The sequence below is a fragment of the Bacillus sp. HU-1818 genome (genome assembly GCF_022695965.1).
Lineage (GTDB): Bacteria > Bacillota > Bacilli > Bacillales > Bacillaceae > Bacillus > Bacillus atrophaeus.
Window position 1 is genome coordinate 459,525 of the sequence record NZ_JAAPBE010000003.1, and the last position, 56,173, is coordinate 515,697.

The 56,173-nt window shown below is 43.2% G+C and carries 67 protein-coding genes, 1 tRNA gene, 2 pseudogenes and 1 riboswitch (1 of these 71 running past the window's edge); of the genes and pseudogenes, 58 read left to right on the plus strand and 12 right to left on the minus strand.

The window, feature by feature from the left end:
* The 9 genes from GXP75_RS12825 to GXP75_RS12865 all read left to right on the plus strand — a co-directional run.
* On the plus strand, positions 1-71 hold the 3' portion of the coding sequence (locus GXP75_RS12825) for a 5-formyltetrahydrofolate cyclo-ligase (protein WP_242556958.1). 493 nt of this gene lie to the left of the window's left edge; the window shows 71 of its 564 coding nt (coding positions 494-564); the start codon falls outside the window, past its left edge; its stop codon occupies positions 69-71.
* 65 nt (positions 72-136) lie between these two features.
* Positions 137-310, plus strand: a complete 174-nt coding sequence (locus GXP75_RS12830) for a hypothetical protein (protein WP_003325409.1) — start codon at positions 137-139, stop codon at positions 308-310.
* Between the two features lie 90 nt (positions 311-400).
* A complete protein-coding gene (locus GXP75_RS12835; protein WP_242556959.1) occupies positions 401-1,936 on the plus strand; it encodes a rhomboid family intramembrane serine protease in 1,536 nt (511 codons plus the stop codon).
* Positions 1,937-2,077: 141 nt separating this feature from the next.
* Positions 2,078-2,281: a YqgQ family protein gene (locus GXP75_RS12840; protein WP_242556960.1), complete on the plus strand. Its 204-nt coding sequence runs from the start codon at positions 2,078-2,080 to the stop codon at positions 2,279-2,281.
* Positions 2,282-2,307: 26 nt separating this feature from the next.
* Positions 2,308-3,273 (plus strand): glucose kinase GlcK, encoded by a 966-nt coding sequence (glcK, locus tag GXP75_RS12845; protein WP_242556961.1) that lies wholly within the window; start codon positions 2,308-2,310, stop codon positions 3,271-3,273.
* A gap of 111 nt (positions 3,274-3,384) precedes the next feature.
* The gene (locus tag GXP75_RS12850) at positions 3,385-5,301 is read left to right on the plus strand and encodes an LTA synthase family protein (protein ID WP_242556962.1); all 1,917 of its coding nucleotides are present in this window, start codon (positions 3,385-3,387) and stop codon (positions 5,299-5,301) included.
* An 84-nt stretch (positions 5,302-5,385) separates the two neighbouring features.
* The gene (locus GXP75_RS12855; RefSeq protein WP_242556963.1) at positions 5,386-6,516 is read left to right on the plus strand and encodes a M14 family metallopeptidase; all 1,131 of its coding nucleotides are present in this window, start codon (positions 5,386-5,388) and stop codon (positions 6,514-6,516) included.
* Positions 6,517-6,583: 67 nt separating this feature from the next.
* Positions 6,584-7,639: a YqgU-like beta propeller domain-containing protein gene (locus GXP75_RS12860; RefSeq protein ID WP_242556964.1), complete on the plus strand. Its 1,056-nt coding sequence runs from the start codon at positions 6,584-6,586 to the stop codon at positions 7,637-7,639.
* Between the two features lie 6 nt (positions 7,640-7,645).
* Complete coding sequence (locus GXP75_RS12865; protein ID WP_003325417.1) at positions 7,646-7,960, plus strand: MTH1187 family thiamine-binding protein; 315 nt, start codon at positions 7,646-7,648, stop codon at positions 7,958-7,960.
* 30 nt (positions 7,961-7,990) lie between these two features.
* Here the strand turns inward: GXP75_RS12865 and GXP75_RS12870 are convergent, their stop codons facing one another.
* The gene (locus GXP75_RS12870) at positions 7,991-8,164 is read right to left on the minus strand and encodes a DUF2759 domain-containing protein (protein ID WP_003325419.1); all 174 of its coding nucleotides are present in this window, start codon (positions 8,162-8,164) and stop codon (positions 7,991-7,993) included.
* Positions 8,165-8,316: 152 nt separating this feature from the next.
* Here GXP75_RS12870 and GXP75_RS12875 point away from each other — a divergent pair, with 152 nt between their 5' ends.
* Positions 8,317-8,955 (plus strand): MBL fold metallo-hydrolase, encoded by a 639-nt coding sequence (locus GXP75_RS12875; RefSeq protein ID WP_242556965.1) that lies wholly within the window; start codon positions 8,317-8,319, stop codon positions 8,953-8,955.
* Between the two features lie 39 nt (positions 8,956-8,994).
* On the opposite strand, the gene GXP75_RS12880 is transcribed toward GXP75_RS12875, so the two are convergent.
* A complete protein-coding gene (locus GXP75_RS12880; RefSeq protein WP_003325421.1) occupies positions 8,995-9,240 on the minus strand; it encodes a DUF2626 domain-containing protein in 246 nt (81 codons plus the stop codon).
* Between the two features lie 237 nt (positions 9,241-9,477).
* Between GXP75_RS12880 and GXP75_RS12885 the strand changes: the two genes are divergently transcribed.
* The gene (locus GXP75_RS12885) at positions 9,478-9,858 is read left to right on the plus strand and encodes a Spx/MgsR family RNA polymerase-binding regulatory protein (protein ID WP_003325422.1); all 381 of its coding nucleotides are present in this window, start codon (positions 9,478-9,480) and stop codon (positions 9,856-9,858) included.
* Positions 9,859-9,921: 63 nt separating this feature from the next.
* Here GXP75_RS12885 and GXP75_RS12890 read toward each other — a convergent pair.
* Positions 9,922-9,992 (minus strand) — tRNA-Gln (locus GXP75_RS12890).
* A gap of 132 nt (positions 9,993-10,124) precedes the next feature.
* On the opposite strand from GXP75_RS12890, the gene GXP75_RS12895 reads away from it, so the two are divergent.
* On the plus strand, positions 10,125-10,976 hold the full coding sequence (locus GXP75_RS12895) for an STAS domain-containing protein (RefSeq protein WP_242556966.1): 852 nt from the start codon (positions 10,125-10,127) through the stop codon (positions 10,974-10,976).
* Positions 10,977-11,043: 67 nt separating this feature from the next.
* On the opposite strand, the pseudogene GXP75_RS12900 reads toward GXP75_RS12895, so the two are convergent.
* A pseudogene (locus GXP75_RS12900) lies at positions 11,044-12,392 on the minus strand (hemolysin family protein).
* Between the two features lie 121 nt (positions 12,393-12,513).
* Between GXP75_RS12900 and GXP75_RS12905 the strand changes: the two are divergent.
* The 9 genes and pseudogenes from GXP75_RS12905 to GXP75_RS12945 all read left to right on the plus strand — a co-directional run bounded on the left by GXP75_RS12905 (position 12,514) and on the right by GXP75_RS12945 (position 18,034).
* Positions 12,514-13,467: a magnesium transporter CorA family protein gene (locus GXP75_RS12905; RefSeq protein ID WP_061572822.1), complete on the plus strand. Its 954-nt coding sequence runs from the start codon at positions 12,514-12,516 to the stop codon at positions 13,465-13,467.
* 401 nt (positions 13,468-13,868) lie between these two features.
* A pseudogene (gene comGA / locus GXP75_RS12910) lies at positions 13,869-14,902 on the plus strand (competence type IV pilus ATPase ComGA).
* Positions 14,889-15,926, plus strand: a complete 1,038-nt coding sequence (comGB, locus tag GXP75_RS12915; RefSeq protein WP_277990740.1) for a competence type IV pilus assembly protein ComGB — start codon at positions 14,889-14,891, stop codon at positions 15,924-15,926. Before comGA ends, comGB begins: the two are co-directional and overlap by 14 nt.
* A gap of 14 nt (positions 15,927-15,940) precedes the next feature.
* Positions 15,941-16,240 (plus strand): competence type IV pilus major pilin ComGC, encoded by a 300-nt coding sequence (comGC, locus tag GXP75_RS12920; protein ID WP_277990741.1) that lies wholly within the window; start codon positions 15,941-15,943, stop codon positions 16,238-16,240.
* Positions 16,230-16,670, plus strand: coding sequence for a competence type IV pilus minor pilin ComGD (gene comGD, locus GXP75_RS12925; RefSeq protein ID WP_106044148.1), 441 nt, complete (start codon positions 16,230-16,232; stop codon positions 16,668-16,670). The genes comGC and comGD overlap by 11 nt, the downstream gene beginning before the upstream one ends.
* Positions 16,654-17,001, plus strand: a complete 348-nt coding sequence (comGE, locus tag GXP75_RS12930) for a competence type IV pilus minor pilin ComGE (RefSeq protein WP_242556968.1) — start codon at positions 16,654-16,656, stop codon at positions 16,999-17,001. Before comGD ends, comGE begins: the two co-directional genes overlap by 17 nt.
* Positions 16,904-17,410, plus strand: coding sequence for a competence type IV pilus minor pilin ComGF (comGF, locus tag GXP75_RS12935; RefSeq protein ID WP_459539049.1), 507 nt, complete (start codon positions 16,904-16,906; stop codon positions 17,408-17,410). Before comGE ends, comGF begins: the two co-directional genes overlap by 98 nt.
* The gene (gene comGG, locus GXP75_RS12940; RefSeq protein WP_242556969.1) at positions 17,411-17,785 is read left to right on the plus strand and encodes a competence type IV pilus minor pilin ComGG; all 375 of its coding nucleotides are present in this window, start codon (positions 17,411-17,413) and stop codon (positions 17,783-17,785) included.
* 69 nt (positions 17,786-17,854) lie between these two features.
* Positions 17,855-18,034, plus strand: coding sequence for a YqzE family protein (locus tag GXP75_RS12945; protein WP_061572829.1), 180 nt, complete (start codon positions 17,855-17,857; stop codon positions 18,032-18,034).
* 46 nt (positions 18,035-18,080) lie between these two features.
* On the opposite strand, the gene GXP75_RS12950 is transcribed toward GXP75_RS12945, so the two are convergent.
* Positions 18,081-18,401 carry a DUF3889 domain-containing protein gene (locus GXP75_RS12950; RefSeq protein WP_242556970.1) on the minus strand — a complete coding sequence of 107 codons (321 nt, stop codon included), beginning with the start codon at positions 18,399-18,401 and terminating at the stop codon, positions 18,081-18,083.
* Between the two features lie 261 nt (positions 18,402-18,662).
* Here GXP75_RS12950 and tapA point away from each other — a divergent pair, with 261 nt between their 5' ends.
* The 3 genes from tapA (at position 18,663) to tasA (ending at position 20,766) form a co-directional block, all read left to right on the plus strand.
* The gene (tapA, locus tag GXP75_RS12955; RefSeq protein ID WP_242556971.1) at positions 18,663-19,364 is read left to right on the plus strand and encodes an amyloid fiber anchoring/assembly protein TapA; all 702 of its coding nucleotides are present in this window, start codon (positions 18,663-18,665) and stop codon (positions 19,362-19,364) included.
* Positions 19,348-19,920, plus strand: a complete 573-nt coding sequence (gene sipW / locus GXP75_RS12960; protein WP_010789195.1) for a signal peptidase I SipW — start codon at positions 19,348-19,350, stop codon at positions 19,918-19,920. The genes tapA and sipW overlap by 17 nt, the downstream gene beginning before the upstream one ends.
* A gap of 63 nt (positions 19,921-19,983) precedes the next feature.
* Positions 19,984-20,766: a biofilm matrix protein TasA gene (gene tasA / locus GXP75_RS12965; protein ID WP_242556972.1), complete on the plus strand. Its 783-nt coding sequence runs from the start codon at positions 19,984-19,986 to the stop codon at positions 20,764-20,766.
* 190 nt (positions 20,767-20,956) lie between these two features.
* On the opposite strand, the gene sinR is transcribed toward tasA, so the two are convergent.
* The 4 genes from sinR to GXP75_RS12985 form a co-directional block, all read right to left on the minus strand.
* Entirely contained in the window at positions 20,957-21,292 is a 336-nt protein-coding gene (sinR, locus tag GXP75_RS12970; protein ID WP_003153104.1) for a transcriptional regulator SinR, read from the minus strand.
* Positions 21,293-21,325: 33 nt separating this feature from the next.
* Complete coding sequence (gene sinI / locus GXP75_RS12975) at positions 21,326-21,499, minus strand: anti-repressor SinI (protein WP_242556973.1); 174 nt, start codon at positions 21,497-21,499, stop codon at positions 21,326-21,328.
* 189 nt (positions 21,500-21,688) lie between these two features.
* Complete coding sequence (locus tag GXP75_RS12980; RefSeq protein ID WP_242556974.1) at positions 21,689-22,483, minus strand: YqhG family protein; 795 nt, start codon at positions 22,481-22,483, stop codon at positions 21,689-21,691.
* 20 nt (positions 22,484-22,503) lie between these two features.
* Positions 22,504-24,174, minus strand: coding sequence for a DEAD/DEAH box helicase (locus tag GXP75_RS12985; protein ID WP_242556975.1), 1,671 nt, complete (start codon positions 24,172-24,174; stop codon positions 22,504-22,506).
* A gap of 174 nt (positions 24,175-24,348) precedes the next feature.
* Positions 24,349-24,449: riboswitch (glycine riboswitch) on the plus strand.
* Between the two features lie 185 nt (positions 24,450-24,634).
* Between GXP75_RS12985 and gcvT the strand changes: the two genes are divergently transcribed.
* Genes gcvT through gcvPB form a run of 3 tightly spaced genes read left to right on the plus strand, consistent with a single transcriptional unit; the run spans position 24,635 to position 28,566 of the window.
* Positions 24,635-25,729, plus strand: coding sequence for a glycine cleavage system aminomethyltransferase GcvT (gene gcvT / locus GXP75_RS12990; RefSeq protein WP_242556976.1), 1,095 nt, complete (start codon positions 24,635-24,637; stop codon positions 25,727-25,729).
* 22 nt (positions 25,730-25,751) lie between these two features.
* A complete protein-coding gene (gcvPA, locus tag GXP75_RS12995) occupies positions 25,752-27,098 on the plus strand; it encodes an aminomethyl-transferring glycine dehydrogenase subunit GcvPA (RefSeq protein ID WP_242556977.1) in 1,347 nt (448 codons plus the stop codon).
* Positions 27,091-28,566 carry an aminomethyl-transferring glycine dehydrogenase subunit GcvPB gene (gene gcvPB / locus GXP75_RS13000; protein ID WP_061572837.1) on the plus strand — a complete coding sequence of 492 codons (1,476 nt, stop codon included), beginning with the start codon at positions 27,091-27,093 and terminating at the stop codon, positions 28,564-28,566. The genes gcvPA and gcvPB overlap by 8 nt, the downstream gene beginning before the upstream one ends.
* Positions 28,567-28,621: 55 nt before the next feature.
* Here the strand turns inward: gcvPB and GXP75_RS13005 are convergent, their stop codons facing one another.
* Complete coding sequence (locus tag GXP75_RS13005; protein WP_003325448.1) at positions 28,622-29,002, minus strand: rhodanese-like domain-containing protein; 381 nt, start codon at positions 29,000-29,002, stop codon at positions 28,622-28,624.
* Between the two features lie 190 nt (positions 29,003-29,192).
* On the opposite strand from GXP75_RS13005, the gene GXP75_RS13010 reads away from it, so the two are divergent.
* The 3 genes from GXP75_RS13010 (at position 29,193) to GXP75_RS13020 (ending at position 31,556) form a co-directional block, all read left to right on the plus strand.
* On the plus strand, positions 29,193-30,029 hold the full coding sequence (locus tag GXP75_RS13010) for a lipoate--protein ligase family protein (protein ID WP_242556978.1): 837 nt from the start codon (positions 29,193-29,195) through the stop codon (positions 30,027-30,029).
* A 100-nt stretch (positions 30,030-30,129) separates the two neighbouring features.
* A complete protein-coding gene (gene mntR, locus GXP75_RS13015) occupies positions 30,130-30,558 on the plus strand; it encodes a transcriptional regulator MntR (protein ID WP_242556979.1) in 429 nt (142 codons plus the stop codon).
* A gap of 122 nt (positions 30,559-30,680) precedes the next feature.
* On the plus strand, positions 30,681-31,556 hold the full coding sequence (locus GXP75_RS13020; protein ID WP_061572838.1) for a patatin-like phospholipase family protein: 876 nt from the start codon (positions 30,681-30,683) through the stop codon (positions 31,554-31,556).
* Here GXP75_RS13020 and GXP75_RS13025 read toward each other — a convergent pair.
* Positions 31,553-31,948 carry an SA1362 family protein gene (locus GXP75_RS13025; RefSeq protein ID WP_010789190.1) on the minus strand — a complete coding sequence of 132 codons (396 nt, stop codon included), beginning with the start codon at positions 31,946-31,948 and terminating at the stop codon, positions 31,553-31,555. The two genes, GXP75_RS13020 and GXP75_RS13025, sit on opposite strands and share 4 nt — an antisense overlap.
* A gap of 38 nt (positions 31,949-31,986) precedes the next feature.
* Positions 31,987-32,943, minus strand: a complete 957-nt coding sequence (locus GXP75_RS13030) for a DUF1385 domain-containing protein (protein ID WP_242556980.1) — start codon at positions 32,941-32,943, stop codon at positions 31,987-31,989.
* Between the two features lie 230 nt (positions 32,944-33,173).
* Here GXP75_RS13030 and GXP75_RS13035 point away from each other — a divergent pair, with 230 nt between their 5' ends.
* The 28 genes from GXP75_RS13035 to spo0A all read left to right on the plus strand — a co-directional run bounded on the left by GXP75_RS13035 (position 33,174) and on the right by spo0A (position 56,094).
* Positions 33,174-33,701: a YqhR family membrane protein gene (locus tag GXP75_RS13035; protein WP_242556981.1), complete on the plus strand. Its 528-nt coding sequence runs from the start codon at positions 33,174-33,176 to the stop codon at positions 33,699-33,701.
* A gap of 87 nt (positions 33,702-33,788) precedes the next feature.
* Positions 33,789-34,229 (plus strand): type II 3-dehydroquinate dehydratase, encoded by a 441-nt coding sequence (gene aroQ / locus GXP75_RS13040; protein WP_003325456.1) that lies wholly within the window; start codon positions 33,789-33,791, stop codon positions 34,227-34,229.
* 3 nt (positions 34,230-34,232) lie between these two features.
* Positions 34,233-35,294, plus strand: a complete 1,062-nt coding sequence (locus GXP75_RS13045; RefSeq protein WP_150223190.1) for a M24 family metallopeptidase — start codon at positions 34,233-34,235, stop codon at positions 35,292-35,294.
* Positions 35,295-35,318: 24 nt separating this feature from the next.
* Positions 35,319-35,876 (plus strand): elongation factor P, encoded by a 558-nt coding sequence (gene efp / locus GXP75_RS13050; RefSeq protein ID WP_003325458.1) that lies wholly within the window; start codon positions 35,319-35,321, stop codon positions 35,874-35,876.
* A gap of 195 nt (positions 35,877-36,071) precedes the next feature.
* Positions 36,072-36,353, plus strand: coding sequence for a YqhV family protein (locus GXP75_RS13055; RefSeq protein ID WP_003325459.1), 282 nt, complete (start codon positions 36,072-36,074; stop codon positions 36,351-36,353).
* Positions 36,354-36,431: 78 nt separating this feature from the next.
* Entirely contained in the window at positions 36,432-37,355 is a 924-nt protein-coding gene (gene spoIIIAA, locus GXP75_RS13060) for a stage III sporulation protein AA (RefSeq protein WP_061572843.1), read from the plus strand.
* Entirely contained in the window at positions 37,349-37,864 is a 516-nt protein-coding gene (spoIIIAB, locus tag GXP75_RS13065) for a stage III sporulation protein SpoIIIAB (RefSeq protein WP_242556982.1), read from the plus strand. Before spoIIIAA ends, spoIIIAB begins: the two co-directional genes overlap by 7 nt.
* 22 nt (positions 37,865-37,886) lie before the next feature.
* Complete coding sequence (gene spoIIIAC / locus GXP75_RS13070; RefSeq protein WP_003153142.1) at positions 37,887-38,093, plus strand: stage III sporulation protein AC; 207 nt, start codon at positions 37,887-37,889, stop codon at positions 38,091-38,093.
* A gap of 12 nt (positions 38,094-38,105) precedes the next feature.
* Positions 38,106-38,501: a stage III sporulation protein AD gene (spoIIIAD, locus tag GXP75_RS13075; protein ID WP_242557156.1), complete on the plus strand. Its 396-nt coding sequence runs from the start codon at positions 38,106-38,108 to the stop codon at positions 38,499-38,501.
* 23 nt (positions 38,502-38,524) lie between these two features.
* A complete protein-coding gene (gene spoIIIAE / locus GXP75_RS13080; RefSeq protein WP_242556983.1) occupies positions 38,525-39,733 on the plus strand; it encodes a stage III sporulation protein AE in 1,209 nt (402 codons plus the stop codon).
* A 14-nt stretch (positions 39,734-39,747) separates the two neighbouring features.
* Positions 39,748-40,368 carry a stage III sporulation protein AF gene (spoIIIAF, locus tag GXP75_RS13085; RefSeq protein ID WP_061572846.1) on the plus strand — a complete coding sequence of 207 codons (621 nt, stop codon included), beginning with the start codon at positions 39,748-39,750 and terminating at the stop codon, positions 40,366-40,368.
* On the plus strand, positions 40,361-41,056 hold the full coding sequence (gene spoIIIAG, locus GXP75_RS13090; RefSeq protein WP_061572847.1) for a stage III sporulation protein AG: 696 nt from the start codon (positions 40,361-40,363) through the stop codon (positions 41,054-41,056). Before spoIIIAF ends, spoIIIAG begins: the two co-directional genes overlap by 8 nt.
* Positions 41,057-41,059: 3 nt before the next feature.
* On the plus strand, positions 41,060-41,701 hold the full coding sequence (locus tag GXP75_RS13095) for a SpoIIIAH-like family protein (RefSeq protein ID WP_003325467.1): 642 nt from the start codon (positions 41,060-41,062) through the stop codon (positions 41,699-41,701).
* A gap of 154 nt (positions 41,702-41,855) precedes the next feature.
* Positions 41,856-42,329: an acetyl-CoA carboxylase biotin carboxyl carrier protein gene (gene accB, locus GXP75_RS13100; protein WP_088117557.1), complete on the plus strand. Its 474-nt coding sequence runs from the start codon at positions 41,856-41,858 to the stop codon at positions 42,327-42,329.
* Between the two features lie 13 nt (positions 42,330-42,342).
* Positions 42,343-43,695, plus strand: a complete 1,353-nt coding sequence (gene accC / locus GXP75_RS13105; RefSeq protein WP_003325469.1) for an acetyl-CoA carboxylase biotin carboxylase subunit — start codon at positions 42,343-42,345, stop codon at positions 43,693-43,695.
* A 20-nt stretch (positions 43,696-43,715) separates the two neighbouring features.
* On the plus strand, positions 43,716-44,123 hold the full coding sequence (gene yqhY, locus GXP75_RS13110) for a fatty acid biosynthesis protein YqhY (RefSeq protein WP_003325471.1): 408 nt from the start codon (positions 43,716-43,718) through the stop codon (positions 44,121-44,123).
* A 263-nt stretch (positions 44,124-44,386) separates the two neighbouring features.
* Entirely contained in the window at positions 44,387-44,782 is a 396-nt protein-coding gene (gene nusB / locus GXP75_RS13115; RefSeq protein ID WP_003325473.1) for a transcription antitermination factor NusB, read from the plus strand.
* 11 nt (positions 44,783-44,793) lie between these two features.
* The gene (gene folD, locus GXP75_RS13120) at positions 44,794-45,645 is read left to right on the plus strand and encodes a bifunctional methylenetetrahydrofolate dehydrogenase/methenyltetrahydrofolate cyclohydrolase FolD (protein ID WP_061572849.1); all 852 of its coding nucleotides are present in this window, start codon (positions 44,794-44,796) and stop codon (positions 45,643-45,645) included.
* Positions 45,646-45,799: 154 nt separating this feature from the next.
* Entirely contained in the window at positions 45,800-47,146 is a 1,347-nt protein-coding gene (xseA, locus tag GXP75_RS13125) for an exodeoxyribonuclease VII large subunit (RefSeq protein WP_088117556.1), read from the plus strand.
* Positions 47,143-47,397, plus strand: coding sequence for an exodeoxyribonuclease VII small subunit (locus GXP75_RS13130; RefSeq protein ID WP_003325476.1), 255 nt, complete (start codon positions 47,143-47,145; stop codon positions 47,395-47,397). Before xseA ends, GXP75_RS13130 begins: the two co-directional genes overlap by 4 nt.
* Positions 47,345-48,277, plus strand: coding sequence for a polyprenyl synthetase family protein (locus GXP75_RS13135; protein ID WP_277990742.1), 933 nt, complete (start codon positions 47,345-47,347; stop codon positions 48,275-48,277). The genes GXP75_RS13130 and GXP75_RS13135 overlap by 53 nt, the downstream gene beginning before the upstream one ends.
* Before the next feature lie 23 nt (positions 48,278-48,300).
* Positions 48,301-48,477 (plus strand): hypothetical protein, encoded by a 177-nt coding sequence (locus GXP75_RS13140; protein ID WP_157883238.1) that lies wholly within the window; start codon positions 48,301-48,303, stop codon positions 48,475-48,477.
* A gap of 6 nt (positions 48,478-48,483) precedes the next feature.
* The gene (gene dxs, locus GXP75_RS13145; RefSeq protein WP_150223195.1) at positions 48,484-50,385 is read left to right on the plus strand and encodes a 1-deoxy-D-xylulose-5-phosphate synthase; all 1,902 of its coding nucleotides are present in this window, start codon (positions 48,484-48,486) and stop codon (positions 50,383-50,385) included.
* Positions 50,382-51,227: a TlyA family RNA methyltransferase gene (locus tag GXP75_RS13150; protein ID WP_003325479.1), complete on the plus strand. Its 846-nt coding sequence runs from the start codon at positions 50,382-50,384 to the stop codon at positions 51,225-51,227. The genes dxs and GXP75_RS13150 overlap by 4 nt, the downstream gene beginning before the upstream one ends.
* A gap of 98 nt (positions 51,228-51,325) precedes the next feature.
* Positions 51,326-51,775: an arginine repressor ArgR gene (argR, locus tag GXP75_RS13155; RefSeq protein ID WP_003325480.1), complete on the plus strand. Its 450-nt coding sequence runs from the start codon at positions 51,326-51,328 to the stop codon at positions 51,773-51,775.
* A 34-nt stretch (positions 51,776-51,809) separates the two neighbouring features.
* On the plus strand, positions 51,810-53,540 hold the full coding sequence (gene recN, locus GXP75_RS13160; protein ID WP_106044169.1) for a DNA repair protein RecN: 1,731 nt from the start codon (positions 51,810-51,812) through the stop codon (positions 53,538-53,540).
* A 194-nt stretch (positions 53,541-53,734) separates the two neighbouring features.
* Entirely contained in the window at positions 53,735-55,015 is a 1,281-nt protein-coding gene (spoIVB, locus tag GXP75_RS13165) for a SpoIVB peptidase (RefSeq protein ID WP_242556985.1), read from the plus strand.
* 281 nt (positions 55,016-55,296) lie between these two features.
* Complete coding sequence (gene spo0A / locus GXP75_RS13170) at positions 55,297-56,094, plus strand: sporulation transcription factor Spo0A (protein WP_010789174.1); 798 nt, start codon at positions 55,297-55,299, stop codon at positions 56,092-56,094.
* Positions 56,095-56,173: the final 79 nt, after the last annotated feature.

The following is a 56,173-nucleotide window of genomic DNA, read 5'->3' on the forward strand; positions in this document are numbered from 1 at the left end:
CTCGCATGCCTCATGATATCCCCGTGAAAAAACTAATAACGGATAACAAAATCGTGGATTGTTTTTCATGAAAAATCATCCCTCCTAAAAGAATAATTACGAAGAAATAACAAACGATACTGGTAGGAGGGATCATATGAAAAAATTGATTATCTTTTCGATATGCACCGTTTCTGCCGTGCTGTTTTACCAAAACCGCTACAGAGTGATGAATACGGTTCTCGGACAGCCAAGAATCAGGCAGTCCTTTATACACTTCTTTTTAAAAATTCCGTTTATCCGCAACAAATTTATCCAGCAAGCCTTTTAAAAAATCCCGTTTCCTGCGGGATTTTTCCTTTCAGTATGAGATCGATTCGCTACCTGTTATAATAAAGAAAAACAATTGGAGCGGTAAAAGATGTATTTGTTAGAATATACATATTGGAAAACAGCAGACACCCTGCTGAGAAGCGGCTATGAATTCATTCCGTCCTCAGATTATTCAGATGAAATCTGGCTGGAAGCGCCGGGCAAGTCTCCTTATGACATGGTTCGCCTGCATAGAAAGAACGTCGATTTTCATCAGGAAATCGTAAGGGACGCGAATATGCAAGCCGAACGGATCGAACAGGTGAGAATTTCTCTTAACAAGCGAAGCATCAAGGTGCTGAACCTTCTATTTTCTGCTGAAGCGCCTGTGGATGACTGGGAAGAAGCTATCGGCGAGCCTTATAAAAAAGGTAAGGCAACAGTCGAATCAGCGCTTATCCATACGGCAGAGCTTGACCAAGGTATTCAGAGAATCGAAGCCTCCCTGCAAACAGATCTTGCGGTCCTCAGGCATTTGAGAGAAGATGATATGTCATATGATGACGTGCAAGGCGTAAAGGAGAGCTTTATTTCTTTATTGAAGAAAAAAGAAGAACAGAGAAAAAAGGAAGCGGCATTTTTTCAAAACGGAAAACCGTTTTTCACCTATATTTTTATCGCACTGCAGCTGATTATGTTTTTCTTGCTTGAAATCAATGGAGGCAGTACCAATACTGAAACGCTAGTTGCTTTTGGCGCAAAGGAAAACAGCCTGATTGCACAAGGAGAATGGTGGAGGCTTGTTACGCCGATCGTCCTTCATATCGGACTGGCGCATTTAGCCTTTAATACCTTTGCCTTATGGTCGATAGGAACTGCCGTCGAAAAAATATACGGATCAGGCAGATTTCTTTTGATTTATTTACTGGCTGGTGTAACGGGATCCGTTGCCAGCTTTGTGTTCAGTCCATATCCTTCCGCCGGTGCTTCGGGAGCGATTTTTGGCTGTTTGGGAGCCTTGCTTTATTTAGCTGTTTCCAACCGGAAATTGTTTTTAAAAACGATTGGCACCAATATCATTGTGATTATAATAATAAATTTGGGCTTTGGATTTGCTGTTTCAAATATTGATAACTCCGGTCATATCGGCGGATTAATCGGCGGTTTCCTGGCGGCGGGAGCTTTAGGATTACCAAACACTTCAGCGCAGGCCAAAAGAATCGTCTCAGCGGTGCTGCTTGTTGCGCTGGGCGGGGGCTTTCTTTATTATGGCGTCCATTCACCAGCTCATCAGCAAACGGCATTGGTGCAGCAGGCGGGCAGGCTGTATCAAGACGGCCAATATGAAGAAGTGTCCGAGTTGCTGAGCGGAGAGGCTCAGCAAGAGGGTGCCTCAGCCGATCTTCTAAGGATTCTGGCTGTTTCAGATATGCAAATTGGCGAATATGACAAAGCTGCTGCATTGCTTGAGAGGGCCATTGATAAAGAACCAGAAGACGATACGTCTTATTATAATCTGGCGCTTCTGTATGAGGAGAAAAATGAATGGGCAAAGGCAGAAACGGCCATTAAAACTGCGGTGAAGCTGAAGCCGAATGAGCAAAGCTACAAAGAGCTACAGGAACAAATTGAAAGAAAAGAATAAAACAGGGGCGAAATGGCTCCCTAATGTTATAAGCTGAATTTTCATAGAAAAAACGCCGGGCATTATGCCGGGCGTTTTTTGCTTGACGGACAGGTTGTTTATGAATACGCTATTTATACAAGATAGAGAATGGTGAGGAATATGAATAAATTATATGATGTACAGCAGCTGTTAAAGAAGTTTGGCCATGTTGTTTATTTTGGGAACAGAGAACTGGAAATTGAATTTATGATGGACGAACTGAAGGAAATGTATCTGTCCCATGTCATTGAGAGGGAGCAATGGATACAAGCGGCTGGTGTCCTTCAAAGGGAATTGGAACAGACAAAACAGCGGAAGAAATAGATATGTAAAGGTAAAGGTGATGAGAAATGGACGAGGTATGGTTTGCGGGCATTGATTTAGGAGGAACTACAATTAAGCTTGCGTTTATTAATATGTATGGAGAAATACAGCATAAATGGGAGGTCCCGACCGACAAAACAGGAGATACAATCACGGTTACGATTGCAAAAGCGATTGACAGTAAATTAGAGGAAGTAAGCAAACCGAAGCATATTGTAAAGTACATTGGAATGGGGGCGCCCGGCCCTGTAGACATGATGACGGGCACGGTATATGAAACCGTGAACCTAGGGTGGAAAAATTACCCGCTGAAGAATCATTTAGAGGCGGAAACGGGTATTCCCGCCGTTATTGAAAACGATGCCAATATTGCCGCGCTGGGAGAAATGTGGAAGGGCGCCGGCGACGGAGCGAAGGATGTGATTCTTGTGACGCTTGGCACCGGCGTAGGCGGGGGCATTATCGCTAACGGGGAAATCGTTCACGGGAAAAACGGAGCCGGCGGAGAAATCGGCCATATATGCTGTATTCCTGAAGGGGGAGCCCCTTGCAATTGCGGTAAAACGGGCTGTATCGAAACCATTGCGTCGGCGACCGGAATCGTAAGAATTGCAAAGGAGAAAATTGCAGAGGCTAAGCAGGCGACGCGCCTTGGAGAACAGAAAGATTTATCAGCGCGCGATGTGTTTGAAGCAGCAAAAGACAATGATGCAGCTGCACTTGCAGTCGTTGATGAGGTCGCTAATTACCTCGGCCTTGTGCTTGGCAATTTGGCAAGCTCACTCAATCCGTCAAAAATCGTTCTTGGCGGAGGGGTTTCCAAAGCGGGAGAAATATTAAGATCAAAAGTCGAAACAGCGTTCCGCCAATATGCATTTCCGCGTGCGGGCAAAGCGGCTGACATTTCAATCGCGGCTCTCGGCAATGATGCAGGAGTCATTGGCGGAGCATGGATTGCCAAAAATGAGTGGCTGACCCATCAAAATGGTTAAAAGGTAAACGCTGTATTGATTTTTTGTGATATGCACGTTAAGATATGGTTTAGTGTGTTGAAATCACAATGTTCTGATTAATTTTATTAGGGTGCTGCATAGGAGGTTGAAATGCGGAAAAGTTTTTTTTCGAAAATTTCATTTATGCTGATTGCCATTTTGTTGATGTGGCTGAAAACGTATGCCGTTTATAAAACCAGTTTTAACATCAAAATCGAAAATTTTGCACAGGAATTTATTTTATTTATCAACCCATTGAGCTTCTTGCTGCTGATTTTTGGGTTTGGCTTATTTCTAAAAGGCAAAAACAGAAACCGCTACATGATTGCAATGAGCTGTGTGGTGACATTTGTTTTGCTGGCCAATATGGTTTTTTACCGATTTTACAATGATTTTCTAACAATTCCTGTTCTTTTCCAAACGAGCAATATGGGTGACTTGGGAAGCAGCATCAGCACCTTGCTGGAACCGACAGATATCCTTTTGGCGGTCGACATTGCGGTTTTAATTTGGCTTCATACACGTCAGAAAACGTTTCAAACAAACAACGTCACCACAAAAAAAGAACGTGCAGCTTATTTTCTTTTTGTAGCTTCTGTTTATTTTTTTAATTTAGGTTTGTCAGAAGCAGAAAGACCTCAGCTATTGACACGTTCATTTGACAGGGAAATGCTGGTCAAAAATATCAGCCTTTTTAATTTCCATATTTATGACGGTGTGCTCCAATCAAAGCAATCGGCACAGAGGGCCTTGGCTGACAGCAACAATCTTACTGAAATTGAAAACTATGTAAACGCTAACGCTAAAGATACGAACAAAAGTCTGTTCGGTGCAGCTAAAGGCAGGAACGTCATACTCGTATCTTTGGAATCGACCCAAAGTTTTGTAATCAATGAAAAAGTGAACGGGCAGGAAATAACGCCTTTTCTCAATGATTTTATAAAAGAAAGTTTCAATTTTAACAATTTTTACCATCAGACCGGACAAGGAAAAACATCGGATTCTGAATTTATCGTTGATAATTCGCTTTATCCCCTTGGAAGGGGAGCGGTGTTCTTTACAAACGCGGGAAATGAATATACGGCTGCCCCGGAAATTTTAAAGAAACGGGGCTACTATTCGGCTGTTTTGCATGCGAATAACAAAAGCTTTTGGAATCGGGATTTAATGTATCAATCGTTTGGATATGACAAATTTTTAGATGTTGATTCATATGACGTAACAGATAAAAATTCAGTCGGCTGGGGTTTAAAGGATAAAGAATTCTTTGAACAGTCTTCCGAATTATTAAGAACACTGCCTCAGCCGTTTTATTCGAAGCTCATAACCCTGACGAACCACTTTCCTTTTGAGCTTGATGAAGAAGATAAAATGATCGAGGAATTTGATTCAAACAGCCAAACACTTAATAAATATTTTCCGACAGTGCGTTATCAGGATGAGGCATTAAAACGGTTTATTGAAAAGCTGAAAGAAGATGGGCTGTATGAAAACTCGATGATTGTTTTATACGGTGACCACTATGGCATTTCCGAAAACCATAATGAAGCGATGGAGCAATTTCTAGGAAAAGAAGTCACGCCGTTTGAAGAGGTACAGCTTCAAAAAGTGCCGTTTGTTGTTCACATTCCGGGTATTACAGATCAACAGCCGAAAACCATAGAAAAAGTCGGCGGGCAAATTGATATCCGGCCTACGCTTATGAACCTTTTAGGCGTTGATACAAAAGAACAGATCCAATTCGGAAATGACCTGCTTTCTGATAAAAAGCTTGACTTTACCGTGCTTCGGGACGGGAGCTTTATTACAGATCGGGTTGTGTACACAGATGGAGTCTGCTATGACAAATCAACCGGCAAACCTGTGAAAGAAGACCAAACATGTGAGCCGTTTGCGGATAAAGCTAAGCAGGAGCTTTCGTTCTCAGATCAAATAATATACGGTGATTTGTTAAGATTTTATGATCAAGACAGGTTGGACGATTCGTCAGAAAAGAAAGAAAAAGAAACACTTGATCAGGCATCATAAAAAGAAAGCCTTTCGTTCCTTTTGAACGGAAGGCTTTCTTTTTTGAAATCCGCCGTCATATAGTAACAAAAAAGGGGGATGAAAATGGCATCTATCCGCGTAAAACCTGAAATCAAACAAAATTTGGCTATATTAGCGAAAGAAATAAAAATAGACAAAGCACTGCTGATCAGTGCAAATCATAGAGCCGGAAAAACGGAGCTGTTTTGTCCGGGGATTTGGATTGGAGAAGGCAGTGACGCACCAATTGAAACCATTCAGGAGCTGAAGCGATTTTTAGATACGTGTCAATCTATACAGCCTGCGAGCGAATGGCTTCGGGAAGAAAAGGCCTATGATTTTCAGGCAGTAGAAGAAGAAATCGAAAAAATCATTGATGTGTTTCCGTTTGTCACATATCGTTCAATAGGCCGCTCAGTATTGGGAAGGCCGCTATATGAACTTAGTGTCGGAGCGGAAAATGCACCCAAAAAGGTGCATATGAACGCATCTTTTCATGCGAATGAGTGGATTACCACATCAGTTTTATTAAAGTGGCTTAAAGAGTACTGTATGGCTTTGTGTGAAAACAAGCCTTTCTTTCAATTTTCTCCTCTCAAACTTTTCAATCAAACGTCTCTCTCTGTCGTGCCTCTTGTCAATCCTGACGGTGTTGATTTGGTTTTGCATGGTCCCGGATTTGCGGGGGAAAGGCAGGATTTTTTAAATACATTAAACGAACATCGGACTCTTTTTAATGAGTGGAAGGCGAACATCAACGGTGTTGATCTAAATAAACAATTTCCTTCGCTATGGGAAATTGAAAAACATCGAAAACCGAAAGAGCCAAGCTTCCGTGATTTCCCCGGCACCGCTCCGTTAACAGAGCCTGAAGCAATGTCGATGCAGCGTCTTATAACAGATCATCCGCCCGACAGATTGATCGCGCTCCATACTCAGGGCGAAGAAATATACTGGGGATACAAAGGACTTGAGCCAGAAGAATCAGCGCGTGTGGTAAAGGATTTCGAAGTTCTGAGCGGAAACTGTTATAAAGGGATACGTGATATCGACAGCTATGCCGGATACAGAGACTGGTTTATTCATCATTATTTTAAAGAGGGCTATACGGTAGAGCTGGGAAAAGGGAAAAATCCTTTGCCGTTTTACCAGTTTCCGGACATTTATGAAGTGACTAACGGGATCTTATGGCGGTCGTTATTTTTTCATGAATAATTGAAACTTTTTCTTTTTTCTCCCGTACCAAATATGGGACAATAAATATGATCGGAGGGGAAGGCTGATGAGATTTGTTTATTTTATTCTGCTGTCAGCATTAATGTTTAGTTTATCGGCATGTGAACCATCTCATCAGCAGCAAAAGCAAGCATTGGCATCGGACAAAACAGAAAAAGACATCATTCCGCTGAAAAACGGCAAAGCTGATGAGGTGGAGGGATGGCTGAATGACCATACTATCCTTTACACAGCATCCGATCCGACGAAAAGCGAGCTTTTTGCATATGATCTATTTAAAGGCAAGGCTCAAAAGCTGTATGAGACAGAAGGCCAAATGGTGGATGTGCAAATAAACGAGAATAGGCATATGATTCTCTTGCAAATCACACACAATCAACGGACGGCAATTGTTCTGCTGGATCAGAACGGGAAGAAACTGTATGATAAAAATTATGAAACATATGAGCTGGAAGCCGCCTGGAATCAATATAACCCATATCAAATAATGATTACGGTATTCACGCAGGATTGGGACTTTGATACATATATAGTGGACGCAAAAAAAGGACAATCAAAAGAAAGCCCGATACAGGTCCCTTTTATTCATTGGACTTCTGCTGATACGTTTGAGTATATAAAGAATGGAAAAAACAATGATTCCGGTCCTTTATATACGTACGACTTGAATACGAAGCGCGAAAAAAAACAGCTTGATGATGTTCTGGCCATTGATTCATTTCAAAATATGCGCCTTGCCGTCAAATCGGCTTCAGACGAAAATGGAACATTTATTTTCCAGTGGCCGGGAGCCGATTCATCTGTCACATATGAGCTTCCGCTTCAGAAGAAGTATTCAAGCCTCAGTCCGATGGAATATGATTATGATGAATCAGGCAGGCTGTTTTATACGTTTACACAAAACGGCGGTGCGTTTAAGCTCATCGAAGTTGACCTGGAGTCAAAAAAGAAAAGGGACATTCTCGATTCGGCTGAAATGGAGCCGATTCAAATTTCTCCAAACGGACAATTCGCTTTATACGGCTATCAATTTGACCGTATAATATCGTTAAAGACTCACAAAGTTGAGCCTATCATAACAGAGAATGTGAAAGGAGATTAAGTAACTATGGCAATTGCAGATGTAACCATTATTCCGATCGGAACAGAAACCCCAAGCGTCAGCGGGTATGTGGCGGATGTGCAAAAGATTTTGGAGGGCTACAAAGCGGAGGGGAAAATCAAATATCAGCTAACCCCGATGAATACCCTAATCGAAGGCGAACTCAGCGACTTATTTACGGTCATTCAGGCTATACACGAAGCGCCATTTCAAAAAGGGCTTCACAGAGTGGCGACGAATATCCGTATAGACGACAGACGCGACAAAGAGACGACGCTTGAAAGCAAAATCATAAGTGTCAATAAACATCTGAATCAATAAAAAAATGCCTGTATCCGATGGATACGGGCATTAGTGTACTGTCGGATAACCGCTGTTGATGACCGTCATGACTGTAAACCAGCCAAAAACAAACAGGGTTGCTCCGGCAAACAGAAAACCGAGTATATTTTTATTTCTTACAGAACGCAGAACTCCCCAAACAGCAAAAAGTGTGACAAGGCCAAAAATCACCATCAGTAACATTATGCAGCCCCCTTTGTCATTGAAACCTGCAATTCTTTCCAGTTTTATTTTAACCGTTTTCATTGTGTTTGTCGATAGAGTTTCCTTATTGATTGTTTGAATCTTTTTTGAAAAACCTTCATAATAGAGCAGAAAGGAAAGAGGTGGATCATGTGAAGTGGAGACGTATGCCTGTAGGGCCTATTCAGGCCAATGCTTATTTTTTAATCAGTGAGGATCAGTCATGTCTGATTTTTGATCCGGGAGGCGAAGGGGATAAAATCAACCGATACATAAAAGAAAAAGGCCTTAAGCCATTGGCGATTTTACTTACCCATGCCCATTTTGACCATATCGGAGCGCTTGATGATGTAAGAGACAAATGGAACATTCCTGTCTACCTTCATCAAAAGGAAAAGGAATGGCTGACGGATTCTTCATTAAACGGATCTGGACTTTTAAGAGGAATCGAAGTCACTGCAAAGCCTGCTGATCATTTAATAGACGGTGACGGTGAGCTGAATATCGGACCTTTTCATTTGGAAACGCTTTTTACACCGGGGCATTCGCCGGGAAGTGTTTCTTACTACGTGAGAGATGCCGATCTGGTCATCTCAGGAGATGTTTTATTCCAAGGTGGCATCGGACGAACCGATTTGCATGGCGGTGACCAAGAAACCCTTCTTACGTCCATTCATGAAAAGTTACTTACGCTCCCAGAACACACATTGGTATTAAGCGGCCACGGACCGGAAACAGATGTGCAGACGGAGCAGGACCAAAATCCGTTTTTAAATGGATTTTCATTATAAAAAAGAGACAAGCCGTTTTGGTTTGTCTCTTTTTGCATGTTAATGCCCTCCGCCGCCGGGAACCATGATAAAGATCGAGTAGTATGTAAATCCGGCAAAGAAAATTGTTAAGTAAGCGCCAAAAATATAAATATACATGCGTTCTGTTAAATTCAAATACGATAAAAACACGAAAAGTACAGTTTGCCCAAAAAATAAAAGAGATGCGTCCTTCATGTCCCCCAAATAAAACATCACTGCGAAAATTCCCGTCCAAAATCCTAACACCCGGAACATGCGATTCATTTTTTTATCCCCTCCCGAGAGTCTATCTGATTGTTATTATAATGGATCGCAAGCTCAAATGTAAACATTTTCATTATTATAATTAAGATGGAATAAATTCCTTTGATTGCGTTTTCTATTATATGTTCCTCTTTTCAAAAGAATCCTGAAAAAATATGTAGAAAATGTGTTTAATAAAAAAAAGATCGGGGTACATATTCTACAAAGAGATGGTTATAATCGGAGGAGGAACTACACATGGAAGAATTAACATTTTATTCGTACCCAAGCTGCACGTCTTGCAGAAAAACAAAACATTGGCTAAAAGCTCATCAGATTGATTTCAACGAACGTCACCTATTCAGAGAAACACCGACAATGGAAGAGTTAAAGTACATTTTGTCCCTTACGACAGAAGGCATTGACGAGATTCTGGCAACGAGAAGCCAAACTTTTAAAGAGTTGAACTTAAATATTGAAGAGATGACAGTCAATGAAGTGCTGGACCTGTTAATCGAAAAACCAAAGCTTTTGCGCCGCCCTATCCTTGTTGACAACAGAAAACTTGTTATCGGCTATAATCCGGGAGAACTTTTAAAACTGACTAAAAAGAAAACGGTTCATCAATCCGTATCATGATGAAAAAACGAAGATCCGCTGAGTGAATTGTTCAGCTTATCTTCGTTTTTTCAGGTTGTGAAACTGGGCTAGCTGGGTTCGAACCAACGATCACGGAGTCAAAGTCCATTGCCTTACCACTTGGCTATAGCCCATCGAGTTGGTATGAATAGTATGTGCAAAGAAACGCACCGTATACATAATGGACTAAAAAAGTTGTGTTCCTGATTTTTGCGGAATCAGTTTTCAGAGAAGGAAATAGATGGACCAATTACAGGAGGTACCCAATGGAAAAGATCAATGTGGCCCTATATCAATATTTAACAGAGCATGCAAGCGAAATGACATATCAATGGCTGCAGAAGAGGGCGCCAAAAGACACCTTGCATTATGCTGCTGACAGAGAGTCGGAAACTGAATTGAAAGAAAGGGAGCAGCATGAGGCATTAATTTCTATTGTTGCAAAAGCTCTTACAGGAAAAGAGGAAGCGGGAGAGGAGCTTAATAACTGGGCGCTTCAGTTTGCCAGAGATCGCGCGGTTCATGAAGTGCCTGTGTTTGAAAGTGTCGGCCAGTTTAAGATTTTCAGGGGAATCGTGTGGAGCAGGGTACAGGCGTTTAGCGAGATTTGTTCCCAAGAGATTGCAAATCAGGATGTGTTTGATTGGAGTGAAAGGCTGAATCACACAATTGATGAGATTATAGAAGTGTTTACAGAAGAATATCATCAGGTTACGATCATTCAGCTAAACGCGCAAAAAGAGATGATTAATGAATTAAGCGCTCCGATTATGCCGATTTCAGATGGGATCGGCATACTCCCGCTTGTCGGTGAAATTGATACTTATCGGGCGAGAACGATTTTAGAATCCGTTCTAGAGCAATGTTCAGCATTGCGTCTGTCTTATTTATTTTTGGATATTTCAGGTGTGCCTATCGTTGATACAATGGTGGCTTATCAAATTTTTAAAGTCATTGACAGCACTAAGCTTCTCGGCATTGAGACCATCATATCTGGCATCAGGCCTGAAATAGCTCAAACAGTTGTTAAACTCGGGATTGACTTTTCAAACGTGAAAACAGAAAGAAGTCTCGTGAAAGCTTTATCCAAAAGAGGCTTTAAAATTCATGAATCTTGAGCACTCTCATTGGGGGTGTTTTTTTTATGAGCGAAGAGAGGGGAGAGAAAGACTGAACAGCAGTATGCTATTCAGCCTTTTTAACTTCTATAAATAAAATATGGTGGCTGTCAATGTCTTTCACTTTAAAGGCATAACCGTCATATTCGATGACACTTTCAGGTGCAGCATCAATATCCTGGGTGAGAAACCAGCCGCCGATTGTATCCACTTCTTCATCTGATAAATCGGTTCCCAGCAGATCATTTACTTGGCTGACTAATACTTTTGCGTTCAGCATATAATGATTTTTGTCCAATTCGCGAATATGAGGGATTTCATCCGCGTCAAATTCGTCACGGATTTCTCCCACGATTTCCTCAACAATATCTTCAACGGTCACCAATCCCGATGTACCGCCATATTCATCTATCAGTATTGCCATATGAGTGCGTTCTTTTTGCATTTTGATTAATAATTGATAAATGGGAATGGTTTCGATCACATGTATGACTGGCTGGATAAATGGGTCCAACTGTTCTTTTGTAAATGAAAACCGCTCTGATAAAAGAGAGAACAGCACTTCTTTTATATTCATCACACCGATTACATGGTCCTTGTCTTCTTTTACTACAGGGTAGCGTGTGTATTTGGTTTGCTTGATAATTTCCTGAAGGCTTTCTACAGACTCGTCATCTATTGGCAAACTAACCATTTCATTTCTTGGCACCATTATTTCTTTGGCCATACGCTTATCAAATGTGAAAATATTGTTCATGTACTTTAACTCGCTTTTTTTAATCTCTCCGCTTTTATAGCTTTCAGCCAACAGAACTCTTAGCTCTTCTTCTGTATAAGCCAATTCAGTTTCCGAGGCCGGCTTTAAACCGAACATGCCGGTAATCAATCGGGCTGATTGATTGAGCACCCAGATAAACGGAAACATGATTTTATAAAACCAAATCATTGGTTTTGCAAACATAAGGGTAATGCTCTCTGCTTTCTGAATGGCGAAGCTTTTCGGTGCCAATTCTCCAATGACGACATTCAGATAAGTGACTAATAAAAATGCAATCACAAGTGACAGGAAATGTGTCAAAGACTCATGGAGCCCCAATTTCAAGAAGAGGGGATGAAGCAACGTTTGAACTGTCGGTTCTCCGAGCCACCCAAGCCCCAAAGCTGTCACTGTAATTCCTAATTGGCAGGCAGACAAATATTCATCAAGATGCGTGATGACATGTTTTGCTGCTTTTGCGCCTTTTATTTCTTTTGCGACATATTGGTCAATCCTGGAGCGTCTTACTTTTACAATAGAAAATTCTATGGCAACAAAAAATGCGGTTACCATGATTAAAACGGCTACTGCTATCAATTTAGTATATTCCAATGGACTGCCTTCACAAAGGAAGGCGTACACCTCCCTTTTCCGATCATCTTCTAACATTCAATACCACCGCGTTATGTTCATAAAACATATAGAGAAACCTCTTATGAAGTTTAAGATGTATGACTTTTGGCAAATAAAGAGTTAAATAAGAATTTGGAGGACAAAGTGATGAAGATTCATTCGGGAGAGGATTGGTTTTGGTACCAATTAGGCCCTCAGGAAAAAAAGCAAGGGAAGGAACTGATTCATTTCTCTCATTGGCCGCAATGTGAAAAGTGGTTCGAAAATGAACATCACATCAATTTCTTGCGAGTAGATACAAATGAGCTCGATAATGAAGCGGTGTACGGTTCTTTCATTTACGACCAAGGGCTTGAACAAGAAAAAGACCATACAGTTTTTCATTTTTATATCACCAGACAATATTTTTTCACGATAAACTTTGATTTCTCAGTTCTTGAAGGGATCAAAAAAGAACATGTGATTCAGCAAATGAAAAGAACAGACAATGCGTTTGAAGGATTTTTCATTTTGCTTGGAGAATTGATGAATGCGTATTTAATCGGCTTAGATGAGTTTGAGGTAAAACTGAGAAAATTGAAGTGGCAAATATATGCGGACAACAGCAAAAGCATTGTAAATCGCGTTCACAAGCTACGGCACGAACTGATGATTTGGAAAGGCCAGATACTGAGTGTGAAGAAAATTGAAATGGCTTTAAAAGAAGCCTTTATGCCGAAAAATGACCAGAAAAAAGATTATCAAAGAACGCATCATAAAATAGACAGAGGTTTTACATATGTCAGCGAATTCGAGGGGGAACTTAGCAATCTCATGCATTCAGAAGAAGTCATCACCTCTCAAAGAGGAAATGAGATCGTTAAGGCACTGACTATTTTTACGACTCTCTTTACGCCAATGACCGCTCTCGGCGCGCTTTGGGGGATGAACTTTGAGGTAATGCCTGAACTGAATTTGAAGTATGGCTATGTTTTTTCTATCATCTTAATTCTGATTTCTACGTTATTGATCTATGTTTACTTAAGGAAGAAAGGCTGGACAGGAGATATGCTGAAAGATCGGGAGAAGAAATACTTTCGGAAGAAGCAATCCCGTAAGTGAAGTTGAAGGACGGAACACCCCTAGCATTGACTTTCTATCCGAGTGAAATGGGACGAAACTTCGCCATGTGGCAGACATTGCAAATGTTGGTTGGAAATAACGTACAAAAGAAAACAGCTTATTCGGGGTGCGGGGGCCAAAAGATTGGACGCCAAACTCCCTTGCAAAGATATTATTGAGATTTACGGGCAGGTCTTCTGTGAAGGTCTGCCCTTTTTTTGTTCACTGATATTTAAAATAGGATTATGAATGACAATCCAGCTTCTTGAAAGGAAAATTATCCTGTTTTACCTGCCCAAAATCCTTATTTAAGCCTGTTTGTATTGAGAAAAATCAATTTTGCACTTTTGAAGATATCTATTCGTTTACATACAATTCAATGTGAAAGGAGGGAAATTTCATTGGATACGATAGAAAAAACTAGCAGGACATTAATTGAAGAGGCATATTCCGTGAAGGCCTCGGATATTCACATTGTACCAAGGGAGCAAGATGCTTTGATCCATTTTCGGATTGACCATGCGTTGCTGAAGAAGCGGACAATGAAAAAGGAAGAGTGCGTTCGGCTCATTTCCCATTTTAAATTTCTGTCAGCCATGGATATAGGAGAAAGGCGGAAGCCGCAAAGTGGATCACTTTCTTTAAAGCTTAAAAAAGGGATGATGAAAGCCTCGTGATCAGAGTTTTGCCTCAGCATAATATTCCTGCGATCGAAAGACTGTCCCTGTTCCCAAAGACAGGCGCCGCGCTGCTATCCTTTTTAAAGCATTCCCACGGCCTCATTATTTTTACCGGTCCGACTGGCTCAGGGAAATCTACCACCCTATATTCGCTGGTTCAATATGCAAAAAAGCATTTCAACCGAAATATTATCACTCTCGAAGATCCTGTGGAAACTAGAGATCAGGATGTCTTGCAGGTACAGGTGAATGAAAAAGCCGGCATTACGTACTCAGCGGGCCTAAAGGCGATCTTGCGCCATGATCCAGACATGATTGTTTTGGGGGAAATCAGGGATGCTGAAACAGCAAAAATTGCCGTGCGGGCTGCTATGACAGGCCATTTGGTATTAACAAGCCTGCACACAAGAGATGCCAAGGGCGCCATTTACAGACTGCTTGAATTCGGAGTGAATATGAACGAAATAGAGCAAACAGCGATTGCGATAGCAGCCCAGCGATTAGTCGACTTAGCCTGTCCATTTTGTGAAAACGGCTGTTCCTCTGTTTATTGCCGGCTTACACGTGATGTAAGGCGAGCGACCATTTATGAGCTTCTTTACGGGAAAAATCTTCAGCAATGTATACAAGAAGCTAGAGGAGAACGGGCCAATTATCAGTACCGAACCTTACGGCAGATTATCAGAAAAGGAATCGCGCTTGGCTATCTAACGACGAATAATTACGACCGGTGGGTTTATCATGAAGAGGATTAAAAAAAGCTGGCCGATAAACGATCAAGCTAATTTGCTAAACAGACTCGGTGACATGACAGAAAACGGATACAATCTTCTGGATGGATTGCGGTTAATGGAACTGCAAATGAATAAGCGTCAGCGTACGGAAATGTCTGCTGCTGTAAATCGTTTACGAGAGGGTGAGCCATTCTATCAGGTCTTGCGGGCTTTGGCTTTCCACAAGGAAGCCGTCAGCATTTGTTATTTAGCAGAAATGCATGGCGAATTGTCCGTTGCTATGAGGCAAAGCGGAGGGCTGTTGGAAAGGAAATTAACACAGGCCAATCAGCTGAAAAAAGTCATCCGTTATCCGATTTTCTTGATCTTCACTGTCTTTGTGATGTTTTATATCCTGCAAGCTGTCATCCTCCCGCAATTTTCAGGAGTTTATCAGTCCATGAATATGGAAACCTCACGCACAACCGCTGTTATATTCGCTTTTTTTCAGCATGTTCATTATGCAGTGATTGGTTTTGTCTTGCTTGCTCTCGGAGCGGCGCTCTATTACTGGTTTGGATTTAAGAAGAAGTCCCCGGCAGACAAAATGCTCTTTTTTGTACGAATACCCATACTCGGAAGACTTGTCATTTTATTTAACAGCTACTTTTTTTCTTTGCAGCTCAGCAGCCTATTAAAGTCTGGACTGTCTATTTACGACAGCCTTAAGGCCTTTAAAGAGCAATCGTTCCTCCCTTTTTACCGTCAGGAGGCAGAACAAATCATTAACAAATTAAGGGCTGGAGAGTCCATAGATAGAACTCTGTATAAACACCCATGCTATGAAAATGACTTTTGTGAAGTGGTGCTGCACGGCCAATTAAGCAGGCAGCTGCATCGTGAACTATTCACCTACAGCCAGTTTTTAATGGAGCGGCTGGAGCGAAAGGTTGAAAAATGGACGGGAATCCTTCAGCCCGTCATCTACGGTATTGTTGCCGGAATGATTTTAATTGTGTATTTGTCGATGCTTTTGCCTATGTATCAGATGATGAATCAATTGTAGAAGAGGTGTTTTGTTTGAATAATGAAAAGGGGTTTACGCTGATCGAAATGCTGATTGTCCTATTCATCATTTCCATTTTGCTCTTGATTACCATTCCGAACGTAACAAAGCACAATCAAAGCATTCAGAAAAAGGGCTGTGAAGGTCTGCAAAATATGGTGAAGACACAGGTAACAGCATTCGAACTCGATCATGACGGGAAAACGCCGAGTCTTGGTGATCTTCAGTCTGAGGGGTATGTGAAAAAGAATGTAACATGCCCGAACGGCAAACAAATTATTGTCACTGGCGGAGAAGTGAAGGTTGAAAATTAATTTAGGCGGTGAGAAAGGGTTTACTCTTTTAGAAAGCTTGCTCGTTTTATGTCTGGCATCCGTTATGCTGATTTGTGTTTTTACAGTCATACCTCCTGTATATAAAAATACAACCGCCCGCCAAACTGTTGCCAGGCTTGAAAGTGACATTCTCCTCGCTCAGCAGACTGCAATTTCTAAGCATGAGCGGGTGCGTATCGTGTTTTTGTCCAAGGAACATAAGTACCAGATCATTATGGGGGATCGTGTCGTTGAACGAACCTATGAGGATTGGATTTTCATTGAATGTGCAACATTGGCGGACCGTCTTGATTTTAATGAAAAAGGAAATCCGAATTTGGGCGGAAAAATCAGGCTGAAAACAGATCGCCTCACGTATGAAATGACTGTCTACTTAGGGAGCGGAAAAATCAATGTGGAAAGAAAATAAAGGCTTCTCAACAATTGAAACAGTCTCGGCTTTAAGCACTTGGGTATTGATTACAGTGATGATTCTTCCTTTGTGGGCCAGACTGATATCAGATGAAAAAGAGACAGCCATTCAGGAAACCGGTTATCAGCTTCTTCACGAAAGCATCAGTACATACATGCTTTCTGGAGAGTACGGAAAATCAGAGACAATAAAAAGGCTGGACCAAACCTATAAAGTCACGTGGGAGGAGGATGGCGACAATCAAAAAGTATGTATGGAAGCGGTCAGCCCGAAGGACGAGCCCTTTTGTCTCAGCATTCTTCGGACAGACTGGTTACACCCTTCTTAACGTTTTATTTTCACTGTCAGTTTATCTGCTCATATCAGGCTCTTTAGCCATGATCTTTTATCAGTTTTTATCCCGTCAACTGGAGGGGGAGGGAGTCAAGCAGGAGGAATGGGTCATTTCCGTTGAGCAAATGATGAATGAATGTAAGCAGGCTGAGAGTGTGCAGCTGACTGATAAGGGCGGCGGTGTGCTGTGCAAGAATGGTTCAGGCCGAGAGATTCTTTTTGAAAAATATCATAAAATGATCAGGAAAAGAGTGGACGGTAAAGGGCATGTCCCGATTCTTCAGCATATTAACACATTGAAAGCTGATATAAAAAACGGCATGCTGATCTTGAGCGTAACAAGCGAAGACCATAAAGAGTACAAAACCTCTTTTCCTATTTATACATCATTGAAAGGAGGATAAATGTCACGGTCGAAAGGCTTTATTTATCCTGCTGTACTTTTTGCAGCAGCTGTTATTTTGCTCGTTGTCGGTTATACATCGTCAGAATATATCACCCATAAAACATTTGAAAAGGAAACCAAAGAATTTTACATCAGGGAAAATTTACTGCAAAATGGCGCGCTTCTATCCATTCGTCATATGCTTGAGGCCCGTCAAGGACAAAAAGGCTCACGGCAATTTGAGTATGGGCTGGTGTCTTATCATATTCAAAGCACATCAAAAAAAGAGCAAAAAGAGATCAATGTAAAATCTGTCACGAATTCAGGCACGGAAATGACCGCCCGGTTCATATTTGATTTGAAGCAAAAAAAAGTTATTCATTGGGAAGAATAAAAGGGAAGAAACGTATAAAAAGCAGCGGCTGAGACAACACTTCATAATAAAGGCGTATGAGGTGGTCACTTGAAAACAAATGATTATGTAAAATACATGACCGAACAATTCGTAAAATATATGGATACACCAAAGGTTGAACGAAAAGAATTAAAAGAGGTTCGAAAAGAAAGAAAAGTACCGGCAACCCAGCATTGGTTTGGGATATTGCCTTATGGCGTAAAACTTTGGCTGAAACGCAAAAAATAATTGAGCATTTTCAACGAAAAAAGGTCCTGCCGTATAACGGAGGGCCTTATTGATATTCTTCAACTATTACGATTTTATTGACCTTTTTGCTCTGTGGTTCGAATGAAATGGTGACAAATACTCCGAATTCTTTCGCCCCTTCTCTCAATGTCAGATGGTATTGTTTGACGGCTTCATCTTTTCTTTTTCGGTCCCATACCTTTTGTTTAAACAACACTTGTGCGAGAGGATATCTTTTTTTTGCTTCCTTCACAGCCAACTCCTCCCACTTCGGTGTTTGATGGGAAGAAAGTGCCGTCTCTTCCGCGTGAGCTGCCGCGGTTGTAAAACTAAAAAAAGAAAGGCAAATTAAGCATTGCTTTATCATGGAAATCCACCCCTTTACTTCTTATTATTCCCAATTAATTTTCAGTTATGCTCATCATTTTCTCATATGTTATTTAGAAAAAATTTCAAAAAGGTGAGTAATTTGAAGGAAAACACTGAATTTTAAGGAAAACATTCTTTTAAACGAACAAAATGAACGATTTTGGCATTTTTAATTATTATAATCCTTGATTATACTCTATTTGTGCGGTTCTTTAAAGAGAACGATCGTCAAGTTACAGTGTTTCACAGGAGGTTATCTATGCTTCGATTGTCTCGTACTCAAAAATGGGCGAAACCGAGACGGAAAGTCCTGCTGCTTTTTCAGCTTTCGTTGATTTTCAGCCTGTCAGCATCGATATGCTTACAGTTTACCGGTGATACCAGCTCCGCTTTTCATGATGTGAAAAATGTCAGTTTTTCTGTTAAAACGTGTGAGGATTTTCAATATACAGATGAAAACTGCCGCTATGATGAACGTTGGGATAAGAGTGATTTGCACTTGAAAAACCAAACCGAGACAAAAGGGAGCGTTTGTTCGCCGCTTATTCTTTTCGCAGAATTTGAAAACAGAGGAAATGAACTTACGACATCCCGATGGAAATGGGAGCTTCATAAAATAGCAGATGCAAATAAGCCTTTGCGAGACGGTAACGTCATTGAAAGAGGCAGTATCACAGATAAGGCAAGTGATTCTCTTTATAAGATTGAATCCAAACGTGCGATGAAACCGGGTGTTTATGCGTTTAAGGTATACAAACCCGATGGTTATCCCGCGGAGGATGAAAAGTTCGAGTGGTCGGAGCCAATGACTGTAGCCAAATGTACAGAAAAACCGACTGCAGCACCGGCGAAAACAGAGATTCAGAAGTCTGATGAAAAACAAAACGAAAGCAAAACAGGTGAACCAGTTGAGAAAGAAAGCGGGGAAGATGATGAAAAAGCCGATGAAACTGATCAGTAATATTCTTTACGTCATAATTTTCACGTTAATTATTGTGTTAACACTGATTGTGATTTCAACACGATCATCTGGCGGAGAGCCGGCGGTGTTTGGCTACACGTTGAAATCAGTGCTCTCGGGTTCAATGGAACCGGAATTTAAGACGGGATCTTTAATTTTGGTAAAAGAAATGACAGATGTGAAAGCTCTCCAAAAAAATGATGTCATTACTTTTATGCAGGATGAAGAGACAGCTGTCACTCACAGAATTGTCAACATTACAAAACAAGGCGGGCACTTATTATTTGAAACAAAAGGTGACAATAACGCGGCTTCTGATTCATCGCTTGTATCGGAACAAAATGTATTGGCGAAGTATACCGGCTTTAACCTGCCTTATGCGGGGTATGTCATTCATTTTGCCAGCCAGCCGATTGGCACGGCGGTCTTGTTAATCGTTCCCGGGATTATGCTCTTGATTTACTCATTTATGACAATCAGCAGCGCGATCCGCGACATTGAGAGAAAGACAAAAGCTTTGGAGACAGATGCGAAGGACCGCACAATGTCCACTTAATATCGGTTGCAACCTGGCGACAGGTTTCGATAAACAAAATTAATTGATAAGGGGAGTTTACACATGGGTATGAAAAAGAAATTGAGTTTAGGAGTTGCCTCAGCTGCGCTTGGGCTTGCATTAGTCGGAGGCGGAACATGGGCGGCGTTCAACGATATTAAAACAACGGAAGCCATTTTTGCGTCTGGAACACTTGATCTGTCAGCAAAAGAAAATTCCGCAAATGTCAGCTTGTCCAATCTAAAACCGGGTGATAAATTAACGAAAGATTTCGAATTCAGAAATAACGGCACATTGGCGATTAAAGAAGTGCTGATGGCGCTAAATTACAGCGGTTTTAATACAGCAAAAGGAGACAATGATTCTCCGGAAGATTTTCTCAGCCAATTCCAAATCACCTTGCTGACAGTCGGGAAAGAGGGCGGCAATGGCTATCCGAAAAATATTATTCTCAAAGCAGCCAACTTAAAAGATTTATACTTAATGTCTGCTAAGCAGGACAAAGCAGCTGCTGAAAAAATCGGACAGCTGATTGACTCAAAGTTCTTAAGTGAAAGCGGTAAAATTAACGTTGCGACGATTAACGGAAAAACAGCTCCGGAATATGACGGGGTTCCAAAAACACCGGTCGACTACGACCAAGTGCAAATGGTGATTGAATTTAAAAATGACAATGCGAAAGATGCAAACGGACAAATGGTCCAAAACAAATATCAAGGCAACTCGATTCAGCTTAATTTCTCTTTTGAAGCCACTCAGTGGAACGGGCTGACGATTAAAAAAGACCACACAGATAAAGACGGATACATTAAAGAAAATGAAAAAGCACACAGTGAGGACAAATAAGAAAAATGAAGCGCAGCCTGAGCTAAGCGCAGGTGCGTTGCAGAAGTGTTGAAGCGTGGGCGGTCCTGGCCGCCCGACAGAGATACAGCATGTCTTAGAAGACTGTTGTATCTTTTTTTGGTTTCAGATGATGCTGCCCGCACTTTTTATAGTAAGGTAAAAGAGGAGTATGCGCACCCCAATGGCGGCACTACTCCTCTTTTTGCGCTTTTCTCCATTTTTGATAATCTAAAAATTCACGAAATTGTTTTTTTGAAACCCCGGATGTCATAGCATCGCGAACTAATTTCTCCCATTCACTATCTAATTGACCATCGTATTCGGTTTCATGTTTTTCATCAAGTAGTGTATGAACCGAGACGTCCAGAACAGCGGAGACTTTTTCGAGAAATTGAATGGAGGGGTTTGTTTGTAAATTTCGTTCTATTGAGCTTAAATAAGACTTCGCTACCCCAGCTTTTTCAGCTAGTTCTGATAGTGAGTAGCCTTTTTCTTTTCGGTATTGTTTAATACGCTGGCCAATCAATGTCATCACCTTCCTTGTGATATTATAGCACATTCAGAAAGGATTTATGGTATGACTTCTGGTGGCTGGGACAGGACGAGCAGACTTTTTATGCAAATTTAAATATTTGCGTATCTCCTCCGGGTTGATATTTGCTTCTCTGGCTCTTTTCATTAATTCAACCCATTCTTGATCTAATTCTAAAAACTCTCTTTTTGCATTTTTCATGCATTTTCTCCTCCTAAAATACTTGTTTATGTATTTCAGCCAGTCCGGCCATGACCATAACTGATATGCCATTACATCTCTCTGGAAGTTTTTTTTCGTCATGTGAAGCGCCAGAATTATTTTCCAGTATACTTTTATTATAATATAACTTTTCCAAAAAAAACGAGAACGATGTCGAATGTCAAAAAGTTAGCTTGGAATATTATTTTGCAGAAAAAATAATCCTCCGTTTTCGATGTGCACTAGTATTTTAGGCTTATACAAGGTTTGTAATGCCTGTTTTTCCAAATGATATTCTTCAGGCTTTTCTTCAGTATCTTCGTAAAATTGATCAAGCAATTGTAAATCATTTTTCCACCTTTTGACGGATGCTTCTGCCCAATCGGAAGGTTCTTGTAAAGCTGCTTGCGTAATATAGTGCTCCATGCGTTTAAGCCCGCTTTCCGGTTTAATCATAGGCGACATTGTAAAACAATAATCAGATATTTGTGAAGCAAGCGAATGCGTTGTAAGCTTGCGCTGAAAATCTTCAACCATTTTTCCAGAGACGAGATGAAGACCGAGTGACAATAGCTTATCCTTTTTCATGTCGGACTGGTATGAAATCATCACATTTAAGCCAAGCCAAGGCTGGAGCGGGATTTTGACTCCGGCTGATTCAATTTTCTCATACATTCTGATAAATCTCCCATTTTGTTTAACTGCCTTAAAGATTTCAAAGAGACGCGGTGCGCCGAAATAAATAAACTCTCCGTCAAGGTCTTCGGGAGCGGCATCCTTATCGGTTATAAAGGTGATTTTCATCGGGTTTGGTTCGCCGCCTGTTTTTTCACGCCAGTGCCAGTAAAAAGGCCTATTCATAATCTGTTTGTCCATCTCAACTGTCAGCTGCACGGTCATATGGCCCGGTCCCTGATCGATGATAGGGCAGCTGTTTGCTTGAAAGAAACGAAGTAAAAATTGGTGAACCTCTTGCTGTTTCACTTGTAAAACCTCCTTACAGGCTATGATCCTCTTTTTTCAGCCGGCTGCTGTCTGTACGAGAGAAAGGACGTCAAATTTTCCATTTTGATCTTGATTTCTTCATCTGTTGCCGAATGAAACAAAATATCATGCAGATGCTCTTCGAAATTGTCCACTTGAATTTTAGTTAAAATATCATCAAGTTCACCGACTACCTTTTCAAACAAATGAATTTTTTCATAAAGCAGCTTTAAAATATGCTCTTCAACCGTATGCTTTGTCGCCATATTGTAAATATGCACGTCACGCTCCTGCCCAAGCCGGTGTATTCTGCCGATTCTCTGCTCAAGCCGCATCGGATTCCAAGGCAGATCATAGTTAATGATATTGTTGCAAAATTGCAGGTTGATCCCTTCGCCGCCGGCTTCTGTAGCAATCAGCACTTGAACTTTCCCGCGGAAAAGATCCTTCATCCAATCTTTTTTCCCGCGTTTAAATCCGCCCCGAAACGGCACAGAACTGATTCCATTTTGCTGGAGAAACCATTGCAGGTAAATTTGTGTCGCCCGGTATTCCGTAAAAATGATGACCTTATCATCTATTTTTTTTATGAGGTCCACAACCTGAATCGCTTTTGAATTTTGCGTCACTTCATTAATGCGGTCCATTAGAACCGAAATTGTATCTTCACTGATGGCGGGCGCTTGTTTTTCTCTTTGATCAAGCATTTTTTTGAGCGTCATGTAGACGGCTTCCCTGCTTGAACAGCACTCCCGTTGCAGGGTCATTATAGAAAACATGCTGGCCGCCTGCTGCTTGTCTTCCTTCAGCCGTGTGATCTCATCATATAGCGCCTGCTCTGTCGGAGAGAACGTAATCGGCACCGTTTCCACATAGCGCTTTGTCCAAGTCAGTCCGGTGTCATGCCGTCTGTTGCGGATCATGACTTTATTGACCAGGTTCTTTAAATGGTCATGAGCGTCGATGCCTGAATTCTTTTTCGAAAAAGCGTCATGAAAATGGCTTTCGTTACCTAAATGGCCCGGTTTTAATAAAGACACCAAATTGAAAATTTCTTCAATGCGGTTCTGGATGGGTGTCGCTGTCAAAAGCAGACAATATTTTTTAACGAGATTCCGAACGAATTCATAGTTTTTCGTTTTGCTGTTTTTCAGTTTGTGTGCTTCGTCAATAATAACGAGATCATATGGAATAGAAAGCACAATTTCACGATGGGGCGAGCGCTTAGCCGTATCGATGGAGGAAACGACGATGTCGCATTGCTCCCAGACGTAGCTCTTTTTCTGTTCAACTGCAGGGATTAAAAATTTTTCTTGCAGCTCTTTCACCCATTGTGATACAAGTGAAGCCGGCACCAAAATAAGAATTTTTTTGGCCAGACCGCGAATCATATATTCTTTTAAAATCAGACCCGCTTCCACTGTTTTTCCCAGGCCGACTTCATCTGCTAAAATGGCTTTGCCATTCATTTTTTCGACGACCTTTTGCGCCACTTCCAGCTGGTGGGGAAGCGGAGTAAAGGAAGGAAGGTATAAAGGGGCCCGCAAGCCTTCGAACTCAGGAATTGCAAGTTTTTCCTGGATTTCTGCTGACAGCTTGTAAAGCTCCCAGTTTGACCAAGGCCCGTCTGCTTTGAGACGTTCTGAGAATTCCTCAGGCCATTGTGCATCATAATGTATTTCTGGATCCATCTGTATGTCAACCGCCTTTCTGCTGGCTCATGATTCTCTTTTATAAAAATACATACCAGTGTTACCCATTATTTTTTATTGCCCAATATGTATGGTGAGTGTTAGGATATGGGTAAGAGTTTTACCTTAAGATATTGTTTTAGTATGTCCATAAAAATTGGTAAATATGAGCGAATGACAGCAAGGGGAGAGACCTGACCGTAAACTTGGGATTCAGGCGCCGAAGGAGCAAACTGCGGAGTGAATCTCTCAGGCAAAAGAACTCTTGCTCGACGCAACTCTGGAGAGTGTTTGTGTACACATGCAAACCACCAAAGGGGACGTCTTTGCCTAAATCGCAAAGTAAACTTTCAGGTGCCAGGACAGAGAACCTTCATTTTCGAATGAGGTGTTTCTCTGTCCTTTTTTATATGGTTTTTAGCCGCACCCATTATGGTCAAATGAGAAGAGGGGGAAGTGTATGTTGAAAAGAACACCTTTATATGATGTGTATAAAGAATACGGCGGGAAGACGATTGATTTCGGGGGATGGGAGCTGCCTGTTCAATTTTCTTCTATCAAAAAAGAGCATGAGGCTGTCCGGACAAAAGCGGGACTGTTTGATGTATCCCACATGGGAGAAGTAGAATTGACCGGAAAAGACAGTCTGTCCTTTTTGCAAAAGCTGATGACAAATGACGTGTCAAAGCTTGAGCCGGGCTGCGCGCAATATACGGCAATGTGCTATCCCGATGGCGGGACGGTTGATGATCTGCTCATCTATCAAAAAGCAGACAGCCATTATCTCCTTGTCATCAATGCTTCAAATATAGAAAAAGATACCAATTGGCTGAAGGAACACGCAGAAGGTGATGTACATATCGAAAACCTTTCAGATCAGCTGTCTCTTTTGGCTGTGCAAGGGCCTGAAGCAGAAGCTGTTATGAAAAAGCTGACTGCATGTGATGTATCAGCTCTTAAGCCTTTTACATTTCTAAACGAAGCTGAAATAGGCGGGCGCAAAGCGCTTATTTCGAGAACCGGATATACCGGAGAAGACGGCTTTGAGTTGTATTGCAGGAATGAAGATGCGGTGAGCTTGTGGAAACAAATCATAGAGGCCGGAGAGGATCAAGGACTGATTCCGTGCGGACTGGGCGCGCGCGATACACTCAGATTTGAGGCGAAGCTGCCATTGTACGGGCAGGAGCTTACTAAGGATATTACACCGATCGAAGCGGGAATCGGTTTTGCTGTAAAACATAAAAAGGATTCTGATTTTTACGGAAAATCAGTATTGAGCGAACAAAAAGAAAATGGCGCGGATCGAAAGCTTGTCGGTTTGGAAATGATCGAAAAGGGCATCCCGAGACACGGATACGCTGTCATGCAAAACGGAACACCAGTCGGAACAGTTACAACCGGCACACAGTCGCCGACTCTGAAAAAAAATGTCGGCCTTGCGCTGATGAAACGGGAAGCCAGTGAGATTGGGAGTATTGTGGAAGTGGAGATTCGGAATAAACTCGTAAAAGCACAAGTGGTCAAAACCCCATTTTATAAACGAAAAAAATAAGCACTCGGAAAGGAGCAATGATATGAAGCATCGTTATTTGCCCGCGACAGAACAGGATAAAAAAGAAATGCTGGCCGCCATTGGCGTGAGCAGTACAGATGAGCTGTTTGCTGACATTCCGGACAGCGTGAGATATAAACAGGACTATCAGATTAAACAAGCTAAATCGGAAACAGAGCTAACGAAAGAGCTCACGAAGCTCGCCGCTAAAAACCGTGATGCCGGAACCTATGCATCTTTTTTGGGAGCAGGCGTTTATGATCATTATCAGCCTGTGATAGTGGATCATGTTATTTCAAGATCTGAATTCTATACCGCATATACCCCTTATCAGCCGGAGATTTCTCAAGGGGAGCTTCAAGCGATCTTCGAATTCCAGACGATGATTTGCGAATTGACCGGCATGGATATCAGCAATTCCTCCATGTATGACGGCGGGACCGCTTTAGCTGAAGCAGCCATGCTCGCTTCCGGGCATACGAAAAAGAAAAAAATCGTCGTTTCCGCCTCGGTTCATCCGGAGTCGAGAGAAGTGCTGAAAACATACGCGAAAGGCCAGTATATTGAAGTGGTGGAAGTCCCTGCGGTAAATGGCGTGACAGATCTTGACGCCTTAAATGAAGCTGTTTGTGATGAAACGGCTGCCGTTGTCGTCCAGTATCCGAATTTTTTCGGAAGAATAGAGCCTTTAAAAGAGATAGAACCGATTGCCCATAAAGGCAACAGCATGTTTATTGTATCATCCAATCCGCTTGCTCTCGGACTTCTGACTCCTCCAGGCGCGTTTTTTGCTGATATTGTGGTCGGGGATGCGCAGCCGTTTGGCATACCGGCGGCTTATGGAGGTCCGCACTGCGGTTTCTTTGCGGTCACTAAAAAATTAATGAGAAAGATGCCGGGCCGTCTTGTCGGCCAAACTGAGGATGAAAACGGAAAAAGAGGATTCGTCCTCACCCTTCAAGCGAGGGAACAGCACATTCGCCGCGATAAAGCGACATCAAATATTTGTTCGAATCAAGCATTAAACGCGCTTGCAGCTTCTGTGGCGATGACGGCATTGGGAAAAGGCGGTGTAAAAGAAATCGCCCGCCAGAACATCCAAAAAGCGAATTACGCAAAGCAACAGGCCAAACGAGCCGGCCTTTCCGTCGTGTTTGACGGGCCGATATTCAACGAATTTGTCGTCAAGCTTGAAGATCCCGTTAAAGCTGTGAATAAACGCTTGCTTGATAAGGGGATCATCGGCGGCTATGATTTAGGCCTTTCATATCCGGAGCTTACACATCATATGCTGATCGCAGTGACTGAGCTGAGAACGAAAGAAGAAATTGATGCACTTGTTGCGGAATTGGGGGATCGCCATGAATAACAAAGACCAGGCGCTTATTTTTGAGCTTTCAAGAGATGGCCGGATCGGCTACAGTCTTCCGGAACTCGATGTGCCGGAAGCAGATATGGATACTCTGCTGTCAGACGGCTATATCAGGAAAGAGGAACCCAACCTTCCCGAAGTTTCCGAGCTCGATATCATGCGCCATTATACAGCGCTTTCCAGACGTAATCACGGAGTGGACTCCGGTTTTTATCCGCTCGGTTCCTGTACGATGAAGTACAATCCGAAAATAAATGAAAAAATCGCCCGCATTCCCGGTTTCGCTGCCATCCATCCTCTTCAGGATGAAGATACCGTGCAGGGTGCACTTGAGCTTTTATATGATTTAAGTGAGCATCTGGAAGAAATTACAGGAATGGATGCCGTCACTCTTCAGCCTGCTGCAGGGGCTCACGGAGAATGGACCGGATTGATGATGATCCGCGCGTATCATGAAGCGCGCGGGGATAAGCAGCGGACAAAGGTTATCATTCCTGATTCCGCCCACGGAACAAATCCTGCTTCTGCGACAGTGGCGGGGTTTGAAACCATAACTGTAAAATCTAATGAAAACGGGCTGGTAGACTTAGAAGATCTGAAAAGAGCGGTGAATGAAGAAACGGCTGCACTGATGCTGACCAATCCCAACACTCTCGGTTTGTTTGAGGAGCAAATCGTGGAAATGGCGGAAATTGTCCATCAAGCCGGAGGAAAGCTTTATTATGACGGTGCGAATTTAAATGCCGTTTTAAGCAAGGCCAGACCTGGAGACATGGGATTTGATGTTGTCCATCTCAATTTGCACAAAACCTTTACAGGCCCGCATGGCGGAGGAGGTCCCGGATCAGGGCCGGTCGGTGTCAAAAAAGAGCTGATTCCTTATTTGCCAAAGCCGGTTTTGATTAAAAAAGACGGGCGCTTCACCTTTGATGCTGACCGTCCGTTTAGCATCGGAAGGGTTAAGCCTTACTATGGAAATTTCGGCATCAATGTCAGAGCGTATACATATATCCGCTCCATGGGTCCTGACGGTTTAGAGGCCGTGACGGAGAACGCTGTGCTAAATGCAAATTATATGATGAGAAAGCTCGCGCCTTATTACGACCTGCCGTTTGACCGCCATTGTAAACATGAATTTGTTTTGTCTGGCAAACGCCAGAAAAAGCTGGGCGTCCGGACGCTTGACATTGCCAAACGTTTGCTGGACTTCGGCTATCATCCGCCGACAATCTATTTTCCCTTAAATGTCGAGGAATGCATCATGATCGAACCGACTGAGACGGAGTCAAAAGAAACGCTTGACGCTTTTATCGAGGCGATGATCCACATTGCCCAAGAAGCGGAAGAACATCCGGAAGTTGTTCAAGAGGCGCCGCACACAACGGTTGTGAAAAGAATGGACGAAACGAAGGCTGCCAGAAAGCCAGTTCTTCGGTACGAACATAAAACGGGCATAGGCGTTTAAAAACTTGCTGCCCAACAAAAAAAAGCTGTCCGTTTAGCGGACAGCTTTTTCTTTATTAGTTCTTTGATTTAATTTTTCCGCCCCATTTTTTAAAGCCGCCTTTTAAATTGTAAATTTCCTTGCAGCCGTTTTTGCGGAGTGTTTGAGCAGCACGCCCGCTGCGGACATTGTTTTGGCAGTAAAGATAGACGGGCTTGTCCGGACGGATTTCACTTTTTCTTTGCTTCAGCTGGGAAAGTGGAATATTTCTGGCGCCTAAAATATGGCCGCCTTCAAATTCATTCGGCTCACGGACATCAATCAGCTGCGCTTTTCGATAACCGGCACGGAACTCTTCCTCGGTAAGTGTTTTCATAATACGCTGCTGATAAATATAAGAAATCACCATATAGACGATAAACGCAGCAAAAATAATCAGAACAATCATGTTAGACAATGCGATTCTACTCCTTTAGCTTATAAAATCAAAACCATCTTATGTAAAGAGGGCGTAACAGAACGTTTTCGACAAATACTATTATAGTAAAGCACGGGGGGATTGTCATCCTTAATGAAACGAAATATTTTTCATTTTCACAGCGGTTTGATAAACTGATTCTATCAAAACGGTAAAGAAGGGTTTAGAGATGGAAAAAGAAACTTGGCGTTTTATTGATTCAGGGAATGCAAGTCCGGCCTTTAATATGGCGCTTGATGAAGCGCTTTTATATTGGCACAGCGAAAAAAAAATTCCTCCGGTGATTCGTTTTTACGGCTGGAATCCGGCGACGCTTTCTGTCGGCTATTTTCAAAATATTAAAAAGGAAATTAATTTTGAAGCGGTACATAAATATAACCTTGGGTTTGTCAGACGACCGACCGGCGGCAGAGGGGTGCTGCATGATAAGGAATTGACATACAGCGTCATCGTGTCAGAAGATCATCCTGAAATGCCGGCAACAGTAACTGAGGCCTATCGGGTGATTTCAGAAGGAATTCTCCAAGGTTTCAGAAATCTAGGGCTTGATGCGTACTTTGCCATTCCGAGAACGGAAAAAGAAAAAGAAAGCTTAAAAAATCCGCGTTCATCCGTCTGCTTTGACGCGCCGTCTTGGTATGAGCTTGTCGTTGAGGGACGTAAGGTGGCCGGCAGCGCGCAAACAAGGCAAAAAGGAGTCATTCTTCAGCACGGCTCCATTTTGCTTGATCTGGATGAAGATAAGCTGTTTGATCTGTTTTTGTATCCGAATGACAGGGTCAGAGAGCGGATGCAGCGGAATTTTAAAAATAAAGCAGTGGCGATTAATGAATTAGCGTCAAATCCAGTGACAATGGATGACGCACGTAAAGCCTTTAAGGCCGGATTTGAAACGGGCCTTGATATTCATCTGGAGCCGTATGAGCTGTCTGAAAAAGAGCTTGAGTTTGTCAAAGAATTGGCGGAAACGAAATATGCATCAGATCAGTGGAACTACAAGCGGTAAAAAGACACTTGAATAAGCCCGGGCATCCTTGTTTTTTCAAGTTCATTAGTGTAAACTTGTAATGATTTATTAAGCTAAGGTGCTTTTTGGGAGGGTTTTGATGACAACACCAAGTATGGAAGATTATATTGAACAGATCTATATGCTGATTGAAGAAAAAGGATATGCAAGAGTTTCTGATATCGCGGAAGCATTGGCAGTCCACCCCTCCTCTGTAACGAAAATGGTTCAAAAACTAGATAAAGACGAGTATTTAATTTATGAAAAATATCGAGGTCTCGTGTTAACGTCTAAAGGGAAAAAAATAGGCAAACGGCTAGTATACAGACATGAATTGCTTGAGCAATTTTTAAGAATCATTGGTGTTGATGAAGAGAAAATATATAACGATGTTGAAGGCATTGAACATCATTTAAGCTGGAACAGCATTGATCGTATCGGCGACCTTGTTCAATATTTTGAAGAAGATGATGTCCGTAAAAAAGAACTGAAATCCGTACAAAAGAAAACAGAGAATCATAATCAGTAAAAGGGCGGTCCCGCTAAGGGGCTGCCTTTTTTATGTGGGCGCCTCAATCCATTCTTTGGTCTATTTTTTCAAGATTCTTCTTAAAATAGTAATAGACCTTGGGATGGAGGGAGAGGGCAGAGATGTACATTGACGGCGTGTTTTCAGGCGGGGGAATAAAAGGTGTAGCGCTGGCCGGTGCTTATGAAGCGCTTGAGGAAAAAGGCTTTCGATTTGAAAGGCTTGCCGGTACAAGCGCTGGCGCCATTATTGCTGCTTTCATCGCTTCCGGTTATACAAGTAAGGAAATTAATGCTCTGATTAATGAGGTAGACGGAGAGCAATTATTAGATCAAAGGTATTCATTTTTGCCTTTAAAAATGCTGCAATGGGTGTCAATCTATTGGCGGCTTGGTTTATATAAAGGAGATACGTTAGAAAAATGGATTGCAGATCAGCTGAGAGCGAAAGGCATCAGAGTGTTCGGGGATCTGAAGAAAGGCTCGCTGCGTTTGATCGCATCTGATTTGACAAACGGAACAATGATTGTGCTTCCAGATGACCTTGGCCGCTACGGCCTAAACCCAGAGCTGTTTCCGGTTGCAAGGGCAGTGCGAATGAGCTGCAGCATCCCATATTTTTTTGAACCGATTAAATTAAAATGCGACAGCGGCACAAGCACTGTCGTTGACGGAGGCGTTTTAAGCAATTTTCCCATCTGGCTGTTTTCCAAAGAGCGAAAGCGTCCTGTCATTGGGGTTACGCTCGCGCCCCATGAAAAGGAACGGCCGAAAAAATCAATCCGGAACGCCTTTGAGCTGTTCGGCGCTTTGTTTGAAACAATGAAAGACGCACATGATGCAAGGCATATTGCCACCCGGTATGAACAAAATATCATTTTTCTCCCGGTTGATCATGTAATGGCGACGGATTTCCATTTGACCCCACAAAAAAAACTAGCCCTGATTGAGCTAGGAAAAAGTCGGACAGAGCTGTTTTTAAAGCAGTGGACCTATTAAAAAAGGGCTCTGTTTTTCTTTTTATTTTTTTTCCCTTCTATGACGGTGAGCTGAGTCTGGCTTTTTTTCTTGAGAATCATCGGCTTTGGTTTGCTGTCGCTTGGAACACTTCGTAAATGGCTCACTCGGTTCTTATGGCCTGCGCGATGTTTTGCTTTTTGGTCCTTAAATCGGCGCCGCGATTGTTTGGCCGCTTTTTTGAAGGAAGCTCCTTCTCGTCCCGCACTTCGATTCATTACATATCGGACAATAAAATAAATAATGATACCCGCAAGGATGACGGTGATCGCCATTTTTACCATTTCTCCGGGATTGGTTACCAAAGCATAGAGGAAACCAAAAGCGCCCAGCGCAATGATTACAGCAATAATAGGTTGTACACGATGATTCATAACTGTCCACCTCCGAAAATAATAGCAGGGTAACGGATTTAAATGACTACGTGAGAAAGCTGCTGGTTTTCAGCAGAGATCTCTTCCATTCTAAGAAGCTCGTTGAAGCTTTCTATCGCAACTTCGACCTGGTCATCCTTAGGTTCTTTCGTGGTTAAAAGCTGAAGCCAAAGGCCGGGATAACCGAGAACCTTCAGTCCGGGAATATGCCGTACTTTGTTAGTCAGCTGCAGTACTTCAAAGGATATGCCCAGTACGACGGGAATTAGCGCCACTCGGTCTAAAATACGCACCCAAAGCGGATCTGTCGGAACAAGTAAGTATACAAACATGCCGACAATAATTGTAAATAAGATAAAGCTTGAGCCGCAGCGATAATGGAGCCGGGACTGTTTCTGGACATTTTCAACTGTAATTGGCAAATTCTGTTCATAACAGTTTATGACCTTATGTTCTGCTCCATGATATTGAAAAACTCTTTTAATCAGCGGCGTCATGGACAAAAAGTAAATGTAGCTTAGCAGCAGAATGAGTTTAAACAGGCTTTCAACTGCAATCTGCGCTGTGTCCGATGAAAATACCGGCCTGGTCAGTTCAGCCAAGAATACAGGAACCAATGTAAATACAAATTTGCTAAACAAGAACGATAAGACACCGATTGCCGCCATGCTGAAAAACATAGACAATCCTGAACCCTTTTTTTCTTCTTTCCCGAGTGTTTCATCATCAGCAGGGTCAAGCTCATAGCGTTCACTTGAAAAATTCAAATGTTTCGTTCCGTTTGCGCTGGCTTCGATAATAGCCAAGATGCCTCTTAAAAAAGGAATCTTTTTAAACGCAGCGAGCTTTGTATCGGCTTTTCTGGGAAGCTTAAAAAAATCAATGCTTCCGTCATTTCTTCTGATGGCTGTTACGTAATTTCGTTTTCCGCCAAACATCACGCCTTCTACAACTGCCTGCCCTCCATATGCGGGGGGATTCTTTTGTTGTGACATATCATCAACCTGCCTATTTCTTTAGGATTACTAACCATTTCCTTTCACTCTATTGTACAGGAAACAGCTGTAAACCTCTAGATTGACAAGCTTAAAATTTGTCATAGCGAAAAGCTAATTCTACAGACAGTATACCCAAAATCAGACGATTTACTCTTTCATTTTAAAATGTGTAAGCTTTTTTAATTGACATTTTATTTTTGGGGCACACTGTAAGTGGAGGTGCCGTTATGACGAAAACAGAACATCATGAAGAAGCAGAGCAAAATCAGCAGGACCTTCCTGTTTCCATCACCGGGCGGATTATCGGAACAGGTTTTACAGGCGGAATTTTATGGAGTTTAGTCGGTTATCTTTTTTATCTGTTTCATTTTTCGGAAATCAGTCCCAATATGCTGCTGCAGCCGTTTGTGCTTGGGGAATGGAAGAAGCAGGCTTTAGGCACATGGATCAGCATTATTTTGATTGGCGTGATATCAATCGGCGCGGCGTTTCTTTATTTTGTTTGCTTTAAACGTTTTAAAACGATGTGGCCTGGTTTAATTTATGGGGCGCTTTTGTGGCTGCTTGTTTTTTTCGTTTTTAATCCGATTTTTCCCGATGTCCGCGGTGTAACCGAGCTGAAGTCGGATACGGTGGTGACTACGTTTTGTCTGTATTTGCTTTACGGCATGTTTGTCGGATATTCTATTTCGTTTGAGTACAATGAACTGAATTCCGATAAGCTGTCGCGTGCGCTCGGCTCACCGAGAGAATAGTGTATAATCCCTTTCCGGTATGGTAAAATGTTCACGAGAAGTGAACATTTTCATCGATTTTAGAACATAACGGAAGGAGAGGTACATGTGGCTCATTATTTAATATTGAACGGGCCGAATGTGAATCGGCTGGGAAAACGCGAGCCGGCTGTATTCGGAAATGACACATTAACGGATTTGGAGACGGGTCTGTTTCAATTTGCTGAAGCTGTTCAGATTCAGCTTACGTTTTTTCAATCGAATCATGAAGGTGATTTGATTGATGCCATTCACGAAGCAGAAGGCCAATATGACGGTATAGTGCTGAATCCGGGTGCTCTCAGCCATTACAGCTACGCGATCAGAGATGCTGTTTCGAGCATCAGCCTTCCTGTTATTGAGGTGCACTTATCTAATTTATACGCCAGAGAGGAATTCAGACATCAATCAGTTATCGCTCCTGCAGTGAAAGGACGGATTATCGGCCTTGGATTTGAAGGCTATAAGCTTGCCGTTCGTTATCTATTGAATCAGCAAGGGGGAGAATGAGATATGAAACTGGAGAAATTACGCAATCTTTTCAAACAGCTGGGGATTGACGGACTGCTTATAACCAGCGGAACGAATTTACAGTATATGACGGGCTTTACGGGATCAGCCGGGCTAGCCGTCATATCGGAAGAACGCGCGGCGTTTATTACCGATTTTCGGTATACGGAACAGGCTAAAGCCCAAGTAAAGGGATTTGAAATCATTGAACACGGCGGAAGTTTGATTCAGACTGCTGCTGATACGATTAATGATTTTGGCATTGGAAAGCTAGGTTTTGAACAAAACAGCATGACGTACGGCACATACGCGTCATACCATGCAGTTGTGAACGGCGCGGAATTAGTGCCGGTTGCAGAATCGGTGGAAAAGTTGCGCTTGATTAAGTCTGATGAAGAGATTAAGATATTAGAGGAAGCTGCGAAGATTGCAGATGATGCTTTTCATCATATCTTAACGTTTATCAAACCCGGCATATCCGAAATATCTGTTGCCAATGAGCTTGAATTCTTTATGAGAAGCCAGGGGGCTGACAGCTCTTCTTTTGATATGATTGTCGCGTCGGGCCTTCGGTCAAGCCTTCCTCACGGAGTGGCGAGTGAAAAATTGATCGAAAGCGGAGATTTTGTCACGCTTGATTTCGGCGCTTATTATAAAGGATACTGTTCTGATATTACACGCACCATTGCGGTAGGCGAGCCGAGCGATAAACTGAAAGACATCTACCAGATTGTATTCGACGCCCAGGCGCTTGGCGTTCAGCACATCAAGCCGGGCATGACGGGCAAAGAGGCAGATGCATTGACGAGGGATCATATTACTGCAAAAGGCTACGGCCAGTATTTTGGCCATTCGACAGGGCATGGGCTCGGCATGGAGGTTCACGAGTCACCGGGTTTATCTGCAAGGTCTTCGGCTGTTCTTGAGCCGGGCATGATTGTCACGGTTGAGCCGGGCATTTACATACCGGAAACGGGCGGCGTCAGAATCGAAGATGACATTGTCATTACAGAGAACGGATGCCGGACGATCACCCATTCCCCTAAAGAATTAATTATTTTGTGATTGGATATATAGGAGGACTTGAACATGATTTCAGTTAACGATTTTCGTACAGGATTAACAATCGAAGTGGACGGCGGCATTTGGCGCGTCGTTGATTTCCAGCACGTGAAACCGGGAAAAGGCGCGGCATTTGTCCGTTCTAAACTGCGCAACCTGCGTACCGGCGCTATTCAGGAAAAAACATTCCGCGCAGGTGAAAAAGTAGCCAAGGCGCAAATTGAAACGAAAACAATGCAATACTTATACGCAAATGGAGACCAGCACGTATTTATGGACACAAGTTCATACGAACAGCTTGAGCTGAGCGCTTCTCAAATTGAATATGAATTAAAATATTTACTCGAAAACATGTCTGTACATATCATGATGTATGAAACTGAAACACTCGGAATTGAGCTTCCGAACACGGTTGAGCTGAAAGTTGTGGAAACAGAACCCGGAATTAAGGGCGATACAGCTTCAGGCGGAACAAAGCCTGCCAAAACAGAGACAGGACTTGTTGTAAACGTACCGTTCTTTGTGAACGAAGGCGATACGCTTGTTGTCAACACAACAGACGGATCTTACGTGTCAAGAGCGTAGGACGAAAGCAGAAAGCCTGCTCCTGATTAAGGGGCAGGCTTTTTTGTCATAAAGAACTCTTTAAGACCGGCTCCCTTTAAGGAACCGGCTTTTTTTATGCGCAAAACCGAATCTTTCTTTTATACGAAGATACCAAGACTACTTCCTTGAGATAGAGCATATAGTATAAAAAAAGCGGGAGGTTAAGAGATTGCTATGAGATTCTTTCTTGGTCAAATCAATTCTACTGTTTTAACAATGGCTGGTTTAAGAGTTTTATCTTCATTAATTGAACTGACGGCGGCCATTGTGATGCTGGTGACAAACGATGTCAGAAAGGCGGTTGTGGTCAACAGTATCCTGGCGATTGTCGGGCCATTAATCTTTATCATTACAATGACCGTCGGGATCTACCAAATTGCGGGGCAGCTTTCGTATGCCAAGCTGATTTTTATCTTTATCGGCGTTGTGTTCATTTTGGCTGGTGTCCATAAATAGCATGAGGACTTGTCATAAAGTCTGCCTCTTGTCATACATTTTTAAAGAAGCCAATCGGTGAAAAAGGAGGAGGCTCTTTTGAATGAAATTGCAGAGGTTCTCCCTGAATCTATGAGAAATGCCCTTTCCGGCATTCCGGAACATGAACGGCTGCAAATAGAGGAAATCAGAATCCGGACAGAACGTCCAGTAGAACTGATCAGAAGCGGACAACCTCTTTTTCTGTCCTATATATGCACCGCAGAAGACGCGCATCTTATCTTAAGCCGGCTGAGCAATTACAGCATGTATACGCTGGAAGAAGAGCTTAAGAAAGGATATGTAACCATCAGAGGCGGCCACAGAGTCGGACTGGCAGGAAGAGTTATCGTAGAAAACGGCAGTGTAAAGGGGCTTCGTGACATCGCGTCCTTTAACATACGGATTGCCCGGCAAAAGCTTCATATCGCGAATGAATTAGTGCCGTTTCTTTTTAAAGAGAATTGGCTGAACACGCTGATCATCGGTCCCCCGCAAACAGGAAAAACGACGCTTCTGCGGGATCTTGCCAGGCTTTCAAGCACCGGCATAAATAAAATTCCGGCAAAAAAAACCGGCATTGTTGATGAACGTTCAGAAATTGCCGGCTGTCTGCGCGGCATACCCCAGCATCAATTCGGTCAGCGAATCGATGTATTGGACGCGTGTCCGAAAGCGGAAGGACTTATGATGATGATTCGTTCGATGAGTCCCGAGGTTATCATTGTTGATGAAATCGGCAGAATGGAAGATTCAGAGGCCATCTTGGAAGCGCTGCATGCCGGTGTTTCCGTTATCGTGTCCGCGCATGGCTGGACAATATCAGACTTAATGAAAAGGCCGTCGCTAAAGCTGTTATGGGAGGAAAAGGCGTTCGACCGTTATGTTGAACTATCAAGGCGCAAGGGGCCCGGCACGGTAAACCAGATGTACGACAGAGACGGAAAGGCGCTTTCGCCAAGCAGGGGTGTAAAGTCATGCTGAAGCTGTTAGGTGCTGTTTTGATACTGGCGGCGACGACATGGACAGGTTTTGAAGCAGCGAAGATTTATACGGAAAGACCGCGGCAAATCCGCCAGCTCCGGGCAGCCCTGCAATCACTCGAGGCTGAAATCATGTACGGGCACACACCGCTTCATACAGCCTCACAGCAAATCGCAAAGCAGCTTGCCAAGCCTGTTTCATGTTTATTCGAATCCTTCAGCAAACAGCTGGATAGAGGAAGTGATTCAGCAAAAACCGCTTGGGAGCAAAGTTTAAAGAAAGTCTGGAACACCATGTCTATGAAAAAAAGCGAATATGATGTCCTGAAGCAATTTGGGGAGACGCTCGGGCTCCACGACAGAGTCTCCCAGCAAAAGCATATCAAGCTGGCGCTCAACCACTTGGAAGCGGCAGAAACAGACGCCGAACGGGCGCAAGCGAAAAATGAAAAAATGCTGAAAAGCTTAGGATTTTTAGCCGGATTATTACTCATTCTTCTATTGATGTAAACATGAGGGGAGCAAAAATAAAATGGGAGTAGACGTAAATGTGATTTTCCAAATCGCCGGAGTCGGAATCGTGGTCGCTTTTTTACACACCATCCTGGACCAAATGGGGAAAAAAGAGTATGCCCAATGGGTAACGCTTCTTGGCTTTATCTACATTTTATTTATGGTGGCGACGATAGTTGATGACCTATTTAAAAAGATAAAAGCTGTGTTTTTATTTCAAGGATAGGGGGGCTTACAGATTGACATCGTTCAAATTGTAGGTTTAGGGCTGATCGCCACATTCCTCTCCTTAATCGTGAAAGAACAAAAGCCGACATTCGCTTTTCTGATTGTCGTGTTTGCGGGCTGTGTCATTTTTTTGTATCTGGTGGATCAAATCTATGACATCATCAGAATGATTGAAAAGATAGCAGTAAATGCCAATGTGAATATGGTCTATGTCGAAACCATTTTGAAAATTGTCGGAATCGCCTATATCGCGGAATTCGGGGCCCAGCTCACAAAAGATGCCGGGCAGGGAGCCATCGCCTCAAAAATTGAGCTCGCGGGGAAGGTCCTGATCCTCGTGATGGCTGTTCCTATTTTAACAGTGATTATTGAAACGATTCTCGGACTTATCCCTTCAATGTCATGACAGGAAAGGAGGCGGGAGGCTGAATGAAGCGCTTTCGATGGATACTTGCTCTTGCGGCCGTTTTGCTTTTTTGTCAAACCGAAAGTGTACAGGCTCTTCAGGATACGGAAGAAACCGCAGAAGCCGCAGAAAGTGCTGATAAAGCGGATGAATTGGTGAAACAGCAGGCAGAAGCGCTTGAAACCGACAGCATCGGTGAATTTTGGGATGACATCATGTCCGAATATGGCGGGCTGCTCCCTGAAAGCCAAAAAGGAAGTTTACTTGAATTTATGAATGGCGAAAAATCATTTTCTCCGCAAGAATGGCTGAAGGCACTTTTTTCTTATTTATTTCATGAAGTGCTCGCAAATGGAAAACTCCTCGGCACTTTGATTTTACTCACCATTTTCTGTGTCATTCTTCAGATGCTGCAAAATGCGTTTCAGCAAAGCACGGTCAGCAAGGTCGCCTACTCGATTGTATATATGGTCTTGATTATCCTTGCGCTGAACAGTTTTCATGTAGCGATCACTTATGCCAGCGAGGCCATTCAAACGATGACCAGTTTTATACTCGCCCTCATTCCGATGCTTTTGGCGCTGATGGCTTCTTCTGGTGGAGCAGTATCGGCAGCCTTCTTTCATCCCGTTATTCTCTTTTTAATGAATACAAGCGGTTTGCTGATCCAAAATATTGTGATGCCGCTGATCTTCTTGTCTGCGATTTTAAGCATTGTCAGCACAATGACGGATCAATACAAGGTAACGCAGCTTGCCGGTCTTCTTAGAAAAATCGCTATCGGAGCCCTCGCCGTCTTTTTAACTATCTTTCTTGGCGTGATCTCCGTTCAAGGCACCTCAGCCGCCATTACAGACGGCATTACGCTGCGAACGGCTAAATTTATAACCGGGAACTTTATCCCCGTGCTTGGAAGAATGTTTACAGATGCCACCGATACAGTAATCAGCGCCTCCCTCCTTTTGAAAAATACGGTAGGCATCATCGGTGTCGCTATATTAATTTGCATCGCAGCCTTTCCTGCGATAAAAGTGCTTTCACTGGCTTTCATTTATAAACTGGCAGCCGCGATTTTGCAGCCGCTCGGAGGCGGGCCGGTCATTACCTGCCTGGATGTGATCAGCAGAAGCGTTCTCTATATTTTTGCGGCCCTCGCCATTGTTTCTCTCATGTTTTTCTTGAGCATTACCGTAATCATAACAGCAGGAAACCTTACCATGATGATGAAGTAAAGGAGGCTTCAAGGATGAGCTTTTTGACCGAATGGCTGACGAGTATCGTCTTATTCATCTTATTTGCGATTGTGATTGACATGCTGCTGCCCAACTCAAGCATGCAAAAATACGCAAAAATGGTGATCAGTCTGCTGTTAATCGTCGTGATGCTCAATCCGATTTTTAAGCTTTTTAAAACAGACCCCGAAGTGATCTTTGAGTATCTGACCGAAAACGGCCAATCCCAATCAGCTGACATAAAAAATCATATCAATTCTGAAAAAAAAGAAATACAAGCCACACAGCGTGCATATATTTTAGAAGAAATGGCTGTCCAATTAAAAAAGAAAGCGGAGGAGACGTTCAGTCATGATGCCTACAAGATAGAGAAACTCAATGTCTCGGCAGGAGCAAAGGTAGATTCAGAAGAGGATATAACAGAAATCAGCGTGCATATGGCCCCGGCTTCTGAAAAAACCGTTCAAACGATCGCACCGATTCACATCAACACGGACAAGACATATGAATCAGCAGACACCGCAGAAAAAAAAGAAGCAGAAAAAGTAAAAAAAGAGCTATCGGAAATATGGGAAATCGGCAGTGAGAAAATTACGGTTTATATGGAAGGCGGGGAGAGAAACGGCAATGAATAAAAACGGATTGTGGCATGTTCTGAAAAAACAGTTGCTTCCGGGGCAAGCGAAAGACGGCGAAAAGCCCAAGTTGACCAAATATCATTACTTTCTGTTTGTGTTTGTACTCGGTGTATCCTTTATGCTTGTCAGTCAGCTCTTTTCTTCACCTGAGAAAGCCGGAAAAGACACGGCTGAAACAGCTTCAGCCCCAACATCAGCGGATCCTGCGGGGAGCGACGCAAAAACAGCCGCTGTTTTCAAAACCTCTAAAGCTGATGAGCCTAAAAACTCCATTGACGATTACGAAAAAGAATACGAGAACCAGCTGAAAGAAATTCTTGAAACGATCATCGGCGTGGAAGATGTCTCAGTTGTCGTCAATGTGGATTCAACTTCCCTGAAAGTTTTTGAAAAAAATAAATCAAGCAAAAATACCACAACTGAAGAAACCGATAAAGAAGGCGGCAAAAGAAGTGTGACCGATCAAACATCTGAGGAAGAAATCGTGATGATACGCAATGGCGACCAAGAAACCCCGGTTGTCGTTCAGACGAAAAAACCTGACATACGCGGTGTACTCGTTGTCGCTCAAGGAGTGGACAACGTTCAAATAAAAAAAACCATCATTGAAGCAGTGACCAGAGTGCTGGATGTTCCAAGCCACCGGGTCGCAGTTGCCCCTAAAAAAATGAAGGAGGATTCATAAATTATGCTGAAAAAACAAACTGTTTGGCTATTAACAATGCTCAGTCTCGTAGTGGTACTAAGTGTCTACTACATTATGTCGCCGGAAAGCAAAAACGCTGTGAAAATGGAAAGCGCCTCTGGCAGCGGAGAAGTGGCTAAAGAGGAAAAACCAAAAGAGGAAGATAATCAAGATAAAACTGATACGAAAACAGAAGAAGAGAAGGGAACAAAGGATTCTAAATCAACCGAAGACAAAGAAACCTCTGCTGAAGCAAGCGGAAAGGACGGCACAGTTGTAACAGAGACAGCTGACGATGATCTCTTCACAACATACCGCCTTGATATGGAAGACGCCAGAAGCAAAGAGAGAGAAGAGCTGAATGCCATCGTTTCAAGCGACGATGCGACAGCGAAGGAAAAAAGCGAAGCATATGACAAAATGACAGCGCTCAGTGAAGCGGAAGGAACGGAAAAGCAGCTTGAAACGTTGATCAAAACAAAAGGTTACGAAGACGCGCTGGTTAACGCAGAAGGCGATAAAATTAACATTACAGTCAAATCGGATAAGCATTCATCATCAAAAGCGTCTGCGATCATCGACCTTGTCGCCAAAGAGATGAAAAGTATGAAAGACGTCGCCGTCACATTCGAGCCGTCAAAATAATGGAAACTAAAACACGCCCGCATATACTGCGGGCTTTTTTTTGGCATTCATGAAACAGTTGAATTCAAAAGCCCTCTCCTGTAAGATAAACATAGTATGAACTTTTAGTAGTAACCTATAAAAATTGAAATTTAATACATAGGAGTGCGATTACATGTTAAATCTCAAAGAAATCCACGAACTTATAAAACGAATTGACGAATCATCCATTGATGAATTCACTTATGAAAACGAAGGCGTCACTTTAAAACTGAAAAAGCATGAGGCAGGAACCGTTCAAGTGATGCAGCAGGCGCCTGCAACGCCCGTTCAGGCACCGGCTCCGCAGGTGGCAAGTCCGGAGGCGGGGGCAGCTCCTGCTCAGGAAGCTCCGAAACATGATGAAAACCTTCACCAAATCAAGTCGCCGATGGTAGGAACATTCTATTCTTCTTCTTCACCTGAAGCGGGTGCTTATGTGTCAGCAGGCTCAAAAGTAAGTGAAAACACTGTGGTCTGCATCGTCGAAGCAATGAAGCTCTTTAACGAAATAGAAGCGGAAGTTAAAGGGGAAATCGTTGAAGTATTAGCGGAAAACGGCCAGCTGGTTGAATACGGACAACCTCTATTTCTTGTAAGAGCAGAGTAAGGAGATATATATCATGATAAAAAAGCTATTGATCGCGAACAGAGGAGAAATTGCTGTCAGAATCATCAGAGCCTGCAAAGAGCTCGGCATTGAGACGGTGGCTGTTTATTCAGAAGCCGATAAAGAAGCCCTGCATGTGCAAATGGCTGATGAAGCTTTTTGCATCGGGCCAAAAGCTTCAAAAGACAGCTATTTAAATGTGACCAATATCGTCAGTGTCGCTAAGCTGACCGGTACCGACGCTATTCATCCGGGATATGGATTTTTAGCTGAAAACGCGGACTTCGCCGAACTGTGCGAAGAAGTAAATGTCACGTTTGTAGGACCTAGTGCGGACGCCATTTCAAAAATGGGGACAAAAGATGTGGCAAGGGAAACAATGAAGCTTGCGGGTGTTCCGATTGTTCCCGGTTCACAAGGTATTATAAATAATGCGGAAGAAGCGGTTTCGCTTGCGGGTGAAATTGGGTATCCTGTTATTATAAAAGCAACTGCAGGCGGGGGCGGAAAAGGAATCAGGGTCGCCCGCACTGAAGAAGAGCTGATTAACGGCATCAAGATTACCCAGCAGGAAGCCGCAACGGCATTCGGGAATCCAGGTGTTTACATCGAAAAATACATAGAAGATTTCCGGCATGTTGAAATTCAGGTGCTGGCCGATAACTATGGAAATACGATTCATCTGGGCGAACGTGACTGCTCTATCCAAAGACGCCTTCAGAAGCTATTGGAAGAAACCCCGTCTCCGGCGCTCGACTCCGAGATCAGGGAGCAAATGGGAGATGCAGCTGTTAAAGCGGCAAAAGCGGTTGGATATACAGGCGCAGGCACAGTCGAATTTATCTATGATTACAGAGAACAGCGCTACTACTTCATGGAAATGAACACGAGAATTCAAGTAGAGCACCCGGTCACAGAAATGGTAACAGGTACCGATCTGATTAAGGAACAAATTAAGGTGGCATCAGGCATAGAGCTGAGCCTCAAACAAGAAGACGTCACGTTTGACGGCTGGGCCATCGAATGCCGTATCAACGCTGAAAATCCAAGTAAAAATTTCATGCCATCAGCTGGTAAAATTAAAATGTACCTGCCGCCGGGCGGACTCGGTGTCCGAGTGGATTCCGCGGCATACCCGGGCTACTCCATTCCTCCATACTACGACAGCATGATTGCGAAAGTCATCACATACGGCAAGTCGAGAGATGAAGCAATTGCCCGCATGAAGCGCGCATTGAGCGAATTTGTCATAGAAGGCGTTGAAACGACGATTCCGTTCCATTTAAAACTGCTTGAACACGAAACATTTGTAAGCGGAGAGTTTAATACAAAATTTTTAGAAACATATGATGTAATGGGCTCATAATTTTTGCGGAGGTGAAATGAATGAAAGACAACAGCTTGCTTAAAATGGATCACGACGATACACATTTGGGTAAGGTTGAGATTGCCCCGGAAGTCATTGAGGTTATTGCCGGAATCGCCGCGTCCGAGGTTGAGGGCGTCGCAGAAATGCGGGGAAACTTTGCGACCGGTGTCGTGGAACGCTTTGGTAAAATCAATCACGGCAAAGGTGTTAAAGTGGATCTGGCAGATGACGGAATCACGATTGATGTTTACTGTGTAGTCTCTTTCGGCATTTCCATCCCGAAAGTCGCTGCAGCGGTTCAGGAAAACATTCGGCAAACCTTATTAAATATGACGTCTCTTACAATCAACGAAATTAATATTCACATCGTCGGCATTCAATTTGACACGAAAGCCCAAGAAGTCGAAATCGACGAAGAAATGTAAATGGCTTTACTGAAAACCAAGGGGATGGGCGGCCCTTTGGTTTTTTTACACGTTACCCAGTATTTCAAGCATGAAGAAAGCCGGCTCATGGCAGCCGAGTTTCTTCATGTTCGTGAAATCCGAATGATAATATAAAGGTTGATGAGAATATTCGGTAATAGGGTGAAAAACCTTGATTTCAATATGCGGATGAGAAAAAAATATGTTATGATCTCTTTATGGCTTAACGACAAGCGGATAAAGAGGATCAAAGGAGAAAGAAAATGAAAAGAAGAACAGCAAGAGAAAAAGCTTTGCAGGCACTATTTCAAATTGATGTCAGCGACATTGCACCGAATGAAGCCATTGAGCATGCGCTTGATGACCAAAAAACCGATCCGTTCTTTGAAGAACTGGTGTACGGTGTGATTGACCACCAAGTTCAGCTTGATGAGATGATTTCCAAGCATCTGGTGAATTGGAAGCTTGATCGAATTGCCAATGTGGACCGTGCGGTTTTGCGATTGGCGGTTTATGAGATGGTGTATGTAGAAGACATTCCTGTCAATGTGTCTATGAACGAAGCAATCGAGCTGGCAAAACGGTTTGGTGATGACAAAGCAACAAAATTCGTAAACGGGGTTCTTTCTAACATTAAATCTGATATTGAACAATCATAGGAGGAAAGAAAATGACTGCAACAATCATCGACGGAAAAGAAACGGCAAAAGAAAAACGCGCACAACTGGCAAAAGAGGTAGAAGAGCTTAAACAGCAAGGCGTCACACCAGGCCTGGCGGTTATTCTGATCGGAGATGATCCTGCTTCTCATTCTTACGTGCGGGGAAAGAAAAAAGCCGCTGAAACAATGGGAATGAACTTTAAGCTTGATCAATTTGACAGCAGTCTTACAGAAGCTGAACTGCTTTCTATTATTGACCGGTACAATCAAGATCCTGAATTCCACGGAATCCTTGTTCAGCTCCCGCTGCCAGATCATATTTCAGAAAAAGCGGTCATTGAGCGTATTTCTCCGGATAAGGATGTTGACGGCTTTCATCCGCTAAATGTAGGGAAGATGCTGCTTGGCGAGGATACATTTCTCCCTTGTACGCCCCATGGGATTGTTGAACTTTTGAAGAAAACCAATATAGATCTTTCCGGTAAAGAGGTTGTTGTAGTCGGCCGAAGCAATATTGTCGGCAAACCGGTCGGACAGCTTTTGCTGAATGAAAATGCGACCGTCACATATTGCCATTCAAGAACAAAAAATATGTCCGAGCATACAAAAAAAGCGGACATCTTGGTGGTAGCAGTCGGTAAAGCCAACTTCATCACGGCTGACCAAATTAAAGAAGGCGCCATTGTGATTGACGTCGGTGTCAACCGACTGGAAAGCGGCAAGCTTTGCGGAGATGTGGCGTTTGACGAGGCAAAGGAAAAAGCGTCCTTTATTACGCCTGTTCCCGGCGGAGTCGGTCCGATGACCATTACGATGCTTGCGCATAATACTGTAAAATCTGCGAAACGTACGTTATCATAGATAACTGGAGAGAGTCATTTGCCGGCGGGCTGTTTTTTGACAGCCTGCGGGGATGAACTTAGCACCTTACCCGCTTCTAAGGCTTGCTGCCCAAAAGCGGGTTTTCTTTAGTTGTGGTGAGTAAGATGTTACTGAAACGAGAGGAGTTCGAAACATGAGTGAAGCAGCGTATGTAACCGTCTCGGCGCTGACAAAGTATATAAAGCGAAAATTCGATGTCGATCCTCATCTTGAAGATATTTGGATAAAAGGGGAACTATCGAACGTTAAAATACATACAAGAGGCCATATTTATTTTACCTTAAAAGACGAAAACGCCCGGATGCAGTCCGTGATGTTTGCTCGGCAAAGCGCACGTCTTCCCTTCAAGCCGGAAAGCGGAATGAAGGTATTGGTCAGAGGAGGCATTTCAGTTTACGAGCCGAGCGGGAATTATCAGCTATATGCAAAAGAAATGCAGCCGGACGGGGTTGGGGCGCTGTATTTGGCTTATGAAGAACTAAAGAAAAAGCTTGCCAATGAAGGCTTATTTGATGAACGGCACAAAAAAACAATCCCCGCTTTTCCAGCCACGATCGGGGTTGTGACATCTCCGACGGGTGCAGCCGTCAGAGACGTTATAACAACTCTTAAAAGAAGATATCCCCTTGTGAAAATCATTGTCCTTCCAGCGCTCGTTCAGGGCGAAAACGCGAGCCGATCAATTGTAAAGCGCATTGAAGAGGCGAATGAAAAACAGGTGTGCGACGTGTTAATTGTCGGCAGAGGCGGCGGTTCAATCGAGGAACTTTGGGCCTTTAATGAAGAAATCGTAGCCCGCTCGATTTTTTCTTCAAGAATACCGATTATTTCGGCGGTCGGGCATGAAACCGATTTTACTATCAGTGATTTTGTGGCGGATATAAGAGCTGCCACGCCGACCGGAGCGGCTGAAATCGCCGTGCCGCATACAACGGACTTAATCGAACGCATCAAAACAGCGGAAGTCAGAATCACACGAGCGATGCAGCAGCATATCAGCCAGAAAAAAGAACGTATTCAAACGCTTCAATCTTCATATGCTTTCCGATTCCCTAAACGTCTGTATGCCCAAAAAGAACAGCAGTTTGACCTTGCGTACCAGCAATTTCAGACACAGCTGACCTCCCTTTTTGAGCGGAAAAACAGACAGCTGGAACGTGAAACCTACCGGCTGGCGGCTCTGCATCCTCATGAACAGCTTAAACAAGCCAGAAAAAGACACGAGGACCGGACCAATCAACTGACAAGAAGCATGAATATCCAAATAAAGCAGCTTCATTCGCAGTTTCAAACGGTTCTTGGTAAACTGAATGCATTAAGCCCGCTTCAAGTAATGGAAAGAGGATACAGCCTTGCTTATAAAGAAGATGAGCTCATAAAAAGCATCAGCCAGGTTGAAGAAAATGATCAGCTTGAAGTGAAACTGAAGGACGGCGTGTTGACATGTGAAGTACTGGAAAGGAGAGGCGAAGCAAAATGACAGAAAAGAAAAAAGATGAAAATATCACATTTGAAGAGGCAATGAAAGGGCTGGAGGGCATTGTCGCAAAGCTTGAAGAAGGAGATGTGCCCTTAGAGCAGGCAATCACTTATTTTCAAGAAGGCATGGCTCTTTCAAAAATGTGCCATGAAAAGCTGCAAAAAGTAGAAAAACAAATGGATTTTATTTTAAAAGAAGATGGAGAATTGGCACCTTTCAGCGTTCAGGAGGAAGACGAAGGTGGCAAATAAATTTGAACAATTTTTAGCGGAACGCAAAAATGTCATCGAACAGCAACTTTCCGTGTACACTGAACGTCTAAATATGCCGGACTCGCTAAAAAAATCAATGCTTTATTCCCTCGAAGCCGGAGGAAAGCGGCTCCGTCCGGTAGTTGTATTAGCCGTATTGCATGCATACGGAAAAAGTGAAAAGGATGGCATTCCGGTCGGATGCGCCGTCGAAATGATTCATACGTATTCTTTAATCCATGATGATCTTCCATGTATGGATGACGATGATTTGCGCAGAGGAAAACCGACAAATCATAAAGTGTTCGGAGAAGCAACGGCTGTATTGGCGGGTGACGGGCTGCTTACGGAAAGCTTTAAGCTGATTACCTCCCACGTATCAGAAGACGTCTCGGCCGATAAACGGCTCCGTCTTGTGAATGAATTGATTTCCGCAGCCGGCACTGAAGGAATGGTCGGCGGACAAATCGCCGATATGGAAGCAGAAAGCAAATCAGTTTCACTTGAAGAACTGGAATTCATTCATGAACGAAAAACGGCTAAGCTGCTTGCATTTTCTGTCACGGCAGGCGCTATTTTGGCCGATGCGCCGGAGAATGAAATTGAAACCCTTCGCGCCTTCAGCAGCCATATCGGCATCGGCTTTCAAATACGGGACGACATCTTGGATCTGGAAGGCAATGAAGAAAAAATCGGAAAACGCGTCGGTTCAGATACGACGAACGACAAATCGACCTATCCGTCATTGCTTTCATTAGATGGCGCCAAAAACAAGCTTGCCGATCACATGAAAGCGGCTAAGGATCTTATTAGCGGACTTTCTCTGCAAAAAGAGCTTTTGTATGATCTCTGTGATTTAATTGCCGCAAGAGACCATTAAAACCATCCGTATTTGAAGGGATTATGGCTGATATGGTAAAATGTAAGCAGTTTCGATTATATCCAGAATGGCCTGCGGGCGAAGTTGAAAAAAGAAGAGCAGCTTTTTTGTCTTTTTTTATGCCGCTAAAAGTTTACAGCCAGGCATTTAAGGCAAAAGACATGATATATTTGCAGAAATTCATGCTGAAAGTGAGTTGATCCGTTTTGGATCTTTTATCAATACAGGACCCATCATTTTTAAAAAACATGACCAATGATGAATTAGAGAAATTAAGTGATGACATCCGCCGCTTTTTAATTACGTCATTATCGGCTTCAGGCGGACACATCGGGCCGAATTTAGGAGTTGTCGAACTTACCATCGCTTTACACAAGGAATTCGACAGCCCGAAAGATAAATTTTTATGGGATGTCGGACACCAGTCTTATGTCCATAAGCTGTTAACCGGGCGGGGAAAAGAATTTGAAACGCTGCGCCAGTACAAAGGGCTTTGCGGCTTCCCGAAACGAAGTGAAAGCGAGCATGACGTTTGGGAAACCGGACACAGCTCAACTTCTTTATCCGGCGCAATGGGAATGGCAGCCGCACGTGATATTAAGGGATCAGATGAATACATCATCCCGATTATCGGAGACGGGGCGCTGACCGGCGGTATGGCTCTTGAAGCGTTGAACCATATCGGCCATGAGAAAAAAGATATGATTGTGATATTAAACGATAACGAAATGAGCATCGCTCCGAATGTCGGCGCCATTCATTCCATGCTTGGACGCCTTCGTACAGCAGGCAAATACCAATGGGTTAAGGATGAGCTTGAATATATGTTTAAGCGGATTCCTGCAGTTGGCGGAAAGCTTGCCGCTACAGCGGAACGGATTAAAGACAGTCTGAAGTATATGCTCGTCTCCGGCATGTTTTTTGAGGAGCTGGGATTTACGTACTTAGGACCGGTTGACGGACATTCCTATACTGAGCTATTTGAGAACCTTCAATACGCCAAGAAAACAAAAGGGCCTGTTCTTTTGCATGTGATCACCAAAAAAGGAAAAGGATACAAGCCTGCTGAAACGGACACTGTCGGTACGTGGCATGGCACAGGCCCTTATAAAATCAATACAGGGGACTTTCTCAAACCGAAAGCGGCTGCACCTTCTTGGAGCGGGCTTGTCAGCGGAACGGTTCAGGAGCTTGCTCGAAACGATGAAAGAATCGTTGCCATTACGCCGGCCATGCCGGTCGGTTCGAAGCTTGAAGGCTTTGCGAAAGAATTCCCTGAACGTATGTTTGACGTAGGGATTGCCGAACAGCACGCCGCAACCATGGCAGCTGCTATGGCTTTACAAGGCATGAAACCGTTCCTTGCCATTTATTCGACATTCCTGCAGCGCGCGTATGACCAGGTCGTTCATGACATTTGCCGCCAGAACGCCAATGTCTTTATCGGAATAGACCGAGCCGGATTAGTCGGGGCAGACGGAGAAACGCACCAAGGTGTATTTGATATCGCCTTTATGCGCCACATCCCGAATATGGTCTTGATGATGCCGAAAGATGAAAACGAAGGACGGCATATGGTTCAGACAGCGATCAGCTACGATGACGGTCCGATTGCCATGCGGTTCCCGCGCGGAAACGGGCTTGGCGTGAAAATGGATGAAAAACTTCAAACCATTCCGATCGGCTCATGGGAAGTGCTGCGTCCGGGAACTGACGCGGTCATCCTGACGTTTGGAACAACCATTGAAATGGCTCTTGAAGCAGCGGAAGAACTGCAAAAAGAAGGCCGTTCGGTACGTGTTGTCAACGCTCGTTTTATTAAGCCGATTGATAAAAAAATGATGAAGAATATACTCGAGGAAGGCCTTCCGATTTTAACCATTGAAGAAGCGGTCTTAGAAGGCGGATTCGGCAGTTCTATTTTGGAATTCGCTCAGGAACAAGGCATGTACCATACCCCGATCGACCGTATGGGTATACCGGATCGATTTATTGAACACGGCAGCGTCACAGCGCTTCTTGAAGAAATCGGCCTGACAAAACAGCAGGCGGCAAACCGTCTCAGATTATTGACACCGAGAAAGACGCATAAAGGAATTGGATCATGACAGCAAAGAAAGAACGATTAGATGTGTTATTAGTTGAAAGAGGGTTAATGGAAACGCGTGAAAAAGCAAAACGGGCTATTATGGCCGGCATCGTGTATTCCAATGAAAATCGACTGGACAAACCCGGTGAAAAAATTGAACGCGACCTTCCGTTAACCGTAAAAGGCAATCCGCTGAAATATGTGAGCAGAGGCGGCTTAAAACTAGAAAAAGCATTGCAGGAATTTCCTGTTTCCGTTGAAGGCAAGATAATGATTGATGTCGGCTCCTCAACTGGAGGCTTTACAGATTGCGCTCTCCAAAACGGAGCCAAACAATCGTATGCGGTTGATGTAGGCTACAATCAGCTTGCATGGAAACTTCGGCAGGATGAACGGGTCGTTGTTATGGAACGCACCAATTTCCGATACGCAACCGCCGCTGACTTTACAAAAGGACTGCCGGAATTCGCCACAATTGATGTTTCCTTTATCTCATTGCGGCTGATTCTCCCTGTGTTAAAAACCTTGCTTGTATCAGGAAGCGATTGTATCGCGCTTGTTAAGCCGCAGTTTGAAGCGGGACGGGAATCTGTAGGCAAAAAAGGCATCGTCCGAGACCCCAAGGTGCATATGGAAGTGCTTCAGCGCATGGTCCGGTTTGCAGCAGCTGAGGGCTATGTGTGCAAAGGCCTGTCATTTTCACCAATTACCGGAGGAGACGGGAACATTGAATTCCTTCTTCACCTGTATTGGGACGGAGACGGACAAGACGGGATTGAGCTGTCAGAGGAAGCGATCAGCCTGACTGTGAGTGAGGCACATAAAACGTTAAAAGAAAAAAAAGCAGAAGTTCCGGAATAATAGTGCGCTATTATTCCTTTTTTCTGCATTCGTGTACTTTTTTTAAGGAATCATATAACATAGAATGAACAGAAAAGCTGTAAAACTGAGGTGCTTACATGAATAAAGGCCAGAGGCATATTAAGATCAGAGAGATCATTACCAGCAATGAAATTGAAACACAGGATGAACTAGTCGACATCCTTAAGCAAGACGGGTACAAGGTAACGCAGGCGACCGTTTCCCGCGATATAAAAGAACTTCATCTTGTAAAGGTGCCGACGAATAACGGTTCCTATAAATACAGTCTTCCTGCTGACCAGCGTTTCAATCCGCTTTCTAAGCTGAAACGGTCGCTGATGGACGCCTTCGTTAAAATTGATTCTGCGAGCCATATGATTGTGCTCAAAACAATGCCGGGAAATGCGCAGGCAATCGGCGCGCTTATGGACAACTTGGATTGGGATGAAATTATGGGCACCATTTGCGGAGACGACACCATATTAATCATTTGCCGGACGCCTGATGATACCGACGGCGTAAAAAGCCGCCTGTTGGAGCTTCTGTAGCGTAAATTTATAATGATAAGAGGTGTAATGCTGTTTGTTAGCTGAACTATCAATAAAAAACTTTGCCATTATAGAAGAATTGACGGTTTCTTTTGAACGGGGGCTGACTGTATTAACGGGAGAAACCGGTGCCGGTAAATCCATTATTATTGATGCCATTTCTCTTCTTGTTGGAGGCCGTGGATCTTCTGAATTTGTCAGGTACGGCGAAACGAAAGCCGAACTTGAAGGGCTGTTTCTTTTAGAAAGCGGACATCCTGTTTTTGAGGTGTGCCATGGACAGGGGATTGATGTATCAGATGATATGATTGTGTTGAGGCGTGATATAAATTCCAACGGAAAAAGCGTGTGCCGCGTCAATGGTAAGCTTGTTACAATTGCAGCGCTAAGGGAAATCGGCAGGCTCTTATTAGATATTCACGGGCAGCACGATAATCAGCTGCTGATGGAAGACGATAAACATCTTCAGTTATTGGACAAGTTTGCCGGAGAAGAGGCTGACAGCGCGCTCCATGCTTATCGGGAAGGCTATCAGCGTTACATGAAGGTGCTGAAAAAACTTAGGCAGCTGTCTGAAAGCGAGCAGGAAATGGCCCATCGGCTGGATTTAATTCAATTCCAGCTGGATGAAATTGAATCAGCGGGTCTGGAACTGAATGAAGACGATATTCTGCAAGAGGAACGCCTGCAAATTTCAAACTTCGAAAAGATTTATGAGGCGCTGCAAAATGCTTATAATGCGCTTCGCAATGAGCAGGGCGGATTGGACTGGGTCGGCATGGCGTCAAGCCAGCTTGACGATATATCCGACATCAATGAACCGCTGCAAAAACTTTCAGAAAGTGTTTCTAACTCCTATTATCTGCTTGAAGATTCTACATTTCAAATGAGAAACATGCTGGATGAGCTTGAGTACGATCCGGAGCGTTTGAATTTTATTGAAACCCGCTTAAATGAGATCAAGCAGCTGAAACGTAAATACGGCGCTACAGTAGAAGACATTTTGGAATACGCTTCAAAAATTGAAGAAGAGATTGACCAAATCCAAAACAGAGACAGCCACCTTCAAACGCTTAAGCAGGAGCTGGACTCTGTCGGTAAAGATGTGGCGGTAGAAGCGTCAAACGTCTCAAAAATCAGAAAAGCGTGGGCGAAAAAGCTGGCTGTTCAAATTCAGCAGGAGCTGAAAAGCCTTTATATGGAGAAGTCAACATTTGATACAGAATTTCTTATCAGGACGGCACCGCGCAGTGAAGAAGCTCCGATTGTAAACGGACAGCCGGTCCAACTGACTGATCAAGGAATAGATATGGTGAAGTTTTTGATCTCGACCAATACGGGCGAACCGCTAAAACCGCTTTCTAAAGTAGCATCCGGCGGAGAGTTGTCGAGGGTGATGCTTGCGTTGAAAAGCATCTTTTCCTCACAGCAGGATGTAACGTCAATCATCTTTGACGAAGTCGATACAGGAGTCAGCGGAAGAGTCGCTCAGGCGATCGCCGAAAAGATTCATAAGGTGTCAATGGGATCCCAAGTGCTTTGCATCACCCATCTGCCTCAGGTCGCCGCTATGGCGGATACCCATCTTTTAATTGCGAAAGAATCAAAAGACGGAAGAACAACGACTCATGTCACTCCGTTGTCAAAGCAGGAAAAGGTGGCAGAAATCGGAAGGATGATTGCCGGAGTCGAGGTGACCGATCTGACCAAACGGCATGCGAAAGAACTTTTAAAACAAGCCAATCAGGTGAAAACGACAGGATAAGCTGCTCTTTTACGGGCAGCTTATTTTTTTATGGCATTTTTAGCGCAGGACATCCATTCCTTTATCAGTTTATCCAATGTTTTTCTTTATATGCCAGTTATAAATCAAGGCTGAGAAGGCAAAAGTAATGATGTAGCAGCAATCAATAAAGAAAGAATGGTGTGGGATAGGAGCGAGGAGAGTGAAGTAAATAAATGCCCGATAACATTAGAAAAGCAGTAGGTGTAATTCTCCTTGTTTCTTTATTAAGTGTAGGTTTTTTTAAACCATTTAAAGAATATTTACTGATTCCAACGCAAATGAGAGTATTCGAAACGCAAACACAAGCCGTTGAAACGAACTTATCAGTAAGCGGTCAAGAGGAAGAATTATCAGAAGCATTCACATTGCAAAAGGATCAGCACGAAACAAAAATAACAGGCCAAAAAGCAGGGAAATCAGAATTAGTATATGATCTTGCCGGATTTCCAATCAAAAAAACAAAAGTGCAAGTCCTTCCTGATTTAAAAGTCGTTCCCGGCGGACAATCCATCGGTGTGAAACTGCATTCTGTCGGTGTGCTCGTTGTCGGATTCCATCAAGTGAATACAGAGGAAGGCAAAAAATCTCCGGGGGAATCAGCCGGAATTACAGCAGGCGACATCATTATTGAAATGAATGGACAAAAAATTGAAAAGATGAGCGATATTGCTCCTTTTATCCAAAAAGCGGGCAAAACGGGAGAATCGTTAGATCTTCTGATTAAGCGGGACAAACAAAAAATCAAAACAAAACTTGTGCCTGAAAAAGACGAAGCGGAAGGGATGTATCGGATCGGTCTATATATCCGCGATTCTGCTGCCGGAATCGGCACAATGACTTTTTATGAGCCTAAATCAAAAAAATACGGTGCGCTTGGCCACGTGATTTCTGATATGGATACGAAAAAACCGATTGTTGTGGAAGATGGCGAAATCGTTCGGTCAACCGTCACTTCGATTGAAAAAGGGACAGGCGGAAATCCCGGAGAAAAACTTGCAAGATTTTCTTCTGATCGAAACATTATCGGCGATATTAACAGAAACAGCCCGTTCGGCATCTTTGGGACATTAAACCAGACGATTGAGAACAACATTTCAGACAAAGCGCTTCCTGTTGCTTTATCAAATGAAGTGAAAGAAGGACCGGCCGAAATATTAACCGTCATTGAAAACGACAAAGTGGAGAAATTCAATATTGAAATTGTCAGCACCACACCGCAAAAATTTCCGGCCACAAAAGGAATGGTCTTAAAAATAACAGATCCGAAATTATTAAAAAAGACCGGCGGAATTGTACAGGGGATGAGCGGAAGTCCCATTATCCAAAACGGAAAAGTTGTCGGAGCTGTCACACATGTGTTTGTAAATGATCCGACAAGCGGCTACGGCGTCCACATTGAATGGATGCTTTCAGAAGCGGGAATTGATATTTACGGAAAAGAAAAAGCAAGCTGACTGCCGGATATCCGGCAGTTTTTTTGCTGTAATTTCGCTTCACTTCTCCTGGGCATTACGGTAAAATGAAAATGAAGATTTTTCGACAAATTCACGTTTCCTTGTTTGTCAAATTTAATTTTTAGTCGAAAAACAGAGAATAACATAGAAAAACAAAGATATACCACTATTATTGGTGAATATGATTTTTTTAAAGGGGATATAGTGGTTTTGTCGAATTTATCATGTAGCAGTCATTTAATAGGAATTGTCCTGTTAACTACATTGGGGGAGGAAGAAACGTGGAGAAAATTAAAGTTTGTGTTGCTGATGATAATCGAGAGCTCGTAAGCCTGTTGAGTGAATATATAGAGGGTCAGGAAGATATGGAAGTCATCGGCGTGGCTTATAATGGCCAGGAATGCCTGTCTTTATTTAAAGAAAAAGATCCTGATGTTCTTGTCTTAGATATTATAATGCCGCATTTAGACGGACTTGCGGTATTGGAACGGCTCAGGGAGTCAGATCTTTCAAAACAGCCGAATGTGATCATGCTGACAGCGTTCGGACAGGAAGACGTTACGAAAAAAGCCGTCGATTTAGGCGCGTCTTATTTTATCCTAAAGCCGTTTGATATGGAAAACCTTGTCGGGCATATCCGCCAAGTCAGCGGAAATTCGAGCAGTGTGACACATCGCGCGCCTTCATCACATGGCAGCATCATAAGAAATCATGAGCCGAAACGGAAAAATCTCGACGCCAGCATAACAAGCATCATTCACGAAATCGGCGTCCCGGCACATATTAAAGGGTATCTCTACCTGCGCGAAGCCATCTCAATGGTCTATAACGATATCGAATTGCTCGGCAGCATCACGAAAGTGCTCTATCCCGATATCGCCAAAAAATTCAACACCACTGCAAGCCGTGTAGAAAGAGCGATCCGCCATGCGATTGAAGTGGCATGGAGCAGAGGGAATATTGATTCGATTTCTTCATTGTTTGGGTACACAGTGAGTATGACGAAGGCAAAACCTACAAATTCAGAATTCATTGCGATGGTGGCTGATAAGCTGAGACTTGAGCATAAAGCAAGCTAAACCGGTAGCACCTTGTTCTGCTGAAAGTTCCATTGCAGTTCCAAACCAAATAAACTGTTTCCCAAAGACCAATGATCCA

Coding starts and splice junctions, on each gene's coding strand:
- GXP75_RS12830 (WP_003325409.1), top strand. CDS start 137: ATGAAAAAATTGATTATCTTTTCGATATGCACCGTTTCTGCCGTGCTG.
- GXP75_RS12835 (WP_242556959.1), top strand. CDS start 401: ATGTATTTGTTAGAATATACATATTGGAAAACAGCAGACACCCTGCTG.
- GXP75_RS12840 (WP_242556960.1), top strand. CDS start 2,078: ATGAATAAATTATATGATGTACAGCAGCTGTTAAAGAAGTTTGGCCAT.
- glcK (WP_242556961.1), top strand. CDS start 2,308: ATGGACGAGGTATGGTTTGCGGGCATTGATTTAGGAGGAACTACAATT.
- GXP75_RS12850 (WP_242556962.1), top strand. CDS start 3,385: ATGCGGAAAAGTTTTTTTTCGAAAATTTCATTTATGCTGATTGCCATT.
- GXP75_RS12855 (WP_242556963.1), top strand. CDS start 5,386: ATGGCATCTATCCGCGTAAAACCTGAAATCAAACAAAATTTGGCTATA.
- GXP75_RS12860 (WP_242556964.1), top strand. CDS start 6,584: ATGAGATTTGTTTATTTTATTCTGCTGTCAGCATTAATGTTTAGTTTA.
- GXP75_RS12865 (WP_003325417.1), top strand. CDS start 7,646: ATGGCAATTGCAGATGTAACCATTATTCCGATCGGAACAGAAACCCCA.
- GXP75_RS12870 (WP_003325419.1), bottom strand. CDS start 8,164: ATGTTACTGATGGTGATTTTTGGCCTTGTCACACTTTTTGCTGTTTGG.
- GXP75_RS12880 (WP_003325421.1), bottom strand. CDS start 9,240: ATGAATCGCATGTTCCGGGTGTTAGGATTTTGGACGGGAATTTTCGCA.
- GXP75_RS12885 (WP_003325422.1), top strand. CDS start 9,478: ATGGAAGAATTAACATTTTATTCGTACCCAAGCTGCACGTCTTGCAGA.
- GXP75_RS12895 (WP_242556966.1), top strand. CDS start 10,125: ATGGAAAAGATCAATGTGGCCCTATATCAATATTTAACAGAGCATGCA.
- GXP75_RS12905 (WP_061572822.1), top strand. CDS start 12,514: ATGAAGATTCATTCGGGAGAGGATTGGTTTTGGTACCAATTAGGCCCT.
- comGB (WP_277990740.1), top strand. CDS start 14,889: ATGAAGAGGATTAAAAAAAGCTGGCCGATAAACGATCAAGCTAATTTG.
- comGE (WP_242556968.1), top strand. CDS start 16,654: ATGTGGAAAGAAAATAAAGGCTTCTCAACAATTGAAACAGTCTCGGCT.
- comGF (WP_459539049.1), top strand. CDS start 16,904: ATGGCGACAATCAAAAAGTATGTATGGAAGCGGTCAGCCCGAAGGACG.
- comGG (WP_242556969.1), top strand. CDS start 17,411: ATGTCACGGTCGAAAGGCTTTATTTATCCTGCTGTACTTTTTGCAGCA.
- GXP75_RS12950 (WP_242556970.1), bottom strand. CDS start 18,401: ATGATAAAGCAATGCTTAATTTGCCTTTCTTTTTTTAGTTTTACAACC.
- tapA (WP_242556971.1), top strand. CDS start 18,663: ATGCTTCGATTGTCTCGTACTCAAAAATGGGCGAAACCGAGACGGAAA.
- sipW (WP_010789195.1), top strand. CDS start 19,348: ATGAAACTGATCAGTAATATTCTTTACGTCATAATTTTCACGTTAATT.
- tasA (WP_242556972.1), top strand. CDS start 19,984: ATGGGTATGAAAAAGAAATTGAGTTTAGGAGTTGCCTCAGCTGCGCTT.
- sinI (WP_242556973.1), bottom strand. CDS start 21,499: ATGAAAAATGCAAAAAGAGAGTTTTTAGAATTAGATCAAGAATGGGTT.
- GXP75_RS12985 (WP_242556975.1), bottom strand. CDS start 24,174: ATGGATCCAGAAATACATTATGATGCACAATGGCCTGAGGAATTCTCA.
- gcvT (WP_242556976.1), top strand. CDS start 24,635: ATGTTGAAAAGAACACCTTTATATGATGTGTATAAAGAATACGGCGGG.
- gcvPA (WP_242556977.1), top strand. CDS start 25,752: ATGAAGCATCGTTATTTGCCCGCGACAGAACAGGATAAAAAAGAAATG.
- gcvPB (WP_061572837.1), top strand. CDS start 27,091: ATGAATAACAAAGACCAGGCGCTTATTTTTGAGCTTTCAAGAGATGGC.
- GXP75_RS13010 (WP_242556978.1), top strand. CDS start 29,193: ATGGAAAAAGAAACTTGGCGTTTTATTGATTCAGGGAATGCAAGTCCG.
- mntR (WP_242556979.1), top strand. CDS start 30,130: ATGACAACACCAAGTATGGAAGATTATATTGAACAGATCTATATGCTG.
- GXP75_RS13020 (WP_061572838.1), top strand. CDS start 30,681: ATGTACATTGACGGCGTGTTTTCAGGCGGGGGAATAAAAGGTGTAGCG.
- GXP75_RS13025 (WP_010789190.1), bottom strand. CDS start 31,948: ATGAATCATCGTGTACAACCTATTATTGCTGTAATCATTGCGCTGGGC.
- GXP75_RS13030 (WP_242556980.1), bottom strand. CDS start 32,943: ATGTCACAACAAAAGAATCCCCCCGCATATGGAGGGCAGGCAGTTGTA.
- GXP75_RS13035 (WP_242556981.1), top strand. CDS start 33,174: ATGACGAAAACAGAACATCATGAAGAAGCAGAGCAAAATCAGCAGGAC.
- GXP75_RS13045 (WP_150223190.1), top strand. CDS start 34,233: ATGAAACTGGAGAAATTACGCAATCTTTTCAAACAGCTGGGGATTGAC.
- efp (WP_003325458.1), top strand. CDS start 35,319: ATGATTTCAGTTAACGATTTTCGTACAGGATTAACAATCGAAGTGGAC.
- GXP75_RS13055 (WP_003325459.1), top strand. CDS start 36,072: ATGAGATTCTTTCTTGGTCAAATCAATTCTACTGTTTTAACAATGGCT.
- spoIIIAB (WP_242556982.1), top strand. CDS start 37,349: ATGCTGAAGCTGTTAGGTGCTGTTTTGATACTGGCGGCGACGACATGG.
- spoIIIAC (WP_003153142.1), top strand. CDS start 37,887: ATGGGAGTAGACGTAAATGTGATTTTCCAAATCGCCGGAGTCGGAATC.
- spoIIIAE (WP_242556983.1), top strand. CDS start 38,525: ATGAAGCGCTTTCGATGGATACTTGCTCTTGCGGCCGTTTTGCTTTTT.
- spoIIIAF (WP_061572846.1), top strand. CDS start 39,748: ATGAGCTTTTTGACCGAATGGCTGACGAGTATCGTCTTATTCATCTTA.
- spoIIIAG (WP_061572847.1), top strand. CDS start 40,361: ATGAATAAAAACGGATTGTGGCATGTTCTGAAAAAACAGTTGCTTCCG.
- GXP75_RS13095 (WP_003325467.1), top strand. CDS start 41,060: ATGCTGAAAAAACAAACTGTTTGGCTATTAACAATGCTCAGTCTCGTA.
- accB (WP_088117557.1), top strand. CDS start 41,856: ATGTTAAATCTCAAAGAAATCCACGAACTTATAAAACGAATTGACGAA.
- accC (WP_003325469.1), top strand. CDS start 42,343: ATGATAAAAAAGCTATTGATCGCGAACAGAGGAGAAATTGCTGTCAGA.
- yqhY (WP_003325471.1), top strand. CDS start 43,716: ATGAAAGACAACAGCTTGCTTAAAATGGATCACGACGATACACATTTG.
- nusB (WP_003325473.1), top strand. CDS start 44,387: ATGAAAAGAAGAACAGCAAGAGAAAAAGCTTTGCAGGCACTATTTCAA.
- folD (WP_061572849.1), top strand. CDS start 44,794: ATGACTGCAACAATCATCGACGGAAAAGAAACGGCAAAAGAAAAACGC.
- xseA (WP_088117556.1), top strand. CDS start 45,800: ATGAGTGAAGCAGCGTATGTAACCGTCTCGGCGCTGACAAAGTATATA.
- GXP75_RS13130 (WP_003325476.1), top strand. CDS start 47,143: ATGACAGAAAAGAAAAAAGATGAAAATATCACATTTGAAGAGGCAATG.
- GXP75_RS13135 (WP_277990742.1), top strand. CDS start 47,345: ATGGAGAATTGGCACCTTTCAGCGTTCAGGAGGAAGACGAAGGTGGCA.
- GXP75_RS13140 (WP_157883238.1), top strand. CDS start 48,301: ATGGCTGATATGGTAAAATGTAAGCAGTTTCGATTATATCCAGAATGG.
- GXP75_RS13150 (WP_003325479.1), top strand. CDS start 50,382: ATGACAGCAAAGAAAGAACGATTAGATGTGTTATTAGTTGAAAGAGGG.
- argR (WP_003325480.1), top strand. CDS start 51,326: ATGAATAAAGGCCAGAGGCATATTAAGATCAGAGAGATCATTACCAGC.
- spoIVB (WP_242556985.1), top strand. CDS start 53,735: ATGCCCGATAACATTAGAAAAGCAGTAGGTGTAATTCTCCTTGTTTCT.